Raw genomic sequence first — 43,177 nt, 5'->3', positions numbered from 1 at the left:
CGCGTGGGGCGCGCCGCCAGAGGCCTCTGGCGCCTCGGGCAACCTCCCACCCTTCCAGATCAGGTCCCCTCTCCCCCGGGGAGAGGGTGAGGGGTGAACCGGCCCGCTGGCGCCAGAGGCTCCAAGCCTGTTATCCCGAGGGAAGCGGAGCGGAGCCTGTCCCGAACCAGCGGGAGGGAAGGGATCTACTCGCCGGATACTCCATAGCCTCTGGCGCGCACGGAGTTGGGTGCGACTAGATCCCTCACGTGCGTTCGGGATGACAGGGTCGGGGCTTTGCGCGATCGTAGCAGCAGCCCGACAGGCCGCGCGGTGGCCTCTGGCGAGACGGCAACGCGGTGTTGAGAAGCGCGCCTCTGGCGAGTCGGTCTCGCCAGAGGCGCCGGGATCAGCCGTTCTCCGGCATCGAGAAGAGGTCCTCGACGGAGAGGTACCGCTCGCCGGTGTCGTAGCAGTAGGTCAGCACGCGGGCGCCGGGCTCTAGCTCCGGCAGCTTCTTCGCGACGGCCGCGAGCGAGGCGCCAGAGGAGATGCCGATCAGCAGGCCTTCCTCGCGAGCGGCGCGGCGGGCGTACTCCTTGGCCTCCTCGCCCGAGACCTGGATCGCGCCGTCGAGCGCGTCGGTGTCGAGGTTGGCGGGGAGCCAGCCGGCGCCGATGCCCTGGATGGGGTGCGGGCCCGGCTCGCCGCCCGAGATCACGTTGGACGCCTCGGGCTCGACGGCGAAGACCTGGACGCCGGTCATCTCGCGCTTGAGCACGTGCGCCACGCCCGTGATGTGGCCGCCGGTCCCGACGCCCGTGATAAGAGCGTCGAGGCCATCCGGGAAGTCGGCGACGATCTCTCTCGCGCTGGTCTCTTCGTGGATCGCCGGGTTGGCGGGGTTCTCGAACTGCTGCGGCATCCACGCGCCCTCGGTCTCATCGAGCACCTTCTGCGCGCCCGCGATCGCGCCCTTCATGCCGTCGGCCGCTGGCGTGAGGACGAACTCGGCGCCGTAGGCTGCCATGAGGCGACGGCGCTCGACGGACATGGACTCGGGCATCGCGAGGATCACGCGGTAGCCCTTTACGGCGCCCACCATCGCGAGGCCGACGCCCGTGTTGCCGCTCGTCGGCTCCACGATCGTCCCGCCGGGCTTAAGCGCGCCAGATGCCTCGGCGGCCTCGACCATCGAGAGCGCGATGCGGTCCTTGATGGAGCCGCCGGGGTTGGCCCGCTCCAGCTTGATCCAGACGTTGGCGTCGGGGCCGAAGAGGCGGTTGATCTTGACGTGGGGGGTGTCGCCGATGGTGGCGAGGACATTGTCGAACGGCATGGTCGTGGGGGTTTGTCTACGAAAGAGGGGGCGCGCCTCTGACGCCAGAGGCAGCGCGGAAGTCGGGTCGCCAGAGGCCTCTGGCGGGGCGCGCTAGATGACGTACTCGGGCATGGGCTGCGTGCGGCCGTCCTGCGTGCGGAGCTGCGCTTTGTGCGTCACGACCGAGCCGGGCGGGACCGAGCGCGTCAGCCACACGTTGCCGCCGACTGTGCTGCCCGCGCCGACGACCGTCTCGCCGCCGAGGACGGTCGCGTTGGCGTAGAGCACGACGTCGTCCTCGATCGTGGGGTGGCGCTTGGTCTGCGCAAGGGCCTTCTCGACGAACAGCGCGCCGAGCGTGACGCCCTGAAACACGCGCACGCGGTCGCCCACGATGGCGGTCTCGCCGATCACGACGCCCGTGCCGTGGTCGATGGCGAACGAGTGCCCGATCTGCGCGCCCGGGTGGATGTCGACGCCCGTCTGCCGGTGCGCGACCTCGGCGAGCAGGCGCGGCACGAGCGGCACGCTCTGCCGCCAGAGGCAGTGCGCGAGGCGGTGCACAGCCGTCGCGAAAAAGCCGGGGTACGCCAGCACCACCTCGTCCACGCTCTCGGCCGCCGGGTCGCCAGAGGCCGTGGCCTCGGCGTCCTCGCACAGCCTCTGGCGCAGGCGCGGGAGCTCGGCGAGCGTGGCCGCCGCCAGAGGCCCGGCGCGCTCGGGCACGACGGGCGTCAGGAGGTCGCGCACGAGGTCCTGGAAGCGGAGCGCCTCGGCGCGCACGTCGCCGCCTCTAGCGTAGGCCGGGAAAAGCAGCGCGAGCGCGGCGTCCACGACGGCCTCGGCCTGCTCCACCGACGGCGCGCGCTGGACATGCGCCTCCCGCTGGGCCTGCACATCTGCGGCGAAGGCGTCGAGATCGAAGAGGGCTTGCATAGGTGGCACCCGGGGTGTTCGCCCTTGCAAGCCTGTGGCCCGGTCGCGGTTCTCGCACGGCGCTCCGGTAGCGCTTTCGCCACGCCGTCTTCGCCAGAGGCCTCTGGCGAGACCCTGCCTAGGGCGAACCCCATCGGCGCCTGCGCGTGGCAGCGGCATGGCTTCCAACTCCACCGGCGCCCGGGGCGACCGCAGAGCGGCACGCGCGACGCAGGGCCGGGGCGGGCGCTCCGCCGCCGCCGATCTCACCTTCCGCCAGAGGCTGGGCGCGCTGCGCCACCTGCCGCCGCTCTTCCGCCTCGTGTGGAGCACGAGCCCCGCGCTGTTTGCGGCCAACCTCGCGCTCCGGCTCGTTCGCGCGCTCGTGCCGGTCACGATGCTGTGGGTGGGCAAGCTCGTCGTGGACGAGGTGGTGCGCGTGGCCGGGACAGGGGCGGACCTCGGCGGACTGGGAGCGTGGGCGGATGCCCTTCAGCCTCTGGCGTGGCTGCTCGCCGCTGAACTCGGGCTGGCGGTCCTGAGCGACGTGCTGGGACGCGCGACCGCGCTGTGCGACTCGCTCCTGGGCGACCTGTTCACCAACGAGACCAGCGTGCGCCTCATGCGCCACGCCGCCGCGCTCGACCTCGCGCACTTCGAGGACGCCGACTTCTACGACCACCTCGAACGCGCGCGGCGGCAGACGACCGGGCGGCTGGTGCTCCTCAGCCAGGTGTTCGGCCAGATGCAGGACAGCATCACGGTCATCTCGCTCGGCATCGGCCTCGCGGCGTACGCGCCGGGGCTTCTGGCGCTGCTGGCGCTCGCGCTCCTGCCCGCGTTTCTGGGCGAAGCGCACTTCAACGCGCAGAGCTACAGCCTCGCCTACTCGTGGACGCCTGAGCGGCGCGAACTGGACTACCTCCGCTACATCGGCGCGAGCGACGAGACGGCGAAAGAGGTCAAGGTCTTCGGCCTCAACGACTACCTCGCGACGCGTTACCAGACCCTCGCGGACTCCTACTACCGCGCCAACCGGACCCTCGCGATCCGCCGCGCGAGTTGGGGCGGCCTGCTCTCCGCCGTCGGCAGCCTGGGCTACTACGCCGCCTACGCCGTCATCATCTACCGGACGGCCTCTGGCGCGTTCACCATCGGCGACCTCACGTTCCTGGCGGGCTCGTTCGGGCGGATGCGGGCGCTTCTCGAAGGCATGTTGGCGTCGTTCTCGACCGTCAGCGGGCAGGCGCTCTACCTCGAAGACCTGTTCTCGTTTTTCGAGATCGAACCGCAGGTCGCCTCGTCGCCAGAGGCCGTGCCGGTCCCGGAGCCCATCGCCAGAGGCTTCGTGTTCGAGAACGTCGGCTTCCGCTACCCGGGGAGCGAGCACTGGGCCGTCCGCGGCCTCTCGTTCACGCTCCACGCGGGCGAGGCGCTGGCGCTTGTGGGCGAGAACGGCGCGGGCAAGACGACGCTCGTCAAGCTTCTGGCGCGGCTCTACGACCCCGAGGAGGGCCGCATCCTCTTGGATGGGCGCGATCTGCGCGAGTACGACCTGGACAGCCTGCGCTCGGCCGTCGGCGTCATCTTCCAGGACTTCGTGCGCTACCACCTCACGGCGTCCGAGAACATCGCCGTCGGCCGCATCGCAGAGCGCGAGGACCGGCCGCGCATCGAGACCTCGGCGCAGCGCTCGCTCGCGGACTCCGTCATCGAGAGCCTGCCCGAGGGCTACGAGCAAACGCTGGGCAAGCGGTTCAAGACCGGCGTGGACCTCAGCGGTGGGCAGTGGCAGAAAGTCGCGCTCGGCCGCGCGTACATGCGCGACGCGCAGCTTCTGATTCTCGACGAGCCCACCGCCGCGCTGGACGCCCGCGCCGAGTACGAGGTGTTCGAGCGCTTCAAGGACCTCACCGAGGGCAAGACCGCCGTGCTCATCTCGCACCGCTTCAGCACCGTCCGCATGGCCGATCGCATCCTCGTTCTGGATCAGGGCCGCGTCGAACAGGTCGGCACGCACGAGGAGCTCCTGGCCTCTGGCGGGCGCTACGCGGAGCTGTTCGAACTCCAGGCCCAGGGCTACCGGTAGGAGGAGTCGGCGGCCAATCGCCACTGGCAGAGAACGGCTGGCCCCTGGCGCCAGAGGCCGTGCAGCGCCAGCGGCGCGAAGTCCGTATCGGTGGGTCCGCCCCTTCCCGATCCGATGCGTCACCTCCTCCTTCTGCTCCTCGCCTCTGGCGTTCTCGCCGCCTGCGACGGCTTCGGGCCGTCCGACGCCATCAAGGACCTCGCGGACCCCAGAACAGACCCCGCGCTACTTCTGGACGGGCCGTGGGTCGCCGTCTCCGCCGTCTCGGACGGCGACGCGTTCGAGTTCACCGCATCGGACTTCACCGCGGGGTTTTCCGACGACGGGTACGTGGGCGGCCGCACATCCGCGAACAGCTACGGCGGTGACTACGAGGCCGGCGCCGACGGCTCCTTCGCCGCTGGCGACATCGTCACAACGCTCGTGGGCGAGTCCGCGCGCGCCGAGCGGCTTTCAGGCGTCCTGCTCCGCGAGATCTCTGAAGCCACCACCTTTGAAGTGGACGGCCCGGTCCTCCAGCTTCGCGCGCCAAATGGCGACGGCCTGCGCTTTATCCGCGCCGCCGAGGAATAACCTCTGGCGCGAGAGACGCGGCAGCGTTTGCGGGTGAGCCGTCCGCGCGAGACACCGCCCGAACTCCCGCCAGAGGCCGGAGCCCGCCCCGGACCCGATCCGGGGGCGGTAGTTTGGTGCACATACCTCCCGCACCCATGAAAGCGCTCGCCTCCCTCGCCCTCCTGCTCCTCCTCGCCGCCGCGCCCCTGGCGGGCTGCGACTCTAGCGAAGATGGTGTCGCCGACGCCAACAGCACCGTTACAGTCGCTTACGAAGGGCGCCTGACCAACGGGACGATCTTCGATTCCAGCCCGAACGCGACGTTCTCGCTTCGGCAAGTCATCCCCGGATTCCGCGACGGCATCATTGGGATGGAAGTCGGCGAGAGCAAAACCATCACGGTTGCGCCCGAAGACGGGTACGGTGCGAGCCCGCCTCCCGGCAGCGGCATCCCGCGCAACGCCACGCTCATCTTCGACGTGACCCTGCTCGCCATCCGCTAGCCTCTGGCGCAGCCGTGCCGCCCGCGCCCGGCGTGCCGAGATGCGCAGCATGCGCCAGAGGGCCGCATCCCTCCATCCCTCCCGAGAGGGTGACACCGCGCTGACACCGCCAGAGGCTAGGTTGCGCCGGTTCCCGACCCCGCACCTGTGTACGCCTACATCACCGGCACGCTCGCCGAGAAAAAGCCCACCCACGCCGTCATCGAAGCCGCTGGCGTGGGCTACTTCCTGAACATCCCCGCATCGTCCTACGAGAAGCTGCCGGCCGTGGGCAAAGCGGCGAAGCTGCTGACGACGTACGTGGCCCGCGAGGATGCGCACACGTTGTACGGTTTCGCGAGCGAGGGCGAGCGGCAAACGTTCGAGACGCTCATCGGCGTGAGCGGCGTGGGACCGAAGCTGGCGCTGGCGGCGCTGAGCGCGATGAGCCCGAGCGAGCTCCGCGACGCCGTGATCGCGGACGACGTGGCGATGCTGACGCGCATCCCCGGCGTGGGCAAGCGGAAGGCCGAGAAGATGGTCGTCGACCTCCGCGTCAAGATGGCCGGGCTGGACGGCCTGGAGGCCTCTGGCGCCAGCGGCGACGGTGCCGCCGCCGAGGCGCGCGCCGACGCGCGCGCGGCTCTTGAAGGACTGGGCCTGGCCCGCGCCGAGGCCGAGAAGCGCCTGCGCAAGATCCTGCGCGAGAACCAGGGCCTGCAGTCGGCCGAGGAGATGATCCGCCTCGCGCTCCGCGCCTAAGGCCCAACGTGCCGGAGCCCCCACCGCGAGTCGCCAGAGGCCGCTGGCGTAAGAGGCCGGGTGCCGTACTCTGCGGGAAAGGCCGGCCGCCGCGTCCGTCTTCGGCGTGCTTCCACACAGGGGCGCGCGGCCTAACACTGGCGTAACCGGGGGCCGTCTACTTTGGCGCTCCCTCTCGGCTTCCCCCCTCAATGGCCTCCGCAGACTCCGACTCCCCCACGATTCTCCTCGTCGATGACGAGCCGGACCTCGTCGAACTCCTCCAGTACGCGCTCGAAAACGCCGGCTACCGCGTGCTGACCGCCGGCGATGGCGAGGAAGCGCTCCGCATCGCCGAGGCCGAGCGGCCCGACCTCGCGGTCCTGGACATCATGATGCCCAAGATGGACGGCATCGAGCTCACGCAGCAGCTCCGCGAGAACGCGCAGCTCCGCCTCACGCCCATCCTCATGCTCACGGCCCGCGCCGAGGAGGGCGACGAGATCGCCGGGCTGGACGCGGGCGCGGACGACTACGTGACCAAGCCGGTTTCGCCCAAAAAGCTCGTCACACGCGTCAAGGCCATGCTTCGGCGCGTCGCACGCGAGGACGAGGCCAGCACGCTGCAGCTCCGCGTCCACGACCTGCTGATCGACCGCGAGCGCTACATCGTGGAGCGCCCCGATGCGGACGAGTCGTTCAAGCTGCCGCGCAAGGAGTTCGAGCTGGTGTACTACCTCGCCAGCCACCCCGACCGCGTGTTCACCCGCGCCGAACTCTTGGACGCCGTCTGGGGGCCCGATGTCTACGTCGTGGACCGCACGGTGGACGTGCACGTGCGCAAGATCCGCGAGAAGCTGGGCAGCCAGTACATCGAGACCGTCAAGGGCGTGGGGTACAAGATGGTCGGCCACCTGTAGCGCCTCTGGCGTGCCCCTCGCCTCTGGCGCGGCCAGCGCTTGATTTGGTGAGGGCGCCAGAGGCCCCGTCTCGCCCGTTCGTTTCTTGCGCCTGTGGCCGTTCGTCTCAACCGTCTCGCGCTAAACGCCGCGCTGCCCGTCGCGGGGGCGGTGGCGCTGGCGGCGTGCGCGGGCGCGCTGGCCGCCAGCGGCGGGGCCATCTTCGCCTCGCTCGCCGTAGGGCTGGCGGTAGGGCTGATCGCGGGGGCGGTCTCGTACAGGTCGGTGTATGCGCGCGTGGCGCGGCGGCTGGACCTCGCGCGCGAGGTCCTGCGCGAGGCGCGCAAACGGCGCTTCGACGCACTCACGCAGCTCCCGAGCGGGCGCGACGAGCGCGACGAACTCGACGCCCTGATCCGCCAGGTGTACCGCGCCGGCCGCGCGCTCCAGGCCGAGATCGAGCGGCTGGAAAAGCTGGAGAGCTACCGCCGGGAGTTCCTGGGCGACGTGAGCCACGAGCTTCGCACGCCCATGTTCGCCATCTCCGGCTTCGCCGAAACGCTTTTGGACGGCGCGCTGGACGACGACCGCGTGCGCCAGAGGTTCGTGGAGAAGATCCTCTCCAACGCCAACCGCCTGGAAGCCCTCACGCGCGACCTCGCGCAGATCTCCAAGCTCGAGACTGGCCGCCTCGTGTTGGAAACGGAGTCCTTCGCGCTCCAGCCTCTGGCGATGGAAACGATCGACGCGCTGGAAGTCGTCGCCTCGGACGCCGACGTGAACCTCTCCGTCCGCCTGCCCTCCGCCATCCCGGCCGTGAGCGCCGACCGCGAGCGCATCCGGCAGGTGCTCACCAACCTGGTGGAGAACGCCGTGAAGTACAACGAGAGCGGCGGCCACGTCGAGATCGTCGCCCGCGCGTTGCCCGGCGGCGCGCGCGTCCGCGTCGGCGTCGTGGACGACGGGATCGGGATCCCGCCAGAGGCGCTGCCGCGGCTGACGGAGCGTTTTTTCCGCGTCGACAAGAGCCGGAGCCGCAGCCAGGGCGGAACGGGGCTCGGCCTCGCCATCGTGAAGCACATCCTGGAAGCGCACGGCACATACCTCTCCGTGGACAGCAAGCCCGGCTACGGCTCCACGTTCTCGTTCGAGCTAGACGCCGCGCCAGAAGCAGAATTGGCCTCTGGCGCCGGCGCGGTCGCGCGCGCGGAGGCGGCCTGAGCCTCTGGCGCCAGAGGCCCGGTTCAGCGCCTAGAGCAGCGTCTCGCGCGCGGGCTCGCGGAGGTTGTACCGCGAGGCCATCGACGCGCCATACGCGCCGACCGTGCCGACGGCGATCACGTCGCCCTCGTGCGACTCGGGGAGTTCCACGTCGTGGCCGAAGGCGTCACCGCTCTCGCAGATCATGCCCACTACCTCGTGCGGCCCCGCCGGAGGCGCGTCCAGCCGCGAGAGGTTCACGATGGGGTGCCGCGCGCCGTACATCGCCGGCCGCACGAGCGAGTTCATGCCCGAGTCCAGCCCGATGTACCGCACGCCGGCCTTTTCCTTGGTCTGTGTCACGCGGCACAGGAGCACGCCCGACTCCGCAACGAGGTAGCGGCCGGGCTCGGCCCACAGCTCGAACTCCGGGTGCCTCTGGCGCACGCCGCGCAGCAGCTCGGCCGCGTGCGCGAGGTCGAAGCTCGCCTCGCCAGAGGCCGAAGGGACGGGCAGCCCCCCGCCGATGTCCAGGATGCGAACGTCGGGGAACGAGGCCGTGGCGGCGACAAGCGTTTCGGCGGTGTCCGCCCACGCCTCGGGGTCGTCCACGCCGCTGCCCACGTGCGCGTGCAGGCCCGTGACGCGCGCGCCAGAGGCCGCGACGGCGTCCGCGAGACGGCCGAGATCACCGAGATCGATCCCGAACTTGGAGTGTTTGCCGGCCGTGCGGACGTGGTCGTGGTGGCCGCGCCCCTGGCCCGGGTCCAGGCGCACGAAGATGTCCTGACCGCGGAAGGTGTCGGCCCAGGCCTCTAGCGGGTACAGGTTGTCCACGGTCACGCGAACGCCCTGGCCGAAGGCCCACTCGTATTCCTCGCGCGGTACGAAGTTGGGCGTGAACAGCACGCGATCGCGCGCGAGCCCGGGGAAGAGGCCGAGCACGCGTTCGACCTCGGCGGGGGAGACGCACTCGAAGCCCAGCCCCTCGCGGTAGAACACGTCCAGGATGCCAGGGTGCGCGTTGGCTTTCACGGCGTAGAGCAGCCGGTCCAGCACGCCCGTGGCGTTGAGTTTGCGCGCCTGCTCGCGCAGCGTCGCGCCGCTGTACACGTAGCGGGGCGTGCCCGTGCGGGCGAGGTCCAGGAGGGCGTCGCGCCTCGCGCGCCACCAGTCCGTGGGCGTGTCGATGGCGGTGGCGGAGTCGGTATCGGGGGTGGGCATGGGGACGCGGGAGCCTCTGGCGCCAAAGGCGGCGCGCGCGCAAGCTAGAACGCACCGGGCGGCGGGTGAGCGGTGATTCGCCAGAGGTGAGGCGTGGCCTCTGGCGCAGTGGGGACGGCCCTGACCTCCAGGCAGCTCGGCTGTGACATACGGGTGACACCGCATGTTTGTACTGTGTCTCAAACCCGCCGCATTCCGGCCATGCTGCTTCTCGCTGCGCCCTCCGTCCCCACTCCCTCCCGCCGCGCCGCCGATCGCGTGATCGACCGCGCCGTTGCCGCGCACGACGCGGCGCCGCACGACAGGACCGGCGAAGCCCTCGCCGGCTACCCGCTCCGCTTCGGCGCGCCAGAGGCCTCTGGCGTGAGCCGCCCCGCGCCGGGCGCGGACTGGACGCTCGCGGAGACGCTGGGCGAGATCGAGCGCCGCGGCGTGCGCTTGGCGGTTTCCAGCCGTGGGCTGAAGGTCCGGCACGCCAACCGCCTGCCGGACGTGGCTCGGAACGTGGCGCGCCATGAGACCGCCTGCGCCACGTGGCTCTCGCTGCGGGACGCCGACGTGCCCGCCCCCTTCGACGCACAGGAGTGGGACCCGGCCGTGCGGCTCTATGCCGCGTGGTTCGCGCTCCGCTTCGACGCGCCGCCCACGCCGTTTGTGCTCCGACCCGGAGAGACCTGCGTGGATGTCTCCCTACTCCGGGCCGGCATCGCCGGGCGCCTGGCGGCCGGGCCTCTGGCGGAGTCCGCGGTGCGTCTCCGCGCCGAGCTCTCGTCGTTGTTCGACCGCTACGCGCTCGGTGCGGTCATGACGCCCGTCGTCCTGCGCCAGCGCCGCGCGGCCTGACGGAGGCCTCTGGCGCCGCGCCAGAGGCGCCGCGGAGTCGGGTTCGCCCTGACGGCCGGTCCGTGCGGAGGGCGGTAGTTTGCGCCGTCCCCGCACGTCCCCTCTCCGATGGCTGATCTCACACCTCTCGACCTTTCGACGCTCAGCAACGAGCTTCGCCTCGCGTTCTACGGCGCCCTCTTCTCGATGTCCAACGCCGACCGCGACATGGACGAGGCCGAGGACGACCGCATCTTTGAGTCCCTGGACCTCTCGGACCTCGATAGCGAGTCCCGGACGAAGATCCTCCGCCTCGCGATCGACCCGCCGCCGCTGGAGCGCGGGCTGCTCGCCTTCCGCGGCGAGTCCGAAAGCCTCCGCCGCGCGCTGATGCTGAACCTTATCGACGTGGTCCTCGCCGACGGCATCATCGAGCCCGGCGAGCACGTCGGCCTGCACGAGGCGCGCCAGGTGCTCGGCCTCTCGCGCGATGTCGTCTCCGAACTCCACGACATCGCGCACGACGCGCAGTCTGTCGAGAACCTCTCGCGGCCTATTCAGCCCGCCTGAGCGTGGACCACAGCCCGCGCTTTCTCGCGCTCGTGACGCGCGCTCGTGCGCGCATCGCGGAGACAACGCCAGAGGCCGTCCGCGACCGCCAGGAAGCGGGCGAGCCGTTCACGCTCGTGGACGTGCGCGAGGAGCACGAGTGGCAGGCCGGGCGCATCCTGGGGGCGATTCACCTCGGCAAGGGCGTGATTGAGCGCGACGCGGAAACGGTTCTCCCGGACCTCGGCGCGCCCATCGTCCTGTACTGCGGCGGCGGCTACCGCTCCGCGCTCGCGACGGCCGCGCTCGTGGACATGGGCTACACCGCCGCCGAGTCCATGGACGGCGGCATCCGCGGCTGGCGGGAGGCCGGATTCCCCGAGGACACCGCTAGGCCAGAGGCCTGAGCGCGCCTCTGACGCCAGAGGTCTCCCCTGCCGGTTAGCGGCCGAGCGTCTCCGGAAGGTCCGCGTCGGCCACCGCCAGAGGCAGCGTGAGCGTGAACTGCGCGCCGCCGAGGCGCTCGGATCGGCCTGCTAGGAGCGAGCCGCCGTGGCCCACCGCGATGTCGTAGGAAAGGGAAAGGCCCAGGCCCGTCCCGGAGCCCGGCCCCTTGGTGGTGTAGAACGGCTCGAACACGCGTGGCAGCAGCGCGTCCGGGATGCCCGCCCCGTTGTCCTCCACGCGCACGACGGCCACAGGCCGCCTCTGGCGGTCGGTCTCGCGCCGCGTCGTGATGCGGATCTCGGGCTCGAACTCGGCATCCATGCTCATGCCCTCGCGTTCGCGGACGGCGTGGAGCGCGTTCTGGATCAGGTTGATGAGCAGCCGCGCCACCGCCGAAGGCACGAGCGGCAGCTCGCCGATCTCAGGGTCGTCCTCGCGGTGGATGCGCACATCCGGCGCGCCCTCGGGGCCAAGCGCCTGCGCAACGGCGGCGCTGATAAGCGGGGGCAGCGACGTTTGGGAGCGCTCGCCCTTGACGCCGCGCGCGTGGATAAGCATGGCTTGCACGATCTCGTCGGCGCGCTGGCCGTGCGTGAGGATCGCTGCCGAGTTCTGGCGCAGGTCTTGCAGGATGTGCTCCGTCTCGTCGTGGTCGCCTCTGGCGAGGGCTTCGGTCGCCTCGGCCACCAGCTCGGTGGAGAGCTGCGCGAAGTTGTTCACGAAGTTGAGCGGGTTCTTGATCTCGTGCGCCACGCCGGCCGTGAGCCGGCCCATGCTCGCGAGCTTCTCCTGCTGCACGAGCTGCCCTTGCATCGCTTGCACGCGCGCGAGCGCGGCCTCGCGAGAGGCCAGCGCGGTGGACAGGGACTCGTTGCTCTCGCGCAAGAGCGCCGCGTCCTTCTCGCGGCGGCTGAGGTTGGACCGGATGGCCGCGCCCATCAACACGAGCGCCAGCGCCAGCGCGCCGTTGGTTGCCAGGAGCGAGAGCCACGCCCGGCGGCGCGCGCGCTCGACGCCCGCGGCGTAGTACGCCCGGACGCGCCTCGCCTCCTCCTGCATCGTGCCGATCTGCTCGCGCAGGCTCTCCATGGTCCGCTCGCCGGCACCGCTCCGCACGACGCCCAGCGCGGCCGCCTGCCCCTGCTCGTCGTACAGCCGGATCGTCTGGTCCAGCTCCGTCATCTTGGCATCGATCGTCTGCTTGAGGCGCGGCAGGCGGTCGACCTGGAGCTCGTTCCAGCTCACCAGGTCGGTGAGCCGCGCAAACAGCGACTCCAGGCGGGCCTCAGCCGTCCCGTATGGCTCCAGGTACGACCGGTCGCCGGTGAGGAGGTAGCCCCGCTGCCCCGTCTCCGCGTCTAGAAGCGTTTGCAGCAAGCGCGTAAGCGTGCGTTGCACCTCGGCGGGCCGGGTCGCGTTGTCGAACCCGTTGGAGAGCGTCCGCACGCTCTGCACCATTACCGCCGCGTTGGCGATCAGGACGAGCACGAAGATGGCTGCGGCGAGGCGAGTCGCGAGGGAGCGGTCGGGAGTCGGAAGGGTCAATCGTGTCAGGCGGGAAGGGTGCGCGGCCTGCAGCGATCCACGTGCCAGATTCGCCCGCGCGGCGCGTCTCCGCCTTGCGCGCAGCACTTTCGTGCGCCAGAGGCCCTGACGGCCCTGCGTTCAGCCTCTGGCGAGACATCGGGCGCGTGCCGGAGGTTGAGAGGCCCGCCGTTTTGTCCTGTGCACGCGTCGCCCCAGGCGTCAGCCGTGCACGCCCAGCCGCGCCAGGCCTCTGGCGAGAAGGCCTGCGAGAAACGCCGGATACGGCTCGCCGACGAGCTCGGCCAGGATCGCGAACGTGCCATCGGGCGCGAACGTCGGCAGCGGGTTGATCTCGATAAACCAGACGCCGCCCGCGGCGTCCACGCGGAAGTCCGAGCGCGAGAAGTCCGCGCACTCCAGGGCGCGGTGCGCCGCGAGGGCGTCGCGCTGGAGGTCCGCCTCCAACTCCGGCGTGAGCACGCCCGCCACGTCGTACGCCAGCGGCGCGGCGCCAGAGGCCTCTGGCGCCGTTTCCAGCGCGTGGAGCCCGATGCCGGTCGTCCGCTCGGTCGCGCGTTGCAGAACGGGCAGCGCCTCCGCCTCGGCGCCCGTGCCGATCACGCCGACCGTGAACTCGGCGCCCTCCACAAAGCGCTCCACGATGAGGTCTTGGCCGTACAACCGCCTCTGGCGCGCGACCTCGCGGCCCAGCGCACCGGACGTCTCGCAGCGCGAGGACGGCGCGATGCCTTTGGCGGTCCCCTCGTAGCGGGGCTTGACGAAAACGGGGAACGGGAGCTCTGCCAGGTCTACCTCAGCCGGCCCCGCAGCCGGCACGACTATCCAGTCTGGTGTGCGAACGCCCTCCCCCCGAACGACCGTTTTGGTCAGCGCCTTGTCCAGCGAGACCGAGAGCGCGAGGGCGTCCGAGCCCAGGCACGGCACGCCCGCCAGCTCGAGCAAGACCGGCGCGTGCGCCTCGCGGTTGCGGCTCCCGTAGCTCTCCGCGATGTTCACCGCCGCGTCCAGCGCCAGAGGCCCGCGCTGCATCGCCGCAAGCAGCGCGCGCGCGTTGCCGATCCGGACGGGCCTGTGGCCCAACTCCCGCACCGCTCCCTCCAGCGCCGCGATGGTCTCCTCGGGCTCGTACTCCGCGTCCCAGTCCGGCGGCGCGCCAGGCGGCGCCTCGGCGTCACCGAAGCGGTCGTAGACGAGTCCGATGCGGAGGCTCACGGCGCGTGGAGGTCAGGCATCGGGCCTCTGGCGCTAGAGGCCCGGCGGGCTTAGATGCCGCCGCAATCGCCGAAACCGGGAAAGCGGAACGGGGTCCGCGCGATCTCATCAAACGTGGGCGTCCACGTTACGCGCACCTCGTAGGCGGAGCCGATAAAGCCGAACCCGTTGGTCACGTTGCTCAGCGTGCCCGGCTCCACCAGCAGTTCGGGGTCGAAGACGCCGCCCGGGGGGCGCCAGTCTTCGCTCGCCACCTCCACGATCAGCGTGACCTTGCGCAGGGCCAGAGGGTCCTCGTACTCGTTCAGGCGGGCGTAGCGCCCGATCACCTCGGCCGCCTCCTGCCGGAGCTGGAGCCGCGTCTGCCACCCGAACTCCACGGGCCGCGCCGAGCCCGACCGGAGCCCCACTTCGATGAAGTCGGCGCTGCAGGACTGCGTCTCCACCTCGTACTCCGCGCGCACACGGTTCAAGCGCGGTGCGTCGATCCAGAGGTGGGGATACGTCACCCCGCCGACGATGTCGGGCGTCTGCCGGATCGGCTCGATCAGTTCGGGCACGGCCACCAGCGCCGAGGTCTCGGTCCCGTCCTCGCCTCTCACCCTGAACACGTGCTCGCTGCCGTAGGCCGGGCGGAAGTCGGACACGTACACGTGCCCCACGGCGCCGTTGGAGAACGTGACCACGCTGTCGCGCCAGGTCTTTTCCTCGCCAGAGGCGATATCCACCGATGTCACGGTGACGGGGAGCGGGTCGGCGCTTCCCACGCTGATCGTGTCGCTGATGGGGATGACGCGGACGGCCTGCATGTCGGCCGTCGGGTCAAAGGCTCCCCACAGCGTGTAGTACGCCCGAAGCTCTGGCGGGGCCGCGATCTCTTCCGTGCAACCGGACGCGAGGACGAGCAGGCCGAAGAAAACGGGCAGGAGGCGAAGGGAGAACCGCATCAGTTGGTAGCCACTTTGATTCCGAACGTCGGGACGATGGGAAGCTGGTCCACGCGCTGGAGCGTGAAGATGTCGAACGCGAAGAGGTTGCGACGGTCGTAGGCGTTGAGCAGGCCGGCCTGCGCCGTGACCGTCCCCCACCCTAGCGTGAACTCGCGGTCCACCGACACGTCGAAGCGGTGATAGGTGGGGAGCAGAGCGTTAAAGGGCCGCTCGTAGATGACGCGCGCCTGCCCTGCCTCCTCGAACACCTCAGGGACGCCCTCGGGAAGGATGAAGGTGTCGAAGCCCAGCGCGCGGCTAAACGGCAGCCCGCTGCCAAACTGCCACCGAACCGACGTGTTGAACCCCATGATGGGCGCGCTCGCCACGAACGCAACCTGGTGCCGGCGGTCGTGCGGCGGGCGGAAGCGGAGCGTCTCGCTCCCGTACCAGAGCTCGTTGCGGGAACTCTTGGCGGCGTACTCCACGAAGGAGAGGCCGTAGTTGAGCGAGAGCATCGCCTTGCCCGGCCGCACCTCGGCGCGGAGGTCCATGCCATAGGCTTCGCCATCGGCGCTCTGGAGCCGCGTGGTCAGGCGCGGGACTGCGGTCCACTCGGCTACGGAGAGGTTGCGGAGGCGCTTATAGAAGCCTTCCACCGATACGTCTGCCCACTTGACGGGCCGCAAGCGGTACCCCCCCACGAGGTGATCCGCTTCGGGGATCTCCTGCCGCGGCGCTACGGCGTACGCCGTGAACACGCTTGTCGCATCCCGGCGGTCGCTCACGCCGACGATCGGCTGGTGGTAGCGGCCCATCGCGAGGCTGAGCCGGTGCGGGCCGCCTTCGTACGACGCGCGCAGGCGGGGCTCCACGAGCTCCCAGGAAACCGTCCAGCGCAGGCCCGGGGACACCTTCAGGTTGCCGAGGTAGATCTCAGGCTGGATGTACAAGCCGGCCTCTAGCGTCGCGCGGTTGTCGGTCTCCACGTTCTGGAACAGCCCGCCGAGTTGGGAGCCCACGAACGTGTGGCGCAAGAAGCCACCGTACCGGATGTCCGCGTTGGGCACGATGTTGACGAGGTCGAACTCGGACGTGAAGCGTTCCAGCGACACCGTGCGCTCGGTCCGCGCAAGGCCGTCCAGAAGCTCCCGCTGCTGGTCGCTCGATCCCAGCTTGGAGTCGAGGTCGGAATACGAGAGGTTGATCTCGGCACGGAACGAGGACTCCGAAGGGAGCAAGAGGTAGCGGAAGCCGAGCGCCTGGTTCTGGTAGCTCACCTGGTCCGAGCGGCGCCCATCTGGGCGCCCGATGCCGCCTTGGTCCGTGGTGTACAGCCCCGTCACGGAAAAGCGGCTCGTGGGGGACTGGGCGTAGTACAGCTTGGCAAAAGCGTCGCCGAACTGGAAAGGCAGGTCCTCCTCGATGTACGAGGCCGCGATCTCCTTCACGGTCGAGATACGGGCCGAGGCGAGGAGGGAGACCTTGTCCTTGATGATTGGCCCTTCGGCGCTAGCCGCTGCCACGAACGGCGCGATGCTGCCGCTGGCGTTGATCCCGCGGAGGTTTCCGGTCCGCGCCGTCACGTCGAGCACGGACGAGAGCTGGCCGCCGTGGCGGCTGTCGAACCCGCCCGCGTAGATGTCCGCGTTTTGCACGAGGTCCGCCGGGAAGGCGGAGTAGAACCCGAGCACGTGGAAGGGCTGAAAGATGGGGATCCCGTCCAAGAACACCTGGTTCTGGCTGGGCTCACCGCCTCGGATGAAGAGCTGCCCGCCGCGGTCGCCAGAGGACACGATGCCGGGAAGCGAGACGAGGTAGTTGACGAGGTCCCCCGAGATATCGGGAGCCGGGACGGAGCGGATGTCCTCGACGCGGATGCGCTGGAGGCCTGCGTCCACGTTGGCCGAGCCCGTCGTGCGCTCGCTCTCCACGGTGGCCTGCCCCAGCGATTCCGAGAGCGGCACCATCTGGAAGTCGATCTGGCGCGTGCCGTTTTCCAGCCTCAGCGTGTCCGTGATGGTTTCGTAGCCGACAGACGAGACCTGCAACGAGTACGTCCCCGGCGCCAGGCCAACCACGACGTACAGGCCGTCGATGTCCGTCGCCGCACCGACAAACGCGCCGTCCTCGCCGGACGCCGAGAGCGCCACGTTGACGCCGATAAGCGGTTGCCCGTCGGACGCGTCGCTGATAAACCCGCGGAGCGAGGCCTGGCCACTGGCGCCAGAGGCCACACCGAAGCAGAAGAAGGCGAATAGAAGCAGTCGGCGCATGCGCGGACGGGGCCGGTAAGAGGGAGCGCTGAAGCTAGCCGCGGCGGCGGGCCTGCGAGGTGGGTGAATCGCACTGCCCCTCCAACGTGCGGCCTCTGGCGTGATAGCTTTGCCGGATCCCTGTCACCGCGTATCTGTGCCCCGCCTCTCCTTGCTACGACGTTTGTTTCTCGCCACATGCCTGGTCGCCGTCGCCAGCGGCTGCGACGGCCTGCCCACGGAGGAAGAGATCACGGGCAACGTGGTGGAGCAGCTTGAGCGCCGCCGCGGCTTCGAAGACCTCTCGGACGCCATCGCATCGGCGGGGCTGGAGGGCCTGCTTACCTCCGGCACGTACACGATCCTCGCGCCGACCGACATCGCGTTCGAGTACGCCGGCGACGACTTCTTGAGGTCCATCACCGATTCCCGGAATCGGGACATGCTGGCACGTGTGCTGCGGCACCACGTCATCGCGGGACGCGTGGCGCCAGAGGACTTCGTGGACGGGGCCACGCTGCGGACCATCGACGGGCGCACGCTCACGGTGCAGCGGTCCGGCCCGTTCGTCCGCGTCGATGGGGTCGCGGTCGACATCGCAGAAGGGATCGACGCCGAGGGAAGCCTGGCGTACCCCACCGGGGACGTGCTGCTCGGCGCGCTCCGGTTGCGCGAGAGGCTGACGCTTTCCCCCTCGGTCTCCCGCTTTCTCAGCCTCACGCCGCAGGTGAACCTGCTGGACCGGGCGGAGGCGTTGGAAAGCGCCACGCTCCTGGTACCGCTCGATGACGCGATCGCCGCTCTCGGAGGCATCGGCAACAGCTTGTTCGGGCTTTCCAGCACCACCGACGTGCGGGCCCGGGTCCTCGAGTTCCACCTCGTGCCCGGGGTTTCGCCTCTGGCGCCGGGCCAGAGCCTGACGAGCATTGAGGGCGCGAGCCTGCCGATCGAGGTGGACGCCGATGGCGTCCGCACCATCGCCGGCGCGCGCGTGCTGCGCGAGGAGATCCTCGCGGACGGGCGGCTGCTGGTGATGGGCAACGTGGTCCTGGAGCCGCTCACGCTGGCCCAGCAGATGCGTATCGACCCCACCCTTCTCCAGTACACACAGGAGCTCCGGGCAAAGCTGCCCGAGGTTTGGGCCCGGTTGCAGGACGAAGACGTGGAGGTCACGGTCTTCGCGCCAACGGCCGCGGGGTATCAGTCCCGTGGCGCGGCTCTGAACAATGCCCTCTCGGACCCCCTCAACGCCGCGCTCAACAACGACCTGCTGCGCATTCATGTCGTGGAAGGCTCCTACCCCCCAGGGTCTCTTTCGGAGGGGACCGTCCTGACAGGGTTTGACGGCTCCGCGTTCACGATCGGGACCGACGTGGGAGCCATCACACTAGATGGGAAAAGGGTTGCAGGTGGGAGCAAGGCCGCCAACGGGTACCTGTACACGCTCGGCTCGTTTATCCTCCCCCGCGCCGACTTGTACGACTCGATGCTCCTACAGGGGTTTACCCGCCACTTCCAGGCTGTCCGGCAGGCCGGCCTGGAGTCCACGTTCAGGGCGCCAGGGGCCACGGTATTCCTCGCATCGGACTCGCTCTTTGCGCAGGGTCCCTCGCGCTTGATCTCGGACCCGGGCCCCTTCGTGCGCTACAACGCGACCACCGCCTCCATCCCCTCTCTCGCGCAGACGCCCTCGTTCACCTCTCTGGACGGCGCCAGCCGTGCGATCCGCGAAGTGCCGTGCCCGACCGGGGATGAGATCGACCGGGAGTGCTCCCCGTACCAGCTTCTCGATGGCACCCAGGTGTACCAGGGGCGCGCCTCAACCGATGGAACAGGGACGTACCACGTCCTCCGCACGCTGAGCCTGCCCCCCGGCTTCTAGCCGCCAGAGGCCTCTGGCGGGAAACGGCGCGGGCGAAGCGGCTCGCGGCCTCTGGCGGAACCCACGGGCCGCGGCGTGGCTTGAACGCGCTCACCCCACAGAGCAGATCATGCGCCTCGGACGCAGCCGGAGAAGTGACAACGTTATCGACGCCAGAGGCGGCCGAGGAGGCGTAGGCAGAGGAGCCGCCATCGGATGCGGGCCGCTGATCGTGGTGGGCATCCTGGCGCTCCTGTTCGGCGCCGACCCGAGCGAGATCCTGCGGATGCTGGGCCAGCAAGGCGGCGCGACGCAGCAGGTGGAGCAGACGGCGCCCGGTCAGGCCGACGAGGCGAGCGAGTACGTCCGCCGTGTGCTCGGCGAGACCGAAGACGTGTGGGAGGACGTGTATCCCGCGGCCACAGGCCAGCCGTACCGCGAGCCCGCGCTCGTGCTCTATTCAGGAGTTTACCCGACCGCGTGCGGGACCGGCAGCTCGGCCACAGGCCCGTTCTACTGCCCCTCGGACCAGCGCGTCTACATCGACCTCTCGTTCTTCAACCAGCTCGCGCGCATGGGCGGCACGGGGGACTTCGCGCCGGCCTACGTGATCGCGCACGAGGTGGGACACCACATCCAGAACCTCACGGGCGTGCTCGCGGCGAGCCAGCGCGCCAGAGGCCGCTCGGACGTGAGCGTGGCGGTGGAGCTGCAGGCGGACTGCTACGCGGGCGTCTGGGCGCACCACGCCGACCGCGAGCGAGACGTGCTGGACGAGTCCGACGTGCAGGAAGGTCTGGACGCCGCGGCGGCTGTCGGCGACGACGCGATCCGGGGCGGGGCCGTCGCGCCGGACGCGCTCTCGCACGGCACAAGCCAGATGCGCGCCGAGTGGTTCCTGCGCGGTTTCCGCTCGGGGGACATGCGCGCCTGCGACACGTTCGGCTGAGCCTCTGGCGGCGCGCGCGGCAGGGGGTCCGCGCGCGTTCCAAACCGGAGGGGTAACGGAAAGGCATCGCAGAGATCTGCGGCTTCACGGATCGCATGGAGCAGGACCGGGTAGGATTACCACCCGGGTTTCTCTCTACCTGATGCCGCTTGTTTCCGCGCGTTACCCTGCATGCCCTCTGGAACCCCCTCTCAGCTCCACACCCGAGCGCGCGTGATCTTTCTCGCGGCGCTCGGCATGATCGCGGCCGCGTTCGCCAGCGCGATGTTCGCCGGGACGCGAGCGCCGGTACTCGTCCTCGTGCTGCTCGTCCTCGCGGCCGTTCTCTTTGCCGCCTCGGTGATGGTGCGCCGCGCCGGAGACGCCAAGCGCCGCGCGATGGAACGGGACTAGCGGCCTCTGGCGGAGCACCCGCTATTCGTCTACGAACTCGAAGTAGTGGCCCGTAGAGGAGTCGTAGTAGACGCCGAGTTCGGACATGCCCGGTCGGAAGTACGGCGAGGTGGAGTCCAGACGCGTGGCGCCCGCGGAGTCCTGGCGCGCCTGCGATGCCGGGGCACCGCTCCGGAGCGGCAGGTCGCCCGTGGCGTCTGGCCGGGGCCACGCCGCCCAGAGCGCGACGAGGAGCGCGGCGCCGGCGAGCCCCAGCGCGAGCGCGACCAGAGCGCCGCCTCTGGCGGGCCGTCGCAATAAGCTCGCGCCCGCCGATTCTTCACCCGCTGGCTGTTCCACCGCGCTCGCCTCTGGCGCCAGAGGCCGGACGGGCGCCGCGAGGCGGTACCCCGTCCCGCGGATGGTCTCGACCGCGCCCGAGCCCTCGGCGCCGAGCGCCTTGCGGAGCTCGGAGACGGCGCGCGTCAGCGCCTCATCTCCCACGACCGTCTCGCCCCAGACGGCCTCGAACAGCGCCGCGCGCGTGACGACCTCGCCCGGCGTCTCCGCCAGGACTGCCAGAACGCGCATCACGCGCGGCTCCACGTCCTGCGCTTCACCCTCGCGCACCAGCCGGTTCAGGCTCGGCACGACGACGAGGTCGCCCAGGCGGAAGGCGTCAGACGGGAGGGCGAGATCAGGCATTGGAGCAGGATACAGCGGATCTGGACCTCATCTGGAGACAATCTGGACGTTGCCATTCGCCTCTCGTCAGGCGCCCGAGGCCTCGGGCGTGGCACCCTGCGGTCCACACCACCCCCGCTCCCATGCGCTTCGTCCTTTCCGCCCTCGCCCTCCTGTTTGCCTCTGGCGCCGCTGCCCAGTCCGCCGCTCCAGATGCCCTTCCCGACTCGGTCCGCCAGAGGCTACAGATCGAGCTCACGCACCTGAAAGCGGAGGACCAGCGCGTGCGCTACATGTACGAGTACGGCACGTTCTCGCCGTGCGTGGCGGACAGCTTCCGACTGGCACTCAAGGACCTGCCGATCGAGGAGAACATCGCGCGCAGTCAGGCCCTCCAGGCCGAGGCGGACGCGCGCACGTCGCCAGAGGAGAAAGCCGCCTTGCTTCAGATCATGAACAGCACCGACGCGGCGATCCTCGCGAGGCTGCGCGAGATCATCGCCGCGCACGGATGGCCAAGCGACGAGCGCACGGGCGCCGACGCGAGCCCGGTCGTGTTTCTGCTCCACTCGCCGCATGCGATGGACGAGATGCGCGACGAGCTTCTGGCGGAGGTTGCCGCCGGCCGGCTCCCCGCCCGGGAGTTCGCGATGGCTGTAGATAAGTCGCGCAAGGTGCGCGGCGAGCGGCAGCTCTACGGAACGGGCAACGAGTTCGACGCCGAGACGCGGACCATCCTGCCACCGCGCATCGACAGCATCGAGGCCACGAACGCGGCGCGGCGCGAGATCGGTCTGGAGCCTCTGGCGGAGTACCGCATCGCGGGGCGCCAGGCTGCGGAGTAGCGCGGGCGCCAGAGGCGGATCGGGCGCGGGTGGGTAGACTCCGGGCCCGCTCCCGACACTTGCTCCCCATGCCCACCTCTGTTTCCGAGGATTACCGCAGCCGAGCGCGCCTGCTCCTGATCGCCGCCATCGTCACCGACCTCGCGGCCGTGGTGGTCCTCATGCTGCCGGTCTTCCGCGACGGCGACATCATGGCCGTGCTGCCCATCGCGCTCCCGCTGTTCATGCTGTCGGGCGCGCTGCTGGTCGCCCACATCGGGATGGCGAAAAAGGCGAAGGCTGCCGAGCACGAGGCGTAGCCTCTGGCGCCAGAGGCGTACCTCGCGCCGCGGTGGACACGGGGCGACAAGTGCGCTAACGTCCGGCATGCCCTCCCCCTCCGTCCCGACGCACCTGCTGAAAGCCGCCGTCGCGCTCGCCGCGGCCGGCGTGCTCGCGAGCCTCGGCGTCCATGTAGCATCGCTCAACGGACTGGCCGGTTCGACGGCGTTGGGGCTCACGGTCTCTGTCTGGATAGGTGCGTCGTTTGCGCCCGTCATCGGGGCCTTGATCCAACGGTCCGAAAAGGAGATCGGCCCGCTCGTTTCCGACGAGAGCACTCCAAACCCCTTCGAGTTCTTGCCGCGAGCGCTTCAGTTAAATGGATGGATGCTCCGGTTTTTGCCCATCCGGGAGCGCATCGTATTCGGGCTGTTGCTCGCGTACACGGCGGTCTGGATGGTCCGCGGGATCGCCAACGTGGTTTCTGAGCCCGACGCGGCTGGGTTTCCCCTGCCGATGGTGTCGGCGTTCTGGCTGTACTTCTCCGGCTTCAGCATGCTGTTCGGGCGCCGCCTGCTCGCGCTCCGCTCGGCGGACGCCTGACGCGGCCCGGTGCCGGTCCTCTGGCGCCAGAGGCGGGCCGGTTCGGCACAGCGCCGTAGACGGGCAAGACGCGGCGTGTACGTTGAGGCCTCACCGCGCGCCGCCTCATGAAGCTTTTCGCCCTGCTCCTCCTTCTGGCCTCTGGCGCGATGGTCCCCGCGGCGGCGCAGGGCGTCGTCGTCAACGAGGTGCTGGCCTCGAACGGCGGGACGCTCCAAGACCCGGACTTCGGCGCCTTCGCCGACTGGATCGAGGTGTACAACGCCTCTGGCGAAGCGGTGGACCTCAGCGGCGCGTCCATCACTGACGACTTCGACGAGCCCGGCAAGTGGGTCTTCCCAGACGGGACGACGCTGGACGCGGGCGCGTTTCTGCTCGTCTGGGCGGACGACGAGGACACGGCCGGGACGGCGCTGCACGCCAACTTTAAGCTCTCCGCGGGCGGCGAGCGCGTGGGCCTCTACAGCGCCTCTGGCGCTGTGATCGACACGCTCACCTTTGGCGATCAGACAGCCGACGTCTCGTACGGCCGCTACCCCGACGGCGGCATCGCGCGCGGCTATTTCGCCGTGCCTACGCCAGAGGCCGCCAACAGCGTCGCGCCCATCCGTGAAAGTGCGGAGCCGCCGGCGTTCTCGCTCGCCAGCGGCTTCTACGCCTCGGGCGCGGCGGCGGAGATCGCGGCGCCCGGCGCGACCGTTCGTTACACGCTGGACGGCACGGCGCCGACCGAGTCCTCGGCGGTCTACACCGCGCCTCTGGCGCTGGCGCAGAACACCGTGGTGCGCGCCGTCGCCTTCGCGCCCGAGCGCGAGCCCAGCCCCGTCGTCTCGCGGGCGTACTTCGTGGACGAGAGCAGCACGCTTCCCGTCGTCTCGCTCGTGACCGATCCGGCGGGCTTTTTCAGCGACCAGGACGGCATCTACGTGGAGGGCACCAACGGCATCCCCGGGCGGTGCCGGGACTACCCGGTCAACTGGAATCAAGACTGGGAGCGTCCGGTGCACCTCACCTATTTCGAGCCCGACGGCGCGGGCGGCCACACCCTCGCGCTGGAGCAGGGCGCCGGCGTCCAGATCTTTGGCGGGTGCAGCCGGATCTACCCGCAGAAGTCGCTCACGCTGCGCGCCCGCTCCGAGTACGGCGCCTCGGACTTCGCGCACCGCTTCTTCCCCGAGTTGGACATCGACAGCTTCGATGACCTCATCCTCCGCTCCTCGGCGCAGGACTGGTGGCGGACCATGTTCCGCGACGGCATGATCCAGACGCTCACGCGCCACATGGACCTGGACGGGCAGGCCTACCGCCCGACGGTTGTGTTCCTCAACGGCGAGTACTGGGGCATCCACAACCTGCGCGAAAAGCTGAACGAGGACTACCTCGCAGCCCACTACGACGTGAGCGACGACGAAGTGGAGATCATCGAGGGCACCTGGGGCGGGCAATCCGAGCACTACGACGCCTTCGACGACTTCCTGGACACCGCCGACCTGACCACGCCAGAGGCCTGGGCCGAGGTGGAGGCCAACATCGATGTGGACCAGTACACGGACTACCTCGTCGCGGAGATCTATTCCGCGAATGCGGACTGGCCCGGCAACAACCTCAAGCTGTGGCGGGAGCAGGCGCCCGGCGGCCGCTGGCGCTGGATGCTCTACGACACCGACTTCGGCTTCGGCGGCAACGCCAACGGGCAGTACGACAGCAACACGCTCGCGCTCGCGGCAGAGCCCAACGGGACGGGCTGGCCCAACCCGCCGTGGTCCACCAAGCTGTTCCGCCGGCTGCTCACCAACGACGGCTTCCGCCACACGTTTATCCAGCGCATGGCCGCGCACGCCAGCACCACGTTCGAGCCCCAGCGCGCGCTCGCCACCATCGACAGCCTGCAGGCGGCCATCGCGCCGGAGGTGCCGCGTCACAAAACGCGCTGGCCGCAGTCGATCTCGTTCGGCCCCAGCTGGGACGCCCTTGTCGGCATCATGCGCGACTTCTCGACGGCCCGGCCTCTAGCGATGCGCAGCTTTGTCACCAACCACTTCGGCGAGGTGGTGGGCGCCGCGCGCCTGACCCTCACGACGACGCCTGGCGGGCGCGTTTTCGCCGAGGGCGTGCCCATGGCGCCGCTCCGGCTGGACGGCACGCCAGAGGCGCATTCCAGCGCGGCCTCTGGCGACGTCTTCGCGCCCATCTTCTACCGCGGCGTCCCGCTGGAGCTGGTGGCGGTCCCGGACGAGGGCTACGTGTTCGCGGGCTGGTCCGGCTTGGTGGAGACGAGCGCGGACACGGTCTCGGTCGTGCTCACCGAGTCCACCTCGCTCACGGCCACCTTCGCACTCTCCACCGACGTCGACGCGGCAGCGCCAGAGGCCTCGGCCCTGCGCGCGGTGTATCCCAACCCGGCCTCTGGCGCGGTAACGGTCGAGACCACGCTCGGCGCGCCGGGCGAGCTCTCGGTTCGGGTGCTGGACATGCTCGGCCGCGAGGTCATGGTCCTCGCCAGAGGCCCCGCCGCCGCCGGGCCGCATCGGCTCTCTCTGGACGCAGGCGCGCTTCCCGCGGGCGTGTACTCCATCCTCATGACCTCCGAAGACTTCCGCGCGACGCGGCGGCTGGTGGTGGCGCGGTAGCTCCCCGGCGACCGGAGCCTCTGGCGCCAGAGGCCGCCTGCGGAACTCGCTTTGCGGCGTGTACCGTAGCATGGGCGCCTCTCCGATCCCGCCCGCTGCCATGCCCGCCCCATCCCGCGCCGAGGAGGAAGCCATCGCCACCGTCCGCGCCTTTCCTGGCCGAGGGGTTTACCGGGATTGGAACGGGGCCCAACGAGTACTTCGCCACGCGAGACGCCATGGGCGAGCTCTTCGAGCGCGAAAAGGCGGCGATGCCCGATCCGCCGGCGTCGTTTGGCCTGACGTGGGTGGACGCGCGGACGCTCCGGCCCGACTTGATCGCGGTCAACTGCCAGATCCGCTCGGAGGTCGTCGCGGGCGGCGTGACGCACGTGATCCAGCCCCGGAGCTCGTACCTGCTGGAACGTCAGGACGGCCTCTGGCGGATCGTGCACATGCACTTCTCGACGCCGGACGCGCGCCACGAGGATGGGGACACGCTTCGAGACGCGCTCCAGCGCCGGAACGAGGCGCTGGAACGCGAGGTCGCCGAGCGGACCGCCGAGTTGGAGCGGTCGCTCGCAGACCTCAGGGCGGCGCAGGGGCGGCTGATCCAGAGCGAGAAGATGGCCTCACTCGGAGAGCTCACGGCCGGCATCGCGCACGAGATCAAGAACCCGCTCAACTTCGTCACCAACTTCGCCGGCCTCTCGCGGGAGCTCATGGAGGAGTTGGAGGAGGAGACCGACCCGGAGGAGCGCGAAGCGATCTTCGCCGACCTCAAGACCAACGCCGCCAAGATCGAGGAGCACGGCCGCCGCGCCGACGGCATCGTGCGCGCCATGATGGCGCACGCCAGAGGCGGCGCGGGCCACCTCCAGACCACCGACGTCAACGCCCTCGCGCGGGAGTACGCCGACCACGCGCTCCACGCGATGAAGGTGCGCCACCCGACGTTCAGCCCCATCCTCACCTTCGACCTCGCGGCGGACGCCGGGAGCGCGGAGATGGCGCCGCAGGAGATTGGCCGCGTGCTCGTCAACCTCGTCGACAACGCGCTCGGCGCCGTGCGCCAGCGGGCCTCTGGCGCCATGGCGGGCTACGCGCCGGCGGTCACCGTCTCCACGCGCCGGACGGCCTCTGGCGTCGAGATCCGCGTCGCGGACAACGGACCGGGCATGGCGCCAGAGGTGCGCGCCAAGGTGTTCGAGCCGTTTTTCACCACGAAGCCGGCAGGCGAGGGGACCGGCCTCGGGCTCAGCCTGAGCCACGACATCGTTGCGCAGGGGCACGGCGGGTCGCTGACGGTGGAGAGCGCCCAGGGCGTCGGGACGACGTTCACCGTCCGTCTGCCGCTGACCTGACCACGCCTCCGGCGCCAGAGGCCTCTGGCGCTACGCCCGCCGCGCCGACTCCGCGCGCCTCGTCGCCCACTCCAGCGCGAGCAGCAGACCAGCAAAGGCGGCGACGTTGATCAGCCCGACCAGGGTGGCGCTGACGAAGAACGCGCCGCTGTCGCCCGGCCCGGCCGAAGCGGGGATCAGCCAGTGGTAGAGCGTGTGGACGACCTCCGCGAGAAGGCTGCTCGCGAGCCCTGCGACTCCGACGGCGGCGAGCAGGCGCGGCATCGGTGCGGACCGCATCGCCCAGAAGGCCGCACCCATGCCGAGGACGGACACCAGCATGACGCCTGACGTACCGAGGACCGCCAGGACGGCGAGCAGGATCAGCCCGGCGACGGCGACGCGGTCTCTCATGGCGTGTCTGTGTTTGGGGTGACGGAGGATACAGAGCCTCCGGTTCGGCCTCTCCTCCAGTGGGCGAAGTAGCCTCGCCAGAGGCCTCTGGCGCTACCGTCGCCGCTTGGTCCGCGCCGTGGCGGTGGCCGTGAGTGGGTCCTCCGGCCACGGGTGCTTGGGGTAGCGCCCGCGCAGGTCCTTCCGCACGTCGAAGTAGCCCTCGCGCCAGAAGCTCGCGAGATCCGTCGTCACCTGGACGGGGCGCCGGGCGGGGCTGAGGAGGTGCATCACGACGGGCACGCGGCCACCCAGCACGCGCGGCGTGTCCTCCATGCCGAACGTCTCCTGCAGCTTCACCGCCAGGACGGGAGCCTCTGGCGTGGAGTAGTCCAGCGCGATGTTGGCGCCAGAGGCCACGGGCAGCCGCTCCGGCGCGAGGCGGTCGAGGTCGCGGCGGCGGTCCCATGGGATGAGGGCGTCGAGCGCGGTGTGGAGGTCGGCGCGCGCAAGGTCGCCGAGGGATTTGGCACCTCTGGCGAAGGGCGCGAGCCAGTCAGAGAGCGAGTCGAGAAGCGAGTCGTCGGACACGTCCGGCCACGCTGATTTCCCGGACGCCTCTGGCGCGGCATCGTCGTGGAAAAACAGGAACGCCAGCCTCTGGCGGAGGCGCGTGGCCTCTTTGCTCCAGCGCAGCGCGCCGAGGCCTCGGGCGCGGACGCCGTCCCACAGCGCGGCCTGCACGGCCTCGGGGTCCGGCTTCGCCAGAGGCCCTTCGGAGAGGATGAGCGCGCCCAGCCGCTCCACCTTCCGCGCGCTCACGCGGCCCCCGTCATCGTCCCACGCGACGACGCTCTCGCGGATGATCTGGTCCGCGAACAATTCCTCTAGGTCCTCTGGCGCCAGAGGCGCGGCGAGAAAGATGCGCGCGGCACCGACGCGGTCGTCCAGCGACGCGACCGCGAGCCACTCGTGGTCCGCCAGAGGATCGGTCGCGGGCAGGATGGCGGTGTGGCCTTCGCGCAGACGGTAGCGGACCTCGCGCGGGGTCTCGGCGGTGCGCTGCGCCACGCGGTCGGGGTAGGCGAGCGCGAGGACGCGGCCGGCGTCGCGGGTGTCGGCGTGGCCTCTGGGTGCGGATGCCAGCCGTTGCAGGCGGCCGGCCTCCTTTCGCGCGGCGTGCAAGGCGCCTCTGGCGACCGAGAGGCCGCGGAACGACCGCAGCGCATCGCGCGATCGGAGCGCGTCGAGACGCAGGCCCAGGTCGGCGTCGGGCGCTTTGGGTCCGGATGAGCGCAGGATGTCGCGCTCGCCCAGGATGGCCGCCACGTCCGCCGCCAGAGGCGAACCGGACGCGATCAGCATGTGCGCCAAGCGCGGGTGGACCGGGAGGCGCGCCATCGCGCGGCCGTGGTCGGTGAGCGCGCCCGCGTCGTCCAGCGCGCCGAGCATCCGCAAGAGGCCTCTGGCGGTCTCGAACTGCGTCTCGGGCGGCGGGTCCAGCCAGCGGAGTTCGTCGGGCGCGGCGCCCCAACTCGCGAGATCGAGCGCCAGAGGCGCCAAGTCGGCGCGGAGGATCTCGGGCGGCGCGAAGTCCTGCAAGGCGGCGGTCTCGGCCTCGCTCCACAGCCTGTAGGCCACGCCAGGGGCCGTTCGTCCGGCGCGGCCGCGGCGCTGGTCGGCCTCTGCACGGCTCACGCGGACAGTTTCCAGCCGCTGCATCCCGGTCGCGGGCGAGAACCGCGGGCGCCGCGCGAGCCCGGCATCCACGACCGCCACGACGCCGTCGATGGTCAGGCTCGTCTCGGCGATGCTCGTCGCGAGGACGACCTTCCGCCTCTGGCGCGGCGCGGGCGCCACGGCCGCGTCCTGTTCGGCGGGCGGGAGCGCGCCGTAGAGCGCGTGCAGGTCCACGTCGCGCGGCAGGCCTCGGGCGAGGATCTCCTCTGTCTGGCGGATCTCGCCCGCCCCGGGCAGAAACGCGAGCACGCCGGTCCCTGCGCCAGAGGCGCCCTCGCTCAGCGCGCGATGCACCGCGGCTGCGACGGCCTCTGGCGTCCGCCGGCGATCCTGCGGCGGCCCGAGGTGCACGGTCTCGACCGGAAACGCGCGGCCCTCGGCGGTGATGATGGGCGCGAGAGAGGAGGGATGCGGGATGCGGGATAAAGAAGGATGCGGGGATGCGGAGCCGCCAGAGGCCGTATTTGCGACGGGCGACGGGCCGCTGACCCCTTCCCCGAGCAGTTTTGCGAACCGCTCCCCGTCCAGCGTGGCGCTCATCGCGAGGATCCACAGGTCCGGCCGCAGGAGCTCGCGGGCCTGGATCGCTAGGGCGAGCCCGAGGTCGCCGGCCAGGCTCCGCTCGTGGACCTCGTCGAAGACGACCGCGCCAACGCCGTCCAGGCCGGGGTCTGCCAGCAGCATCCGCGTCAGGATGCCCTCGGTGACGACCTCGATGCGCGTCGCGCCAGAGGTCTGGCTCTCGCCGCGCACGCGGTAGCCGACGGTCTGGCCCACGCTCTCGCCCCTCTCGAACGCCATGCGCCGCGCCGCGGCCCGCGCGGCCAGCCGCCGTGGCTCCAGCACGAGGATGCGTCCCCGGACCGCACCGAGCAGCGCCGGCGGCACGCGCGTGGTCTTGCCCGCGCCCGGGGGCGCCTGCAGCACGGCCGTCCGCCTCTGGCGCAGCGCCGCCAGAAGCTCTGGCAGAACAGCGTCGACGGGGAGCGGGGAAGGAGGGCGGGACACGTCGTAAGATCGGGCCGTCGCCGCGCCAGAGGCGCCCCACAACCGACGGGCCTCTGGCGCGTTGCACCTTAGCTCCACGCCCCCCTCTATGCTCAAGTCCCGTCGTCTCCGCGCGTTTTGGGCACGTTACGTGATGCCCTTGTCGCAGGAACGCGATGTCGGGTTCTGCACGACCCTCACGGCCGCCTCTCATGACGGTCTCCGCGTCGTCGGCTCGTTCGGCTTGCTCACTCTTGTCGCCTACGCGCTCGCGCGCCTGGTCTCGGCGATCGCGACGGGCACGATGATGGACGAGCTCGCGGCAGGGTTCGGAGACGTGCTCTCGGACAAGCTGTTCGTGCTCGCCATCGCGGCGGTCTTCCTGTTCCTGGCCCGGTTCGACCTCTCGCTCCGCACCGTGCGCGTGCTCATGGCCGTGTTCGTGCTCACGGCCGGCGTCTTCCTCGTCTACGACGACTTCCTCCGGGGCGACTTCAACCTCACGGCGGGGTGGCTCGCGCTGCTGCTCCTCCTCGTGGCGGGCGCGGTCCCGCTCCAGCCCATCCAGACCCTCCTGCTCGGCCTGGGCCTCACGGCCATCCACACCGCGTTCGCCATCCAGCCCGCCGCAGACGGCACGCCCTTCGGCGGCGAAATCCGGCGGTTCGTGTTCCTCCTCCTCGTCACGTTTGTCGCGACGGCCGTGGAGAGCGCGCTCTACCAAGGGCGCCATGCGCAGTACCGCGGCAAGCGGAAGCTGGAGCGCCTGCGGCACCTCCTCACCACGCAGAACACGCGGCTCGCGCTGCAGGCGCGCGCCGTCGAGAACCAGAACGCGCGGTTGGAGGACCAGGCCGAAAAGCTGGAAGCGCAGCAAAAGCAGCTCGTGCAGCAGGAGAAGATGGCGAGCCTGGGGCAGCTCACCGGCGGCATCGCGCACGAGCTCAAGAACCCCCTCAACTTCATCACCAACTTCGCCGGCCTCTCGGTCGAGCTGTTGGAGGAGTTCCGCGAGGAAATGGTCGAGGACCCGTCCCGGCCCGTCGGGGAAGCGCTCGAAGCGTCCGGCGACATCCTGGATGACCTCTCTACCAACGCCGAGAAGATCCGCGAGCACGGCCGTCGCGCCGACGGCATCATCCGGAGCATGCTCGCGCACTCCCGCTCGCGCCCTGGCCCGCGCCGCCTCGCCCGCATCAACACGCTCCTAGACGAGTACGTCGGCCTGGCGTACCACGGCATGCGCGCCGAGCACCAGTCGTTCAACGTCGAGATCGTGCGCGACTTCGACGACGCCGTGGGCGAACTCGCTATCGTGCCCGAGGAGTTGGGCCGCGTGTTCCTCAACGTGCTGGACAACGCGTTCGCAGCCACGCGCAAGCACGCCGAGGCGTCCGAAGAACCCTACGAGGCCCGCGTACGGATCGCGACCCAGGCGCTGGCCTCTGGCGGCGTGGAGATCCGCGTGGAGGACAACGGGCCCGGCATCCCGCCCGAGATCCGCGACCAGATCTTCCAGCCGTTTTTCACCACCAAGCCGACTGGCGAGGGCACCGGCCTCGGCCTCTCGCTTTCCTACGAGATCGTGGTCAACGGCCACAGCGGCGAGTTCGACATCGAGGACGCGCCCGGCGGCGGCGCCGCGTTCGTGATCCGCCTCCCCCACGCCGACGAGCAGGAGCGCGACGATGCCGCCCTCGCGGCGCTCGCCGCCCAGCGCCGGTAGGCACAGAAAGCCCGGAGCCGCACCCCGGCGCGCGCCAGAGGCCCGGACCCGAAGCCTCTGGCGCGCGTGAGAGGACGCGCCCCCTTCTCCGCGCTTCTGTGTCCGATCCCGCTCTCTCCGCCGCCCTCGATTCCGGCCTCACGCCCTCCCTCGCGCTCCGCAACGCCCTCGCCGAGCGCCTCGTGATGGATGTCGCGCAGGAACGCTACGGCGCCGAGGTCACCGACCTCGCCCAGCAGCTCCTGGCGCAATCCCGTGAGAAGGGGACGGACGGCTTCGACGCCCTCGCCAAACCCCTGGCGGAGGCGAGCGTGGAAGAGATCGCGGGCCTCTTGCGCACGCTCACGGCGTACTTCCACCTCGTCAACAAGTCGGAGCAGCACGAGATCGTGCGCGTCAACCGGAAGCGAGCGCAGAACGCGACGCCAGAGGCCCCGCGCCGCGAGTCCATCGCGGACGCGGTCCACCAGCTGAAAGAAGCGGGCGCCAGCCGCGAGCAGGCGCTGGAGTGGGTGCGGAGCCTGGACATCCAGCCGACCCTCACGGCGCACCCGACCGAGGCGCGGCGCCGGACGGTCCTGCTCCACCAGGGCGAGGCCGCGCGGCTCTTGGACGCGCTCGGCGACGACGACCTGACGCCGGCCGAACGCGACGACGCCCGCGAGGGGCTCATGAACCGCCTCCGCCTGCTTCTGGCGACCGACGAGGTCCGCACCAACGCCGTCACCGTCGAGGACGAGGTGCGCAACGGCCTCTACTTCGTCGCGACGACGATCTGGGACGTGATCCCGAGCATCCACCGCGACCTCCGCCGCGCCTTCCGCGAGGCCTACGGGGAGGAGGAAGGGGGCAGTAGCCAGTTGGCAGTGGCAGAAGCGGCCTCTGGCGCCAGAGGCGAGGATTCTTCCAATCCCCAGTCCCCAGACCCCAGTCCCTCCACGTTCGGCCCCATCGTGCGCTACCGCTCGTGGATCGGTGGCGACCGCGACGGCAACCCGTACGTCACGCCAGAGGTCACGGCCTGGACCCTCCGCGCGCACCGCGAGGACGCGCTCCGCCTCCACCGCCGCGCGCTCGACGAGGTGCGCCTGGAGCTCAGCGTCAGCGACCGGCAGGCTGAGATGCCCGACGCCCTGCGCGAGTCCATCGACGCCGACCGCGAGGTGGTGCGCTTGGACGACCGCCGCTGGCGCCAGAATGAGCACGAGCCGATCCGGCTCAAGCTGCTCCTCATGGCCGCCAAGATCGACGGGCTTCTGGCGGGCGACGACCTCGACTACGACGCCAGAGGCTACCGGCAGGACCTCGCGCTGATTGCCGACTCGCTCCACGCCGCGGGCCTCGGGCCTCTGGCGGAAAACGGCGCCCTCGCGGATCTGCGCGTCCGCGCCGATGCCTTCGGCTTCCACCTCGCCGCGCTCGACCTCCGGCAGCACAGCCGCCTCCACGAGGAGTCCGTAGCGGCGCTGCTCGCGCACGCGGGTGTCGCGGAGGACTACGCGAGTCTGGGTGAGGCGGAGCGCGTCGAGATCCTGACGCAGGAACTCCTCACCGGCCGGCCTCTGGCGCGAGAGGCCGACGACCTCGGCGAGAGCGCGGCAAGCGTGCTGGGCTCCATGCGCGTGGCGCGAGAGGCCGGCGAGGAGGCGCTCAACGTCTACATCATCTCCATGACCGACGCCGTGAGCGACGTGCTGGAGGTCCTGCTCCTCGCCAAGGAAGCAGGCCTCTGGCGCCGCCACGCCGACGGAACCGTCGAGAGCGCGCTCGACGTGGCGCCGCTGCTCGAAACGGTCGCGGATCTGGAAGCGGGCGAGGCGCTCTTGGGCGAGCTGTTCGAGCACCCCGTCTACGCCGCGCACCTCCGCGCCAGAGGCGGCATGCAGGAGGTCATGCTGGGCTACTCGGACTCCAACAAGGACGGCGGCTACCTCGCGGCGAACTGGGCGCTGCACAAAGCGCAGGGCTCGGTCGCGCGGGCGTGCGCGAAGGCGGGCGTGCGGCTGCGGCTGTTCCACGGACGAGGCGGGACGGTCGGCCGCGGCGGAGGCCGCGCGGGCCAGGCCATCCGCGCGATCCCGAACGAGGCCCAAACGGGCGCGATCCGGTTTACCGAGCAGGGCGAGGTCATCTCGTTCCGCTACTCGCTGCGCGGCATCGCGCACCGGCACTTGGAGCAGATCGTCCACGCCCAGCTCTTGGCTGTGGCCGATGCGGCGCGGAAGCCGGAGGAGAACCTCCCGCCAGAGGTCACCGCGCTCATGGACCGCCTCGCGGGCCGCTCCATGGAGACCTACCGCGCGATGGTGGACCACCCCGACTTCTGGCCGTGGTACCTCGCGGCCACCCCCATCGAGCACATCGCGGGGCTGAGCATCGCGTCCCGGCCCGTCTCGCGGAAGGGTGCCGCGACGCTGGACTTCGCCGGCATCCGCGCCATCCCGTGGGTCTTCGCATGGACCCAACCGCGCATGACCGCGCCCGGCTGGTTCGGCGCCGGGACGGCCTTTGCCGAAGCGCTCTCCGACGGCGAACTCGACACGCTCCGCGGCCTGCACGACCGGTGGTTGTTCTTCCGCGCGATCGTCGCCAACGCCCGCCGCGAGCTGGGCCGCGCGCGGCTCCCCGTCTCGCGCCTCTACAACGCGCTCGGCGAGGCCTCTGGCGCCAGCGGCGCTCCCTTTGAAACGGTCGAAGTGGAGGCGAGCAAGACCGAGATGGCCCTGCTGCGCGTGTCGACGATGGACGACCTCTTAGAAGACAGCCGCGCCATCGCCGCGACCGTCCGCTACCGCAACCCGGCAACCGACGTGCTCAACCTCGCGCAGCTCGAACTCATGCGCCGCTGGCGCGAGACGCCAGAGGCCTCGGACGACGCGGACCTCCGCACGGCGCTGTTCCTGTCCATCAACGGCATCGCCGCGGCCATGCAGAGCACGGGGTAGCCTCTGGCGCCAGAGGCGATTAGGCAAGGAAGGGGTGGCAGCCGGCACGTTAGGTTGAGCGGTCCTTATTCCGCTTTCCCTATGCCGGCTCGTCTCCCCCTCGTTCTGCTCGCCCTCTTTTGCTTCATCGCGGGGTGCTCCATGAGCCGCGTCCCCGCCGAGAAAGGCATCGGGGAAACGGCGCCGGACCTCGACCTCACCGACGTGTGGACCGGCGAGACTCTCGCACTCGCCGACTTCCGTGGTCGTGACGTGCTGCTCAACGTCTGGGCCACGTGGTGCGGCCCGTGCCGCCGCGAGATGCCCGCGCTGGACAGCCTCCAACGCGAGCGGCCGGAAACGCTCGTCGTGATCCACGCGAGCTCCGAGGACATCAACACCATTATCGACTGGACCGTGGACGTGCCTACAGGCAACCGCCACACCCGGGTAGAGCGGGAGGACCTCCGTGGCGCCTACGCCGCCGCATACTCCATCAAGCCGGTCACGTTCGTCATCGGTCGAGACGGCACGTTGCGTGCGCGGCTCGTCGGCGCGGAGACGCTGCAAGGCTTCCGCGAGGCGCTCGGCGGCTAAACACGCCTCTGGCGCCAGAGGCCGCCCTGTGATGGGGGGACAGATCGGCCGGCGAAGAGGCAGGCCTACCACGGCCGGGGAGAGTCGCGCGGTGCAAGCTGGCAGCGTGGGGTGGCATTGGAACCCGCCGCGCATTATGTTGTTGCAACAAGTATCAATACCGACGCCACCATGCCGTGGTGCGCGCCGTCTCCGGTACTCACCCACCCCCTTTTGCTATGACGTTCTCCTTCCGCGCGCTCGCTATGGGCGCCCTCGCGCTCGGCCTCTCCGCCTGCGCCTCCGACACCGACACCGCCGAGCCGCTCGAAGGCGCAACCGAGGTCGTTGAAGCGACCGCGGAGATCCCCGCCGGCACCTACGCCCTCGACGCGGCGCACTCCAGCCTCGGCTTCAGCATCCGCCACCTCGGCGTCTCCAACGTGGACGGCAGCTTCCCCGAGTTCACCGGCACCATCACCGTCCCGGAGCAGGGCCTCGGCGGCATGTCCGCGATGGTCAGCGCACAGGTCGCCTCCATCTCGACCGGCAACGGCGACCGCGACGGGCACCTCCAGTCGCCCGACTTCTTCGACGCGGCGACGTACCCCGAGATCACGTTCAACACCACCAGCGTCACCCCGACCGGCGGCAACTCCTTCGAGATGACCGGCGACCTCACCATGCACGGCGTCACCAAGTCCGTTACGCTCCAGGGCGAGTACATCGGCGCAGCCATGATGGGCGAGACGCAGAAGATCGGCTTCGAGGCCGAGGGCGAGATCGACCGCAAGGACTGGGGCCTGACGTGGGCGCAGACCAACGAGGTCGGCGAAGCGCTCGTCGGCGACACCGTCACGCTCCGCATCAACGCAGAAGCCGACATGCAGTCCGGCGAGGCCGCCACCGCAGAGGTCGACGCCTAGCCTCTGGCGACGCGCGCCGGCCACAGGCCAACGCGTGGCCGCTTCGCGGGCCGCTCCCCACGTGGGGGCGGCCCGTTTTCGTGCCGTGCGCCTCTCGCGATGCGCCAGAGCGCCGCGCGCGGGTCACGCCAGAGGCCTGAGAGGCCGTCAATCCGCGCGTCTCGCGTCCATAGCTCTCCACAAAACATTCGCCCCTCTGGCGCCGCCCGTTCACCGTCTCGCCAGAGGCGGCGGGCTAGCTTCGCAGTCCCGGATTCTGACCCGCCTCCCGCCCCCCACGATGGAGACTCTGACCGCCGCCCCCACGCCCGCACCGGCCCGCACCGCCTCTGGCGACGTCCTCCAGGTCATCGGCCCGGTCGTCGACTGCGAGTTCCCCGCCGACGCCGTCCCCGAGATCCTCGACGCGCTCCACATCGAGCGCGAGAGCGGCCTCCTCGTCCTCGAAGTGCAGCAGCACCTCGGCGAGAACCGCGTCCGCACGATCGCGATGGACTCCACCGACGGCCTGACCCGCGGCACCAAGGTGTTCGGCACGGGCAGCCCGATCATGATGCCGACCGGCGAGGCCGTCCGCGGACGCCTCTTTAACGTCGTCGGTGAGGCCATTGATGGCCTCCCGGCCCCGAAGGCGACCGGCACGCGCTCCATCCACCAGGATCCGCCTCCGTTCAAGGACCTCGCGACAAGCGTCGAGATGTTCGAGACGGGCATCAAGGTCATCGACCTCATTCAGCCCTACGCCCGTGGCGGCAAGATCGGCCTCTTCGGCGGCGCTGGCGTCGGCAAGACGGTCCTGATCCAGGAGCTGATCAACAACATCGCGAAGGCGCACGACGGCATGTCCGTGTTCGCCGGCGTCGGGGAGCGCACCCGTGAGGGCAACGACCTCATGCGCGAGATGCTGGAGTCCGGCATCATCACCTACGGCGACGACTTCATGCACAGCATGGAGGAGGGCGGCTGGGACCTGTCCAAGGTGGACATGGACGCCGTCACCAACAGCCAGGCGACCTTCGTGTTCGGCCAGATGAACGAGCCGCCCGGAGCCCGCGCCCGCGTGGCCCTCTCCGGCCTGACGCTCGCGGAGTACTTCCGCGACCAGGGTGGTAAGGACGTCCTCTTCTTCGTCGACAACATCTTCCGCTTCACGCAGGCGGGCTCGGAGGTCTCGGCCCTCCTCGGCCGCATGCCGTCCGCCGTGGGTTACCAGCCGACGCTGGCCACGGAGATGGGCGTCATGCAGGAGCGCATCACCTCAACCAAGAACGGCGCCGTGACCTCGGTCCAGGCCGTCTACGTCCCGGCGGATGACCTCACCGACCCCGCGCCGGCCACGACGTTTGCCCACCTCGACGCCACGACGACGCTCTCGCGTCAGATCGCGTCGCTCGGCATCTACCCGGCCGTCGACCCGCTGGACTCCTCCAGCCGTCTCCTCACGGCAGAGGTTGTGGGCGAGGAGCACTACAAGGTGGCCCAGGACACGAAGATGCTCCTCCAGCGCGACAAGGAGCTGCAGGACATCATCGCCATCCTCGGCATGGACGAGCTCTCGGACGAGGACAAGCAGGTCGTCAACCGCGCGCGCCGCGTGCAGCGGTTCATGAGCCAGCCGTTCTTCGTCGCCGAGCAGTTCACCGGCAACTCCGGCAAGTACGTCAAGGTCGAGGACACCGTCCGCGGCTTCAAGATGATCCTCGACGGCGAGCTGGATCACCTCCCCGAGTCCGCGTTCCTGTACAAGGGCGCCATCGAGGAAGTCATCGAGGCCGGCGAGAAGATGCTCGCTGAAGCCTAGCGGCTCGGGGCTGGAGACTCCCGGAATGTGGACCGGCTCGCGCCGTCCCGCCAGAGGCTTCCAGCCCCTAGTCCCCCACACCTAGTCCCAAAGACATGGCCTCCCTCCTCGTCGAAGTCGTCTCCCCGGACCGGACCGCGTTTCGCGGCGAGGCCCGCTCGTTCCGCGCCCCCGGCATTGAGGGCGCCTTCGAGGTGCGCGTCAACCACGCGCCCATGCTCGCAGCCACGGGCGTCGGCCAGACCATCGTGACCACGACCTCTGGCGAGCGCGTGACCATCGCGACCTCTGGCGGCTTCGTCGAAGTGCTGGACAACCGCGTGATCATGCTTGCCGAGACGGCCGAGCCGACCTCGGAGATCGACACGCAGCGGGCCAAGGAAGCTGAGGACCGCGCACGCCAGCGGCTCGCCGAGGCCACGGGCGAGGAGCGCGAGGCCGCACAGGCCGAGTTGGACCGCGCCCGCAACCGCCTCCGGACCTCGATGGGCACCGTCTAGAACGGCCCGCCCGCCTCTGGCGGCTGACAGATCCCCGCGCCCGGCGTCCTCACGACGCCGGGCGCGTGTCGTTTGGGCCTCTGGCACCAGAGGCCAGCAGGGTCTCGGCGCGGCCTGCGCGTGGGTGCCGGCGCCAGAGGCTCACATGCCCCCACTTCTTCACCGAACGCCCACCGACACCGCCTCTGGCGCCGGTACCTTGGGGGTGTCGGGTTGAGCGTGCTTTGCAACCGCCGCCCTCGCATAGCACACTATGCTCCCCGACACCCGAGCGTCCGACAGCCCCCCCTGTCGGGCGCTCTCTTGTTTGGGCGAATCGGTCGGGGCCTCTGGCGCCAGAGGCGTAACCCTCGCGGGGTGGCTCGCGTAGAGAGGCGACGTTCCGACCTCCCCCCCCATGGAAGCCCGCCCCTCTACCGCCCGCCCCGAAGAGTTCGACGAGTTCGACACCTACGGCCGCGAGTTCTATGACGACGATGTCCAGCAGAGCGACCGGACGATTTCGGCGATGGCGCACCTCTCCCCGCTTATCGGCGTCGGCCTGATCGTGCCGATCATCATCTACTTCCTCAAGCGTGACGAGTCCGATTTCGCGGCGTTCCACGCAAAGGAGGCGATCAACTTCCACCTCTCGACGCTCCTCGCCGTCCTGATCTCGATCCCGCTCATCATCGTGTTCGGCCTCGGCTTGCTCACCATGCTCGGTGTCGCGGTCGGCTCGGTGATCTACGGCGTGATCGCCGCAGTGCGCGCGCTCGATGGCGAGTGGTACGAGTACCCGTACACGCTCCGCCTCGTGAAGTAGAGTCCGCCAGAGGCCTCAGCGGCCCGCGCCTCTGGCGGCCCCATTCTCGCGCCCGGCTCCTCTGCGGAGCCGGGCGCGGCTGTGTAACGTTGGCATCCTCCCCTCTGCCTCTGGCGACATGCTGCTCTCTGATCTCCCCACGCCCGCCCTCCTCATCGATCGCGCGCGGTTGCACGCCAACCTGGACGCCATGCAGGCCCGCGCCGACGCGATGGAGGTCGCGCTGCGCCCGCACGTCAAAACGCACAAATCGCCGGACCTCGCGCGGCTCCAGGTAGAGCGCGGCGCCAGAGGCATCACCGTCGCGACCGTGGACGAGGCCGAGGCGTTCGCCGAGGCGGGGTTCGACGACATCCGGCTTGCGACGCCCATCGTGGGGCCGCAGAAGCTGGAGCGGCTGCAGGCGCTCGCCTCTGGCGGCACGAGGATCTCGTTCAGCGTGGACTCCGCCGAAGGCGTCCGTCTCGCGTCGGAGGCCTTCGCGAGCGGCCCGGAGGTGGACGTGCTCATGGAGGTCGATGCCGGCTACGGACGCTGCGGCGTGGGCTGGGACGACGACGAGGCCGCGCTCGCGCTCGCCACGCAGGTCCGGGACGCCTCTGGCGTCCGCCTCGTCGGCCTGCTCTCGCACGGCGGCGACGCCTACGCCGGACCCGAGGAAGGGGAAACGCCCGGCGACGCCCTGCTCCGCGCGATGGAGTCCGAGCGCGACCGCGTGCTGGCCCTTGCAGGCGTGCTCGCCAGCGGCGGCTTTCTAGACCCCGCGACCGCCGAACTCTCGGTCGGCTCCACGCCGGGCGTCTCGCGCTTTAGCAACCGTGAAGAGGCCGGCTTCCGCATCACCGAGATCCGGCCCGGCACGTACGTTTTCCACGATGCGATGCAGGTCGCGCTCGGCGCCGCGACGCTGCAGGACTGCGCGCTGTCTTGTATTGGGACGGTCGTCTCCAAGCAGCGCTTCGACGACGGGACCGAACGCGTCATCACAGACGCCGGCAAGAAAACGCTCACCGCCGACACGTTCCCCGGCGCCAGAGGCTTCGGGACCGTCCTGTACAGCCGCCAGAAGATGATCCTCCACCCGCACGCGACGGTAAGCGCGCTCAGCGAGGAGCACGGATGGGTAGACACGCCCGGTGGCTCCATCTACGACGTCGGCGACCCGGTCATGCTCGTGCCCAACCACGCCTGCGTGGCCGTGGCGACGCAGCGCGAGCTCCACGTCTTGGACGGTGACGAGGTGGGCGATACGTGGACGACCGTCGCGCGGTAAGCCCGTCGAAGGCAGCGGAGACGCAGCCCCTGGCGACCGCGCCAGAGGCACGGAATCGTTCCCGGAGGAGACGCCAAACGCAAGAGGCGCTCGGCGGCACAGCTCTGTACAGGCGTTGTGCACTGCCCCGCACGCTCCCATGTCCGACCGTTTCCTTACCGCCCTCGCAAGCCTCGTCATCTTGGTGACGGTCGTGGCCCTGAGCGTCTCGCCATGACCAGCCCCGCCCGCGACGACCTCCTGACTCTGCTCGCGCTTCTCGGCGTGACCGTTCCCATGCTCGTGGTTCTGGTCATGCGCGTGCTCGTGGGCGCGTAGGCCGCGCCAGAGGCCTCTGGCGGCGCGATGCCGCCCCAGGCCGCCGTACCTTGCCGCAAACAGACGGTACAGGTATGGCCGGGCACAACAAGTGGTCGAAGATCAAGCGGAAGAAGGGCGTCGCGGACGCCCGCCGCAGCAAGGTGTGGGCGCGCATCACGCGCGACATGATGGTGGCCGCCCGCGATGGCGGCGATCCGGACATGAACCCCCGACTCGCGCTGTTCGTCGACAAGGCGAAGGCGGAGAACATGCCCAAGGACAACATCGAGCGCGCGATCAAGCGCGGGACCGGTGAGATCGAGGGCGCGGATTACGAGGAGCTGAGCTACGAGGGCTACGGGCCAAACGGCATCGCGGTGTACGTGGACGCGCTGACAGACAACACGAACCGGACGGTCGCGGACGTGCGGAGCCTGTTCTCCAAAGCGGGCGGCAACATGGGCACCTCGGGATCGGTCGCGTTCCTGTTCGATCAGAAAGCCATCTTCGAGATCCCCGCCGCCGACCTGACCGAGGAGGACCTGTTCCTCCTCGTCGCCGACGCCGGCGCCGAGGATCTACGCAAAGACGAAAGCGAGGACGGCGCGCCCGTCTTCGTCGTTGAGGCTCCTACCGAGGCGTTCGGCGACGTGCAGGCCGCGCTCGCCGATGCGGGGATCGAGCCCTCAGAGGCCAGCCTTCAGCAGATCCCGACGACGACCACGGCCCTCGCGCCAGAGGACGCCGCCAAAGTCCTCCGCCTTCTCGAAGCGCTCGACGAGCACCAGGACATCCAGGCCGTCTACTCCACGCTGGAGATGACCGACGAAACGCTCGCCTCGCTCTCGTAGGGACCGGGAAGAGATCGGGGGTGCCCCACGCCCGGTATTCCCTTCGGCCTCTGGCGCCAGAGGCCGCCCCCGCGCCTCTACCCTTCCCCAGCACTGTCTCCGCAATGATCGTTCTCGGCGTCGACCCCGGCACTCGGCACACCGGCCTCGGGACGGTGACCGTCGAGGGCAGCCGCGAGCGGGCGCTGGGCGCGAGCACCATCCACATGAGCGGCGACCTGGACCACACGATCCGCCTCCAGCGGATTTACGAGGGCGTTCTGGAAGCCATCGACGCGTACAACCCCGACGAGTTGGCCGTCGAGCTCCCGTTCATGGGGAAGAACGCGCAGGCGATGCTCAAGCTGGGGCGCGCGCAAGCGGCCGTGATGCTCGCGGCGATGCACCGCGAGGTGCCCGTCGCGCAGTACGCGCCCGCCGAGATCAAAAAGGCCGTCGTCGGCAACGGACGCGCCACGAAGGACCAGGTGACGTACATGGTCCGCCAGAGGCTGGCGCTTACCGAGACGTACAGCGAGGACGCGCACGACGCGCTCGCCATCGCGCTGTGCCACGCCGCGCGGCGCCACACCGGGCCGCCAGCGCCGGGCGGGAGCGCGAAAGCCGCCTCTGGCGCGGGCCGCAAGACCGGCCGCGTGCGCTCGTGGTCGGACTTTATCGAGCAAAACCCCGAACGGCTGCGCTGAGCGCCGCGGGTCAGTTCAGCCTCTCGCGCCCCGCCTCCCGCGCGCCAGAGCGAGGCCCCGAGCTGGAGGCGCCAGAGGACCGACGCGAGCGGCGCCACGCCAGCACCCAGACGGGCACGTTCAGAACGGCCAGCCAGACGGCGATCCACACGCCGAGCCGCCCCCAGTCCACATCAGCCGCGTAGGTCGCGGTCTCGCCAGAGGCGAGCGTCGTGACCGCGGCGAGGATGCCCGCGATTGCGAGCGTGGCGCAGAACCAGAGCACGCCGGCCACGGCCAGTGTCTTCGCCTGCCCATCCCCGCGCCCTCCCGGACCCGCAGCGTCGGGGTGGTTCCGAAGCCAGGACTTCAGCGCGCTGGCGCCTGTCCCGAACCCTGATCCGGGATCGCCAGAGGCCGGCCGGCGCGGCGCGCTCATGCGTTGATGCCGCGCTCCTCGTCGCGCACACGGACGATCGCCGCGATCTCGTCGGTGTCCAGCGACTTATCGCTGAGGTGGTACACCAGCTCCGCGATCTGGGTGTCTTTCTGCGGGGCCTGGTTCCACTCCGGATGCGCGTTCTCCACCAGGGAGACGAGGATGCGGAGGTACGGGAACCGCTCCTCAGCGGTGCTGAGGTCGGAGATCGCCTCGGCGAAAAGCTGGGCGTTGCGGCCGACTTGGCGGTCGATGATGCGGCGATCGTACTGCATAAAAGCGGGGCTGAACGGGCCGCCAGAGGCGTTCGATGGCGGGGACCTGGATGGGAGCACGGCGTATACTCCGAAGCGGGCTCGCCAGTTCACGGCGGGCTCGGCCTGTCTTCAGACCTGATGGAAGCCCCTCCCAGCACCTCGTTCCCGAACCCGCGCCCGCCCTACCGGCTGGAGCTCCTCCCCGTCGTGCCGCCCTACTACCGGCGCGCGCGAGAAAGCGAGGTGCATCGCGGCGAGCTGGTCTACTACGGGCCCGCGCCGTCGTACTACGGGATCGGCGAGGTGGTCGCGGAAACGGA

40 protein-coding genes (1 of these 40 cut by a window edge) are annotated in these 43,177 nt (G+C 70.1%); 28 read left to right on the top strand and 12 right to left on the bottom strand.

What is annotated here, in order from left to right; all coding sequences use genetic code 11:
• Positions 1-388 precede the first annotated feature (388 nt).
• Positions 389-1,318: a cysteine synthase A gene (gene cysK, locus BSZ36_RS16795; protein ID WP_094551053.1), complete on the bottom strand. Its 930-nt coding sequence runs from the start codon at positions 1,316-1,318 to the stop codon at positions 389-391.
• Between the two features lie 93 nt (positions 1,319-1,411).
• Positions 1,412-2,236 carry a serine O-acetyltransferase EpsC gene (epsC, locus tag BSZ36_RS16790; protein WP_094551050.1) on the bottom strand — a complete coding sequence of 275 codons (825 nt, stop codon included), beginning with the start codon at positions 2,234-2,236 and terminating at the stop codon, positions 1,412-1,414.
• A gap of 157 nt (positions 2,237-2,393) precedes the next feature.
• Here epsC and BSZ36_RS16785 point away from each other — a divergent pair, with 157 nt between their 5' ends.
• From BSZ36_RS16785 to BSZ36_RS16760, 6 genes are all read left to right on the top strand, one after another.
• A complete protein-coding gene (locus tag BSZ36_RS16785; RefSeq protein WP_094551048.1) occupies positions 2,394-4,304 on the top strand; it encodes an ABC transporter ATP-binding protein in 1,911 nt (636 codons plus the stop codon).
• A 114-nt stretch (positions 4,305-4,418) separates the two neighbouring features.
• Positions 4,419-4,877, top strand: a complete 459-nt coding sequence (locus tag BSZ36_RS16780; RefSeq protein WP_094551046.1) for an META domain-containing protein — start codon at positions 4,419-4,421, stop codon at positions 4,875-4,877.
• 137 nt (positions 4,878-5,014) lie between these two features.
• Positions 5,015-5,362, top strand: a complete 348-nt coding sequence (locus BSZ36_RS16775; RefSeq protein ID WP_094551043.1) for an FKBP-type peptidyl-prolyl cis-trans isomerase — start codon at positions 5,015-5,017, stop codon at positions 5,360-5,362.
• 147 nt (positions 5,363-5,509) lie between these two features.
• The gene (gene ruvA, locus BSZ36_RS16770) at positions 5,510-6,103 is read left to right on the top strand and encodes a Holliday junction branch migration protein RuvA (RefSeq protein WP_094551041.1); all 594 of its coding nucleotides are present in this window, start codon (positions 5,510-5,512) and stop codon (positions 6,101-6,103) included.
• A 191-nt stretch (positions 6,104-6,294) separates the two neighbouring features.
• Entirely contained in the window at positions 6,295-7,002 is a 708-nt protein-coding gene (locus BSZ36_RS16765; protein ID WP_094551039.1) for a response regulator transcription factor, read from the top strand.
• Positions 7,003-7,095: 93 nt separating this feature from the next.
• A complete protein-coding gene (locus BSZ36_RS16760; protein WP_218827720.1) occupies positions 7,096-8,202 on the top strand; it encodes a sensor histidine kinase in 1,107 nt (368 codons plus the stop codon).
• Positions 8,203-8,232: 30 nt separating this feature from the next.
• Here BSZ36_RS16760 and lysA read toward each other — a convergent pair whose 3' ends face one another.
• On the bottom strand, positions 8,233-9,405 hold the full coding sequence (gene lysA / locus BSZ36_RS16755) for a diaminopimelate decarboxylase (RefSeq protein ID WP_179271243.1): 1,173 nt from the start codon (positions 9,403-9,405) through the stop codon (positions 8,233-8,235).
• A 201-nt stretch (positions 9,406-9,606) separates the two neighbouring features.
• Between lysA and BSZ36_RS19555 the strand changes: the two genes are divergently transcribed.
• The 3 genes from BSZ36_RS19555 to BSZ36_RS16740 all read left to right on the top strand — a co-directional run bounded on the left by BSZ36_RS19555 (position 9,607) and on the right by BSZ36_RS16740 (position 11,183).
• Positions 9,607-10,248 carry a hypothetical protein gene (locus BSZ36_RS19555; protein WP_179271242.1) on the top strand — a complete coding sequence of 214 codons (642 nt, stop codon included), beginning with the start codon at positions 9,607-9,609 and terminating at the stop codon, positions 10,246-10,248.
• Positions 10,249-10,356: 108 nt separating this feature from the next.
• Entirely contained in the window at positions 10,357-10,797 is a 441-nt protein-coding gene (locus BSZ36_RS16745; RefSeq protein WP_094551033.1) for a TerB family tellurite resistance protein, read from the top strand.
• Between the two features lie 2 nt (positions 10,798-10,799).
• Positions 10,800-11,183, top strand: a complete 384-nt coding sequence (locus tag BSZ36_RS16740; protein WP_094551031.1) for a rhodanese-like domain-containing protein — start codon at positions 10,800-10,802, stop codon at positions 11,181-11,183.
• A gap of 34 nt (positions 11,184-11,217) precedes the next feature.
• Here BSZ36_RS16740 and BSZ36_RS16735 read toward each other — a convergent pair whose 3' ends face one another.
• The 4 genes from BSZ36_RS16735 to BSZ36_RS16720 form a co-directional block, all read right to left on the bottom strand.
• Positions 11,218-12,768: a CHASE3 domain-containing protein gene (locus tag BSZ36_RS16735; RefSeq protein ID WP_094551029.1), complete on the bottom strand. Its 1,551-nt coding sequence runs from the start codon at positions 12,766-12,768 to the stop codon at positions 11,218-11,220.
• Between the two features lie 201 nt (positions 12,769-12,969).
• Complete coding sequence (locus BSZ36_RS16730; protein ID WP_094551027.1) at positions 12,970-13,983, bottom strand: D-alanine--D-alanine ligase family protein; 1,014 nt, start codon at positions 13,981-13,983, stop codon at positions 12,970-12,972.
• A gap of 50 nt (positions 13,984-14,033) precedes the next feature.
• Positions 14,034-14,930 (bottom strand): hypothetical protein, encoded by an 897-nt coding sequence (locus BSZ36_RS16725; protein ID WP_094551025.1) that lies wholly within the window; start codon positions 14,928-14,930, stop codon positions 14,034-14,036.
• Positions 14,930-17,188 carry a TonB-dependent receptor gene (locus BSZ36_RS16720; protein ID WP_094551023.1) on the bottom strand — a complete coding sequence of 753 codons (2,259 nt, stop codon included), beginning with the start codon at positions 17,186-17,188 and terminating at the stop codon, positions 14,930-14,932. The genes BSZ36_RS16725 and BSZ36_RS16720 overlap by 1 nt, the downstream gene beginning before the upstream one ends.
• 136 nt (positions 17,189-17,324) lie before the next feature.
• Here BSZ36_RS16720 and BSZ36_RS16715 point away from each other — a divergent pair, with 136 nt between their 5' ends.
• The 3 genes from BSZ36_RS16715 (at position 17,325) to BSZ36_RS16705 (ending at position 20,370) form a co-directional block, all read left to right on the top strand.
• A complete protein-coding gene (locus tag BSZ36_RS16715; protein WP_143536944.1) occupies positions 17,325-19,049 on the top strand; it encodes a fasciclin domain-containing protein in 1,725 nt (574 codons plus the stop codon).
• Positions 19,050-19,158: 109 nt separating this feature from the next.
• On the top strand, positions 19,159-19,977 hold the full coding sequence (gene ypfJ / locus BSZ36_RS16710; protein ID WP_094551019.1) for a KPN_02809 family neutral zinc metallopeptidase: 819 nt from the start codon (positions 19,159-19,161) through the stop codon (positions 19,975-19,977).
• A gap of 171 nt (positions 19,978-20,148) precedes the next feature.
• Positions 20,149-20,370, top strand: a complete 222-nt coding sequence (locus BSZ36_RS16705) for a hypothetical protein (RefSeq protein ID WP_094551017.1) — start codon at positions 20,149-20,151, stop codon at positions 20,368-20,370.
• 21 nt (positions 20,371-20,391) lie between these two features.
• On the opposite strand, the gene BSZ36_RS16700 is transcribed toward BSZ36_RS16705, so the two are convergent.
• The gene (locus BSZ36_RS16700) at positions 20,392-21,054 is read right to left on the bottom strand and encodes a winged helix-turn-helix domain-containing protein (protein WP_094551015.1); all 663 of its coding nucleotides are present in this window, start codon (positions 21,052-21,054) and stop codon (positions 20,392-20,394) included.
• Positions 21,055-21,176: 122 nt separating this feature from the next.
• On the opposite strand from BSZ36_RS16700, the gene BSZ36_RS16695 reads away from it, so the two are divergent.
• The 5 genes from BSZ36_RS16695 to BSZ36_RS19910 all read left to right on the top strand — a co-directional run bounded on the left by BSZ36_RS16695 (position 21,177) and on the right by BSZ36_RS19910 (position 26,715).
• Complete coding sequence (locus BSZ36_RS16695) at positions 21,177-21,878, top strand: DUF6624 domain-containing protein (protein WP_094551013.1); 702 nt, start codon at positions 21,177-21,179, stop codon at positions 21,876-21,878.
• 68 nt (positions 21,879-21,946) lie between these two features.
• Complete coding sequence (locus BSZ36_RS16690; RefSeq protein ID WP_094551011.1) at positions 21,947-22,177, top strand: hypothetical protein; 231 nt, start codon at positions 21,947-21,949, stop codon at positions 22,175-22,177.
• Positions 22,178-22,244: 67 nt separating this feature from the next.
• Positions 22,245-22,742, top strand: a complete 498-nt coding sequence (locus tag BSZ36_RS16685) for a hypothetical protein (protein ID WP_094551009.1) — start codon at positions 22,245-22,247, stop codon at positions 22,740-22,742.
• 107 nt (positions 22,743-22,849) lie between these two features.
• The gene (locus BSZ36_RS16680; RefSeq protein WP_094551007.1) at positions 22,850-25,372 is read left to right on the top strand and encodes a CotH kinase family protein; all 2,523 of its coding nucleotides are present in this window, start codon (positions 22,850-22,852) and stop codon (positions 25,370-25,372) included.
• Positions 25,373-25,392: 20 nt separating this feature from the next.
• A complete protein-coding gene (locus BSZ36_RS19910) occupies positions 25,393-26,715 on the top strand; it encodes a sensor histidine kinase (RefSeq protein ID WP_245837512.1) in 1,323 nt (440 codons plus the stop codon).
• 30 nt (positions 26,716-26,745) lie between these two features.
• Here the strand turns inward: BSZ36_RS19910 and BSZ36_RS16665 are convergent, their stop codons facing one another.
• Positions 26,746-27,108 carry a hypothetical protein gene (locus BSZ36_RS16665; protein ID WP_094551005.1) on the bottom strand — a complete coding sequence of 121 codons (363 nt, stop codon included), beginning with the start codon at positions 27,106-27,108 and terminating at the stop codon, positions 26,746-26,748.
• Between the two features lie 93 nt (positions 27,109-27,201).
• The gene (hrpB, locus tag BSZ36_RS16660) at positions 27,202-29,931 is read right to left on the bottom strand and encodes an ATP-dependent helicase HrpB (protein ID WP_218827719.1); all 2,730 of its coding nucleotides are present in this window, start codon (positions 29,929-29,931) and stop codon (positions 27,202-27,204) included.
• Positions 29,932-29,968: 37 nt separating this feature from the next.
• Here hrpB and BSZ36_RS16655 point away from each other — a divergent pair, with 37 nt between their 5' ends.
• The 10 genes from BSZ36_RS16655 to ruvC all read left to right on the top strand — a co-directional run bounded on the left by BSZ36_RS16655 (position 29,969) and on the right by ruvC (position 42,182).
• Complete coding sequence (locus BSZ36_RS16655; protein WP_179271241.1) at positions 29,969-31,540, top strand: sensor histidine kinase; 1,572 nt, start codon at positions 29,969-29,971, stop codon at positions 31,538-31,540.
• 98 nt (positions 31,541-31,638) lie between these two features.
• Positions 31,639-34,485: a phosphoenolpyruvate carboxylase gene (locus BSZ36_RS16650; protein ID WP_094550998.1), complete on the top strand. Its 2,847-nt coding sequence runs from the start codon at positions 31,639-31,641 to the stop codon at positions 34,483-34,485.
• A 141-nt stretch (positions 34,486-34,626) separates the two neighbouring features.
• Positions 34,627-35,061 carry a TlpA family protein disulfide reductase gene (locus BSZ36_RS16645; RefSeq protein WP_245837493.1) on the top strand — a complete coding sequence of 145 codons (435 nt, stop codon included), beginning with the start codon at positions 34,627-34,629 and terminating at the stop codon, positions 35,059-35,061.
• Between the two features lie 218 nt (positions 35,062-35,279).
• Complete coding sequence (locus tag BSZ36_RS16640) at positions 35,280-35,966, top strand: YceI family protein (protein ID WP_218827718.1); 687 nt, start codon at positions 35,280-35,282, stop codon at positions 35,964-35,966.
• Positions 35,967-36,246: 280 nt separating this feature from the next.
• The gene (gene atpD, locus BSZ36_RS16635) at positions 36,247-37,767 is read left to right on the top strand and encodes a F0F1 ATP synthase subunit beta (protein ID WP_094550994.1); all 1,521 of its coding nucleotides are present in this window, start codon (positions 36,247-36,249) and stop codon (positions 37,765-37,767) included.
• Positions 37,768-37,862: 95 nt separating this feature from the next.
• Positions 37,863-38,267 carry an ATP synthase F1 subunit epsilon gene (gene atpC, locus BSZ36_RS16630; protein WP_094550992.1) on the top strand — a complete coding sequence of 135 codons (405 nt, stop codon included), beginning with the start codon at positions 37,863-37,865 and terminating at the stop codon, positions 38,265-38,267.
• Positions 38,268-38,664: 397 nt separating this feature from the next.
• Complete coding sequence (locus BSZ36_RS16625; RefSeq protein ID WP_094550990.1) at positions 38,665-39,072, top strand: DUF4870 domain-containing protein; 408 nt, start codon at positions 38,665-38,667, stop codon at positions 39,070-39,072.
• Between the two features lie 118 nt (positions 39,073-39,190).
• Positions 39,191-40,345, top strand: a complete 1,155-nt coding sequence (locus tag BSZ36_RS16620; protein ID WP_094550988.1) for an alanine racemase — start codon at positions 39,191-39,193, stop codon at positions 40,343-40,345.
• A gap of 392 nt (positions 40,346-40,737) precedes the next feature.
• A complete protein-coding gene (locus BSZ36_RS16615) occupies positions 40,738-41,496 on the top strand; it encodes a YebC/PmpR family DNA-binding transcriptional regulator (protein WP_094550986.1) in 759 nt (252 codons plus the stop codon).
• A 20-nt stretch (positions 41,497-41,516) separates the two neighbouring features.
• Positions 41,517-42,182, top strand: a complete 666-nt coding sequence (gene ruvC, locus BSZ36_RS16610) for a crossover junction endodeoxyribonuclease RuvC (protein ID WP_179271240.1) — start codon at positions 41,517-41,519, stop codon at positions 42,180-42,182.
• Between the two features lie 10 nt (positions 42,183-42,192).
• Here the strand turns inward: ruvC and BSZ36_RS19075 are convergent, their stop codons facing one another.
• Together BSZ36_RS19075 and BSZ36_RS16600 are read right to left on the bottom strand one after the other, a co-directional pair.
• Positions 42,193-42,600 (bottom strand): hypothetical protein, encoded by a 408-nt coding sequence (locus BSZ36_RS19075; protein WP_143536942.1) that lies wholly within the window; start codon positions 42,598-42,600, stop codon positions 42,193-42,195.
• Positions 42,597-42,875, bottom strand: coding sequence for a DUF4290 domain-containing protein (locus BSZ36_RS16600; protein ID WP_094550980.1), 279 nt, complete (start codon positions 42,873-42,875; stop codon positions 42,597-42,599). The genes BSZ36_RS19075 and BSZ36_RS16600 overlap by 4 nt, the downstream gene beginning before the upstream one ends.
• 120 nt (positions 42,876-42,995) lie before the next feature.
• Between BSZ36_RS16600 and BSZ36_RS16595 the strand changes: the two genes are divergently transcribed.
• On the top strand, positions 42,996-43,177 hold the 5' portion of the coding sequence (locus BSZ36_RS16595) for a hypothetical protein (protein ID WP_094550978.1). 112 nt of this gene lie beyond the right edge of the window; the window shows 182 of its 294 coding nt (coding positions 1-182); it begins with the start codon at positions 42,996-42,998; its stop codon lies beyond the right edge, outside the window.

It is taken from the genome of Rubricoccus marinus (assembly GCF_002257665.1).
GTDB lineage: Bacteria > Bacteroidota > Rhodothermia > Rhodothermales > Rubricoccaceae > Rubricoccus > Rubricoccus marinus.
The sequence above is the reverse complement of the archived record's forward strand: the minus strand, read 5'-3'. Positions and strand labels throughout refer to the sequence as shown.

Excerpts from the sequence above, each read along its gene's own strand:
- BSZ36_RS16640 (WP_218827718.1), top strand. The coding sequence starts at position 35,280 with ATGACGTTCTCCTTCCGCGCGCTCGCTATGGGCGCCCTCGCGCTCGGC.
- BSZ36_RS19075 (WP_143536942.1), bottom strand. The coding sequence starts at position 42,600 with ATGAGCGCGCCGCGCCGGCCGGCCTCTGGCGATCCCGGATCAGGGTTC.
- BSZ36_RS16655 (WP_179271241.1), top strand. The coding sequence starts at position 29,969 with ATGCCCTTGTCGCAGGAACGCGATGTCGGGTTCTGCACGACCCTCACG.
- BSZ36_RS16665 (WP_094551005.1), bottom strand. The coding sequence starts at position 27,108 with ATGAGAGACCGCGTCGCCGTCGCCGGGCTGATCCTGCTCGCCGTCCTG.
- BSZ36_RS16745 (WP_094551033.1), top strand. The coding sequence starts at position 10,357 with ATGGCTGATCTCACACCTCTCGACCTTTCGACGCTCAGCAACGAGCTT.
- atpC (WP_094550992.1), top strand. The coding sequence starts at position 37,863 with ATGGCCTCCCTCCTCGTCGAAGTCGTCTCCCCGGACCGGACCGCGTTT.
- lysA (WP_179271243.1), bottom strand. The coding sequence starts at position 9,405 with ATGCCCACCCCCGATACCGACTCCGCCACCGCCATCGACACGCCCACG.
- BSZ36_RS16705 (WP_094551017.1), top strand. The coding sequence starts at position 20,149 with ATGCCCTCTGGAACCCCCTCTCAGCTCCACACCCGAGCGCGCGTGATC.
- atpD (WP_094550994.1), top strand. The coding sequence starts at position 36,247 with ATGGAGACTCTGACCGCCGCCCCCACGCCCGCACCGGCCCGCACCGCC.
- epsC (WP_094551050.1), bottom strand. The coding sequence starts at position 2,236 with ATGCAAGCCCTCTTCGATCTCGACGCCTTCGCCGCAGATGTGCAGGCC.
- BSZ36_RS16625 (WP_094550990.1), top strand. The coding sequence starts at position 38,665 with ATGGAAGCCCGCCCCTCTACCGCCCGCCCCGAAGAGTTCGACGAGTTC.
- BSZ36_RS16695 (WP_094551013.1), top strand. The coding sequence starts at position 21,177 with ATGCGCTTCGTCCTTTCCGCCCTCGCCCTCCTGTTTGCCTCTGGCGCC.
- BSZ36_RS16620 (WP_094550988.1), top strand. The coding sequence starts at position 39,191 with ATGCTGCTCTCTGATCTCCCCACGCCCGCCCTCCTCATCGATCGCGCG.
- BSZ36_RS16720 (WP_094551023.1), bottom strand. The coding sequence starts at position 17,188 with ATGCGCCGACTGCTTCTATTCGCCTTCTTCTGCTTCGGTGTGGCCTCT.
- ypfJ (WP_094551019.1), top strand. The coding sequence starts at position 19,159 with ATGCGCCTCGGACGCAGCCGGAGAAGTGACAACGTTATCGACGCCAGA.
- BSZ36_RS19555 (WP_179271242.1), top strand. The coding sequence starts at position 9,607 with ATGCTGCTTCTCGCTGCGCCCTCCGTCCCCACTCCCTCCCGCCGCGCC.
- BSZ36_RS16785 (WP_094551048.1), top strand. The coding sequence starts at position 2,394 with ATGGCTTCCAACTCCACCGGCGCCCGGGGCGACCGCAGAGCGGCACGC.
- BSZ36_RS16765 (WP_094551039.1), top strand. The coding sequence starts at position 6,295 with ATGGCCTCCGCAGACTCCGACTCCCCCACGATTCTCCTCGTCGATGAC.
- BSZ36_RS16685 (WP_094551009.1), top strand. The coding sequence starts at position 22,245 with ATGCCCTCCCCCTCCGTCCCGACGCACCTGCTGAAAGCCGCCGTCGCG.
- BSZ36_RS16680 (WP_094551007.1), top strand. The coding sequence starts at position 22,850 with ATGAAGCTTTTCGCCCTGCTCCTCCTTCTGGCCTCTGGCGCGATGGTC.
- BSZ36_RS16700 (WP_094551015.1), bottom strand. The coding sequence starts at position 21,054 with ATGCCTGATCTCGCCCTCCCGTCTGACGCCTTCCGCCTGGGCGACCTC.
- BSZ36_RS16615 (WP_094550986.1), top strand. The coding sequence starts at position 40,738 with ATGGCCGGGCACAACAAGTGGTCGAAGATCAAGCGGAAGAAGGGCGTC.
- BSZ36_RS16645 (WP_245837493.1), top strand. The coding sequence starts at position 34,627 with ATGAGCCGCGTCCCCGCCGAGAAAGGCATCGGGGAAACGGCGCCGGAC.
- BSZ36_RS16600 (WP_094550980.1), bottom strand. The coding sequence starts at position 42,875 with ATGCAGTACGATCGCCGCATCATCGACCGCCAAGTCGGCCGCAACGCC.
- BSZ36_RS16780 (WP_094551046.1), top strand. The coding sequence starts at position 4,419 with ATGCGTCACCTCCTCCTTCTGCTCCTCGCCTCTGGCGTTCTCGCCGCC.
- BSZ36_RS16775 (WP_094551043.1), top strand. The coding sequence starts at position 5,015 with ATGAAAGCGCTCGCCTCCCTCGCCCTCCTGCTCCTCCTCGCCGCCGCG.
- BSZ36_RS16690 (WP_094551011.1), top strand. The coding sequence starts at position 21,947 with ATGCCCACCTCTGTTTCCGAGGATTACCGCAGCCGAGCGCGCCTGCTC.
- BSZ36_RS16725 (WP_094551025.1), bottom strand. The coding sequence starts at position 14,930 with ATGCGGTTCTCCCTTCGCCTCCTGCCCGTTTTCTTCGGCCTGCTCGTC.
- cysK (WP_094551053.1), bottom strand. The coding sequence starts at position 1,318 with ATGCCGTTCGACAATGTCCTCGCCACCATCGGCGACACCCCCCACGTC.